Source organism: Edaphobacter sp. HDX4, assembly GCF_036877565.1.
Lineage (GTDB): Bacteria > Acidobacteriota > Terriglobia > Terriglobales > Acidobacteriaceae > Edaphobacter.
Genome location: NZ_JAEDXW010000020.1, coordinates 57253 through 104529, shown reverse-complemented (window position 1 = coordinate 104529; position 47277 = coordinate 57253). Strand labels below are relative to the sequence as shown.

The window sequence follows — 47277 nt, the reverse complement described above, 5'->3', positions numbered from 1 at the left end:
CGCGTCCTTTGCCATTGGTCTCCCGTTTTCTGTTGTTCCGTTCGCCTCTGTGCCGATCTCTGTTCTCAACGTGAGCGCCGAAGCGCATGTTCCAAGACAGATGGCCGCACAGGCGGCAAACGTCACAGCCCGCAGCGCTCCTGCGGAGGTCCCTTTTTTTCCGGTGAGAATCATAATTCTCCTCTCGAGATGGTTGGCATCGAAGATCCCGATGGCGTGGACATTTCGCGGTACCCGCTCAACCATCCCGGACACCAGACGCAGCAGCGATCGTGCATACTTCTTCGGGTCACCAAGCATCTCGGCAGCTATGGCGTCACAGACCATCTCGCGGCTCTCTGAGAGTCGCGCCTGTGTCAGCCACATCGCTGGATGGAAGGCACACGGCAGTGCGATCAGGCTGTACAGCAGGTTTTTGGCGAAGTCGCGACGCACTATGTGAGCGCACTCGTGTGCCATCACGGCGGTGAGATCCTCCTCTGCCGTCCGTTCCGCAAATCCATCGGGCAGCAGCAAGAGGCCGTTTCGCAGGCCGACGGTCGACGGCCCATAAGCCTCTCGGGATTCAGCAATTCCGGCGTTGATGCCAAATGCAGCCGTTACAGCTCGCCATCGGATCTGTATCCCTCCATCGATCGGTGCGGGGTTCTTTGCAAGCAGGAGCGTCCGCCAGAGGCTCCATACAAGCTTCGCTGTAAAGTACGCCAGTATGGCTGCATAGATCATCGCGATAGCACTCACCACTCCATGGGGCAGCACTATGCCACTCTTCAGGTACTCCGTTGCTGTGCTCATGGTTATGGCTGTTCGTCCCTCGCCGGCAGTCGTCACATGCAAGCCTCGCAGTATTCGCCACAAGCTACCCGCATTGAGAGTTCTAAGGCGCAATGCAGGAAGCAGAATCTCCAGCATCAGAGCTGCCACCCAGATCCGGTGAGCCATGCGTGGCCCCAGAGATCGGGTCATAGCTGCTGTCGCCCACGCCGCCGTAAAGATAAAGGGCACCATCCAGACGGAGTTTGCAAGATAAGACACCAGCCAGAGTTCGAGAGCGCTCATTCTCCCTCTCCTTCTTCTTCAATTCGCTTTGTCAGCCTCGCAATCGTGGCCCGGTCCAGCTGCCTGGTCTTGATCAGGCTCATCACCAGTTCTTCGCTTGAACCTGCAAACATGCGATCCACCAGGTCGCGTACAGCGTGAGTTACTGCCTTGGTCTCCGTCACCGCCGCGCTGTACTCATAGGCACGCCCACGCAAACGGCGCTTCAGCTTGCCTTTACGTTCGAGGATGTTCAGCATCGTCTGCACTGTCGTGTAGGCAGGTGGCGGCTCCATCGCCTCCTGCACAGCAGTCACGCTGCTTGGCCCGAGTCTCCAGATCACCTGCATGATCTTTAGTTCCAGCTTCGTGAGTCCATCGCTTTCTTTACGACCCATCCGTCCATCTCCTAATTGATTAGGACATTAGAGTCGCGCCTGCCCTGTTGTCAACTAAAACTTTAGGAGATGGGCGGGCTTCTTCGCCCCCGGCGTTGAGGATGCACTATCTTTCGTCCGTCTCTTCGAAACTTCTTCCCCCGCTACTTGAACCTTCGCCTCATCCCCGATATCGTTGGCATCGTCACTCTGGGAGAACGTTTTCATGACTCAAACGATTCCGTCGCGCCGTCGCTTCCTCAAGTCCTCTTCGCTTGCCGCTGCCGCCGTCGCACTGCGAGGCTCCAGTCTGCTTTCACAGGGCTCCAGTCATGTCGATGCGCACATCGATATCAATCCAGCCGAGACGATCGCCACCATCTCGCCTGAGATCTACTCCCACTTCATCGAGCAGCTTGGCGGAGTGATCTATGACGGCGTCTGGGTGGGCGAGAACTCGAAGATCGCCAACGTCGACGGAATCCGCAAGGACTTCATCGATACCATGAAGGCGGTCGATGTGCCTGTCCTGCGCTGGCCGGGTGGCTGCTTCGCCGACTCCTACGACTGGCACGACGGCATCGGACCCCGCGACAAGCGTCCCAACCGCGCAGGCTTCTGGAAGCAGCAGGAGCCGAACCAGTACGGCCTGCACGAGTTTATGCGAACCTGCCGGGCCATCGGATGCAAGCCTTATCTTGCGGCAAATCTTCGCACCCAGCCTGCTCGCGACTTCTACCAGGAGATCGAGTACTGCAACGCGCCTGCCGGAGACATTCCCTCAAACTCCGCCGCTCCAGCTGCTCCCGATACTCTTGCGATGCAGCGCGCGGCCAACGGTGACCGTGATCCCTTCAACGTCGATCTCTGGGGAGTCGGCAACGAATCGTGGGGTTGCGGCGGCAATCTGACACCGGAAGAGTACGCGATGGAGTTCCGTCGCTTCACCGCATGGACTCCGACCTATGGTGAGGCTCCTTTACGCTTCGTAGCTGTCGGTCCCAACGGGGATGATGTGGACTGGACCAGGCGACTCTTCAAGGCCCTTTACGGCAACCCGGAACGGCGTCATCTCTGGGGACTCTCCGTCCACTACTACACCTCGGGAAGTCCCACGAAGTTTGCCGCGGGGGATGCGCTTGCCTTCAACGATGCGGAGTTCTACGACCTCCTTACACGCGGCAGCCTGATGGATAAAGTCATCACTGACCACTGGAGCGCCATGCGCGATGCTGTTCCCAGCGAGTTGTCGAAAGAGCAGCCCTCGGTCAAGCTGGTTGTCGATGAATGGGGCGCGTGGTACGGCAAAGGCACCGAACTCGCACCTGAATACAATCTCTCGCAGCAGTCCACCATGCGCGACGCGCTGCTGACCGGAATCACCTTCGACATCTTTCAACGTCACGCCGACAAGGTTGCCGTCGCTGCGGTTGCACAGTCCATCAACTGCATCCACTCCCTCATGCTGGCGCAGGGAGACAAGTTCTGCGTTACGCCCACCTTCCACGTCTTCCAGATGTACCTTCCGCACCGGGGAGCGCAGGCTGTCCGCGCAGACTTCACAGCGCCTTCCATTCCCAATCCCATGGGTGAGACGGCGAGCCAGGTGGGGGGCAACAGCTATATCGGTCAGCTTCCTCCGGTCAGGACGCTGGCCGGTCTCAGCGGATCCGCATCGATCAAAGGCAAGACGCTCATTCTGACTGTCGTCAATCCGCACCTAACACAACCAATGACGACCGAGATCGCGGTGCGTGGAGCATCCATCGCCTCTGCCAGAGGAACTGTGCTTGCAGAGAAAGACGTGCACGCGCACAACGACTTCGCCCACCCCGATGTCGTCAAGCCACGCTCTGTCGCGTCCCTCAGTCCTTCGGGAGGAAAGCTGACCCACAGCTTCCCCCCCGCCAGTGTCACCGCACTTGAGGTCACGCTGAGTTGAGCAGAGGCAGCATCACCGCACTCTGCTCAACGACAAGAGTGAGTGTGCCGCTATCGCGTTTATTCCGTTCGGAGCGCCACCATGGGCTCCACGCGGGAAGCCTTGCGCGCTGGCATGGCGCCTGCAACCAGAGCACTTAGCGCGAGGATTGCGCACGCGCTTATAAGCGTCGGCGCGTTATAGGCGTTCACCTCGTACAACTGGGACTGTAGATAATGTCCCGCAACCAGTGCCCCGGGAACGCCCAGCAGCAGTCCGATTGCAATCTGCATTGCGGCTCCCCGGAGCACGAGGCGCATGACATTGCCACGGTCTGCGCCGAGCGCCATGCGCAGGCCGATCTCTGGGATGCGTCTCGCTACTCCGTAGGCTGTGACGCCGTAGAGACCGATTGATGCGAGAAGCAGCGCCAGGAAACCGAAGATGACCGTCAGCCGGACTACGAGCGTCTGCCGGGTGAAGTAGTTGCTGACCTGATCGTCATAGGTAGTGAGCTGGCGAATGGGGATATCGGGATTGATCTGCTGCAGCACTCGACGCACGGCGGCGATAGCCGAGGCCGAGTCGCCGTCATAGCGAACGATCACGTTCGAAGAGAAGTGCTTGAATTGTTCGTTTTTGGTGGCCTGCTCTCTGACTGTATCCGGCGCATTGATATTGGCGAAAGTGGTCGTCTGAGACATGGGCGTGAAGAACATCGGCCGTGTTTCCTGAGAGGGATCGCCGTACTTGCTGTCATCGACGACGCCTATAATCTCGAACTCGCTGCTCATGCGAGGGTCGGGACCAAAGAGGACTCCGATGGGCTGCTTGCCGTTCAGATACTTCGTAACGAAACGCTGGTTAACGACGGCGACATGTCGGCTGGTAGCAGTGTCCTGATCGGTGAACGTGCGGCCGGCGAGCACGCGGGTTCCAACCGCGTCAAAGAAGCGGGGACTGACGGAGGAGTAGCTTGCGTTCAGTTTTGCGTTGGGGTCACCGCCTTCGAATGCGACACCGGTGCCCCAGTTGTTGAAAGACATCGGGCCGTAGGTAGCCCACGATGCGTCGTGCAGACCGCGAACGCCTGAGAATGCCTGATCCATCTGTCGATAGAGTCCATCGAGCTGATCGTAACGATAGCCGGCGGCCTGGAGATCGATGAATGCGATGAGGCGGCCGTGGGTCTCAAATCGGAAGTTCTGACTCTGCAGGCGTTGCAGACTGAGGATCAGCAGGCCGGAGGTGCTGAGGAGGATCACGGAGAGAGCCGCCTGAAGGATAACGAGAGTGCGTTGAAGGCCGCTGATGCTTCCGGTGGTGCGATTGGATCCGCGCAGAGCATCGGCGGGCTCAACCCGTGTGGCCAGCAGAGCGGGTGCGATGCCAAAGAGCACACCAGTGAAGATGGAGACGGCCAGGGCGAAGAGCAGGACGGGCAGAGAAGGCGACGCGCTGAGAGGATCTACCTGGACACCCCGCATCACGAGCGCAAGGATGCCTTTCACTCCGGTGTAGGCGACAAAGATACCGAGCAGCCCGCCGACGAGTGCGAGCACGACAGATTCGACGAGCATCTCACGGACAAGCCGTGTGCGGCTTGCGCCAAGAGCGCTGCGCAGGCTTAGATCCTGCCGCCGGCCAACGCCGCGTACCAGCATTAGATTTGCGAGGTTGGCGCAGGCGATGATGAGAACGAACGCAGCGATCATCTGCAGCATCTTGAGGCTCTTCTCATACTGGTCACGCAGATCATTGATGCCACTGCTGGCAGGTGCGAGTTCGGTGGTCTGCCTTGCGATCTCTGCCTCGGTATCGCGCGAGGATGGATCGCGATGATCGCGTATCCATCGAACCAGTTCGACACGCACGGCGCTCTCTACAGGAGCGACGTCTTTGGGATTACGAATGCGGGCGATGAGGTCGAGCCAGTGAGCATTCGGGGTGAGGTAGAGCTGGCGCGCCGGGTTAATAACCGGCTCCTGCGCGAGCGGGAGCCATACGCCCGCGGGATCGGCAGCGTTGCGGTCGCCGAGGAAGTTTTCGGGGGTGATCCCGATAATCGTTACCGGATGCCCGGTGAGTGTGACGGTCGACCCGATGATGCCGGGATCGCGATCGAACTTCGACTGCCAGACTGCATAGCTGATGACGGCGACCGGATGCGCGGCCTCGCGATCGTCGTCAGGACGCATGAGCCGTCCCGCAAGCGGCTGTACTCCCAGAACAGAGAAGTAGTTCCCGGACACAAAGCGCGTATCGAGCGTCTGGGCGGCGGAGTCCTGCTGACGGCGCGCGCTGACCGTGGTGGCTCCGGCCTGGACAGCTGCAAGCCCGTCCATCCCGGCAGTCTGGTCACGCAGGGTACGGTAAAGATCGTAGGAGAAGATTCGCCAGTCGCCCTGAAGTCCGCCATCGACGCAGCACTCGATCTCGCGGCCCACCTTGTAAAGCTGTTCAGGATGCTCGACGGGCATGGACCGCATCAGCACCTGATAGCTCAGCGTAAAGATGGCTGTTGTCGCACCGATCCCCAGGGCCAAGGTCAACAACGCCGAGAGAGTGAATCCGGGAGAACGCCTCAGTCGTCGCAAGCCGTGCCGCACATCCTGCAAAATCGATCCCATCACTTACACCTCGGTCGAGCTACTTCCATGATGCTTCTATCGGTGCAAACCTCTGGCCAAAGTCCAGCACTGACACCGGTCTTTAGGAATCATCATCTTGAAAGACAATCTTGCAACGAATCCCCGTGCTCAGCTGTCCGATTCGGGACAACTCCGTTCGTTTTTGGACAGAACCGCTTTTGTACTGACAGGCGACCTGGACTCACACCGGCCGTGGGCCGTACCCACCTGTGACGCTAAGATAGGGCATCTGTCAGCCGTCACGATTGATCGAGAGGGAGCTTAGATGCGTGCCTATGTCATAAAAGAACCCGGTGGTGCCTTCGAGAGATCAGAGCTTCCTCGTCCGGTTCCGGCAGCCGACCAGGTTCTCGTTCGTGTCCTCGCCAGCGGGGTCAATCCGCTCGATACCAAGATCCGCGCCGGGAAGGCGGCGCATGCCCATCAGCCGCTGCCCGCCGTGCTGGGGCTCGACATGGCTGGTGTCATAGAGCAAGTGGGATCGGATGTCTCCGGATTTGAGATCGGTGACGAGGTGTACGGAATGGTCGGCGGGGTGGGTGGCAAGCAAGGCACGCTTGCCGAGTTTGTGGCCGCAAGCGCAACGCTGCTGGCGCACAAACCAAAGTCGCTCTCGATGCGCCAGGCTGCCGCGCTGCCCCTCATCACTATTACAGCGTGGGAAGGATTGGTTGGCCGTGCACGTGTGCACGGCGGACAGAAGGTGCTGATCCATGCAGGTGCCGGCGGGGTGGGCTATATCGCCATTCAGCTTGCACAATCGTTCGGCGCGGACGTCTTCGCGACTGTCTCTGCGGGGAAGCAAGGCATCATGGAGGAACTCGGAGTGATTCCCATCGACTACCACGCGCTCTCCGTGGAGCAGTACGTTGATCTCCATACTCAGGGGCAGGGGTTCGACATCGTCTATGACACAGTCGGCGCAGCGACTCTCGATGCATCCTTCACCGCCGTCAAGCGGTACACAGGCCATGTCGTTAGCTGCCTGGGATGGGGGACACACGCTCTCGCGCCCCTCTCCTTCCGCGGCGCGACTTACTCGGGTGTGTTCACGCTCATGCCCCTGCTGATGGACTCTGGACAGCAGCAACACCACCGACAAATCCTGCGCGAAGCAGCCGAGCTCGCTGACGCTGGAAGATTGAAGCCTCTCCTCAGCGCACAGCGGTTCACTACAGACCAGATCGCCCTTGCGCACGAGGTGGTGGAGTCCGGTTCGCTCGGTAAAGTCGTCGTGGAGTTCTAAAAACCTTCGGCCTCCGCCGTCGGTCCACTCACAGCAACTACCTCTCCCACCTCAACTTACGAGGACCCGGGCCGTAGACAAGCGTCTACCCGTCTGCGTATGCTGTTGCCTGCTCCCGGAATCAGACTGCGGATGAGCCGCAAGTCGTAACCCTGGATCTGATGCTGCCTGCACGAAAGATTGCGATTCCGTAGATGAGCTCAAGCTCACACCATCGACAGCAATCCAGTTCCTTTTTTTGAGGCCAAATTCATGAATCCTAAAAAGCTGCTTCAGCTTTTTTCCTTCGTCCTTGTACTAACCCTTTTCCCACTCGTCGCCTTCGCCCAGGGTGGCAGCGCCGTTCTTAGTGGAACCGTGGCAGATCCCACAGGTGCAGCCGTTCCGGCGGCACACGTCACGCTCACCAACGTCGATACCAACCTCTCCCTGTCAGCCGAGACCAACTCCTCGGGACTGTATCGTTTCCCCACCGTTCCTCCCGGCCACTACACCATTGCGGCGGAGGTCAAAGGCTTCCAGAAGTTTCAGCAGTCCGGCATTACCCTGACCGTCAGCCAGCAGGCATCTCTTGATATCGCCCTGCAGATCGGCAGCGAAGCCCAGACGATCAATGTTGAGGCTGGCGCGGCGCTCATCAACACAACCAATGCCGAAGTCTCCAACACCGTCGGCGAGCACGCCATCCGCGAGCTTCCTCTCAACGGACGGGATCCATCGAGCCTAGTGCTGCTCTCCCCCGGCGTCATCAACGTGCTGAACACCGGCGCGGGTACGCTGCAGGGCGAGACCACCTTCCCGAATGAGTCGGGCGCTTCGGCGGGCGGCGGACGACAGGGCTCCACGCTCTACCTGCTCGATGGCGTTCCCAACATGGACACCTACATGTCGCTGTCCGCGCCTTCACCCAACGCCGACGCCACCGGCGAGTTCCGCGTCATCTCCAACAACTTCGACGCGCACTACGGCTTCTCTCCCGGTGCAGTTGTCAGTATCGACACTAAGGGCGGCACCAATGCCTTCCACGGCGGAGCTTTCGAGTTCCTCCGGAATAGCGCGCTCAACTCCGCCGACTACTTCTCGAAGAAGGTCGACCCTCTCAAGCGCAATCAGTTCGGCGGATTTCTTGGCGGACCTCTCAAGCGCGACCGTCTCTTCTTCTTCGGCAACTACCAGGGAACGCGCCAGTCGACGACGGCCACCAGTAACAGCACCAACACCCCCACTGCAGCTATGCTCAACGGCGACTTCAGTGCGTACCCCAAGCAGCTCACCGGCGGGTTTGTGAACAACCGCATCAACCCTGCACTCTTCGACCCCGCCGCCGTGCAGATCGCGAAGACCGCGCTTCCGCAGGGTCAGGATCCCGCCAGCGGTCTCACCTACTACACGCTGCCTGCATCGGTCGAGCGGTTCGACGAGGGCACGGGACGCCTCGATTACGCGCCCAACGACAGGCACCGCCTGACGCTGCGCAGCTACATCCAGTACTACAACCGAGCCGAATCCTCCACGCCCGGGAACATCCTTGCCATCAACCCCGGCAAGCAGGGCAAGTTCTACAACGAGGTTCTAAATCACACCTGGACCATCTCGCCCAGCCTCGTCAATGCGCTCTCGCTCTTCTGGAACCAGATGCACGTCTATAACGGAGGCACGCAGCTTGACGCCTCCGGCAACGCCTTCTGCCTGTCGAAGTACATCAACGTCAACGAGCCTGCCGGCGTCTGCTACTCCGAGGGACTCAATGCCAATGGCGGCTTCAGCACACCCTACTCCGAGCTAACCGACGAGATGCGTCGCTCCTGGGGCTTCTCTGACTCCCTTACCAAAACAATCGGAAACCACACCATCTCCGCTGGCGCCGATCTCTGGCATCAGCGCGCTCGCGAACAGACCTACTATCCGGCGAATCCGATCGTAGGCTTCACCGGCTACTCCACCGGCTTCGGTCTCGCAGACTTCCTGCTCGGTCGCGTCGGAACCTACACGCAGGGCGCAGGCGAGATTGCAGATGTCTCCGGTAACCTTCTCGGCGCCTTCGGTCAGGACCAGTGGCGTGTCCGCCCCAACGTCACCCTCACGCTGGGTCTGCGCTGGGATCCCAACCTTGCGCCCGCATCCAAAGACGGTCGCGGGGCTGTCTACAACCCTGGCCAGCAGAGCACTATGTTCCCCAATGCTCCGAACGGCCTTGTCTTCCCCGGCGACAAAGGTGTGCCGAACAGCCTTGCCACAAACACCTACGGCTACTGGGAGCCACGAGTCGCCGTCGCTTATCAGTGGGGGCCGCGCACGGCCTTCCGTGCAGGCTTCGGACTCTTCACCGCGCCGCTGCCCTACTCGGCCTACAACCACGTCGCGGATGTCAGCCCCTTCAGCCCTACCTATACTCTGAACGGCAGCGCGGCCAACCCTATCGCCTTCTCCAACCCCTGGGCCAACTTCCCTTCCACCGGAGGTGCCAGTCCATTCCCACCCTTCGCGTATGACAATGTGCCTCCTCCTTCGAATGCGGCCTTCCCTGCACAGACCACCGTGCCGGCTGCCTTCCGGCCAGGCTTCAAGCTCGGCATAACGCAGAGCTGGAACGTCTCGGTGGAGCAGCAGTTCTCAAACGACCTCGTCATGCACCTGGCCTACGTCGGCAGCCAGTCGTACCATCAGACGCTCATCATGGATGCCAATCCCGGACAGATCGCCCCGGGTGTTCGCGGCACACGCGCATTGACCAACTACGGCCAGATCCTCACCATCAATTCCAACGGAACAGCAAGCTACAACTCCCTGCAGGCGCAGTTTGAGAAGCGCTTCTCCCACAACTTCCAGGCGCAGACCAGCTTCACCTGGTCGAAGAACATCGACATCGCCTCCACCGGAAACGCCTCCTTCAGCGGCAGCGTCCCCAACCCCTACAACCTCCGCTACAACCGCGGAATCTCTGACCTGAACTACCCGTTCGTCTCGGTGACCAACGCCGTCTACACCACACCCGGCCTGCGAGGTCACAACGGCCTGCTGCGTGGAGCACTGGGCGAGTGGGAGGTTTCGGCGATCTACACCCTGCAATCCGGTCGTCCCTTTGGCATCAGCGGAGGCAACGGCAACAACAACTCCGGCTCGCTCGTGAATGCCGATCGCGCCGACTACGTGCCCGGAGCAGTCGTACAGGTGCACCAAGGCAGCAAAGAGCAGTGGCTGAATCAGTACTTCACCACCTCTGCCTTCACCCAGAATGCTCCTGGTACCTTCGGCAATACCGGGCGCAACTTCCTGAAAGGCCCCAGCATCAACTACGGCGATGCCGCCCTCATGAAGAACTGGACCATGCACGAGCGCTACCGGGTCCAGTTCCGCTGGGAGCTGTTCAACGTCTTCAATCACGCTAACTTCGCCCTTCCGGATTCCAATCCCTCCAGCGGAACCTACGGCCGTATCACAGCCACAGGGCCCATCAAACCACGTGTCATGCAGGCAGGCCTGAAGCTAACCTTCTAGCCTGTTTAGAGAGCACATCTGTTAGCGCCGGTCGTTCCCCGCCGCCCGTAAGGGAACGACCGGCGCTTTTTTGCTCGGTTACACCGTGTCTCTATCATGGAAAGCATCGTGATGAGATTCGTCGCCGCCCTGCTCCTCTCCGCCGCCGCCCTTCCTCTCGCCGCACAGACAACCACTTCCCCCGATGACCTCATCTTCCAGACCAACCAGGGCTGGTCTGCGCGCGTCAATGTCGAAGCCCAGATGGTGATGGTCTACGGGATCGATGCCACCATGCCGGAACGAATCAGGAGCTGGCGGGATCACGGCTATCGCGTAGCGGTGATGACCGGCGTCGCCTGGGGACCTTACGGCGACTATCTTCGCGGCGACTTCGACGGCAAGGAGCACTGGAACGAGACCCAGCAGGAGAAGTCCGGCAAGCTGATCCTGCACACCGGTCGCGAGGTCCCTTACATCTCGCCCAGCGAAAGCTATGGACGCTACCTCAGCGAGGGTGTCAAGCGCGCCCTCGACGCAGGTGCCGAAGCCATCTACCTCGAAGAGCCCGAGTTCTGGGCGCGCGCGGGCTGGTCCGAGGCCTTCAAGGAGGAGTGGCAGAGCTACTACCATGAGCCCTGGCAGACTCCCGACAGCTCTCCTGATGCGCAGTACCGCGCGTCGAAGCTGAAGTACTTCCTCTACCGTCGCGCACTCGCGCAGGTCTTTGACTTCGTAAAGCAGTGGAGCCAGCAGCATGGCAAATCGATACCCTGCTACGTCGCCACGCACTCGCTCATCAACTACGCGCAGTGGCAGATCGTCTCACCGGAGTCGTCTCTGCTCCAGGTGGGCGCCGACGGCTTCATAGCTCAGGTGTGGACCGGAACCTCGCGCACTCCCAACTACTACCAGGGCGTTCTCAAGGAGCGCACCTTCGAGACAGCGTTCCTCGAGTATGGCGCGCTGCAGAACATCGCACAATCTTCCGGCAAGCGCATCTGGTACCTCAACGATCCCATCGAAGACAACCCGAACCACTCCTGGACCGACTATCGCAGCAACTGGGAGTCAACCCTCGTCGCATCCCTGCTTCAGCCGCACGTCTCAAGCTACGAGATACTCCCCTGGCCCGATCGCATCTTTGGACAAAAGGGACTCCGGCCCATCACGGAACCAACTGCGGCCAATCCCAAGCCGGACCGCGTGGCCATCTCGCCTGCCTACGAGACCGAGCTCCAGACCGTCTTCCACGCTCTGCGCGAGATGAACCAGCCCGACACGCACTGGCAGTCTGCAGGCACCCAGGGGCTGGGAGTTCTGGTCAGCGACACCATGATGTTTCAGCGCACCCAGCCGCAGCCGTCCGACCCCGACCTCGGCCGCTTCTACGGCCTCGCGCTCCCTCCGCTGATGCATGGCATTCCGGTCGAGCCCGTCCAGATCGAAAGCACCTACGAGGGCAAAGATCCCGCCGACTTCCTCAGGAACTACAAGCTCCTCCTACTCACCTACGAAGGTCAGAAGCCGCCTTCCGCCCGCTTTCATCAGGCTATCGCCGCATGGGTAAAGGCTGGAGGCGCACTCGTCGTCGTCGATGACGATAAAGATCCCTACCACTACGCTCACGACTGGTGGAACTCCGGCGCACAGCACCTCGCCACGCCACGCGTCGATCTCTTCCATCAGCTTGGGCTCTCTCCAGATGCTGAAGGCCTGCATCGCGTCGGCCGCGGCGTCGTGCTCTACACTGCGAAATCGCCCGCCGCTCTTACGCGCGACAAAACCGGAGCAGACTCCATCCGCCAGCTGACGAAAAAGGCTGCGGACTCCATCCACCTGCCGTGGAAGGAGACCAACTCGCTCGTGCTGAGGCGCGGCCCCTTCGTCGTCGCTGCCGGGCTCGATGCCGAAAGCGCGAAGCCGTTCGCACTCCACGGCACCTTCATCAATCTCTTCGATCCCCATCTGGCCGTGCTGCGGAATCCCGCAATCAAGCCCGGCGACCGCGCCCTGCTGCTCGATCCGAAGTTCTTCGCCTCAGGCAGGCCCCACATCCTCGCCGCAAGCGCAAAGATCACCGACGTCTCCGCAACCGCAGATAGCATCACCTTCTCGACCTCTTCGATCGAAGGCCGCAGCCCAGCCGATCTAACCGCAGTTCGTCTGCTGCTGCCCAAAGCGCCCACGAGTGTCACCGTCGCAGGCCAGCCGCTTCAACCCGATGCGATCCACTATGCGGACGGCATGCTCCTGCTGGAATTTCCAGCGCACGCCGACGCGCAGAGGATACTCGTCAGCTTCTAAACATCAGGACCGCCCATTAGCCCCGGACATCGCCGCTGGTTCCTGCTGCACTTCGCGGATCAGCGCCTTCAGCTGCTCCCGCTCCGGGCCCTGCATCTGCAATTGGAACGGCTTGCTGACCTCGTTGAACGAGATGCCGGTCTGCGGGAACGGAATCTCGATGCCAAGCTCATCGAACTTCTTCTTGATTCGCCGGTTCATCTCGCGACCTACTGTCCACTGCTGAATCGGTCCCGTCTTGATGCGAGCCTTGACGATCACGGCTGAATCGGCAAACTTGTCGACCCCCATCACCTCCAGCGGCTCACGAATCATTGCGTTGAAGGGTTCCTCAGTGCGCAACTGATCAGCGATGCCCTTGAGGACCTCGATGACGTGGTCGGTATCTTCTTTGTAGGCGACCCCTAGATTGAAGACATAGTACGAATAGCCGTGTGTCATGTTCGACAGAGTCGTTACAGCTCCATTGCGAAAGACATGAACCGTGCCATCCTCGCCGCGCAGCACCGTCGTGCGCAGGTTGATTGCCTCTACCAGGCCACCCGTACCGTTCAGCACAGCGACATCGTTCACGCGAACCTGATTCTCAAGCAGCAGAAAGACTCCGGAGATCACGTCCTGCACCAGGTTCTGCGCGCCGAAGCCTACCGCCAGACCGATCACACCGGCGCCTGCAAGAATAGGCCCAATATCGAAGCCCGCCTCCTTCAAAGCCATGACGATCGCGATAAGCCAGATCAGCACTGCAAGGGTCGTTCGAAAGATGCCGCTCAGCGTCGCCGCCCGCTTCTCGAGTTCGATATCCGCTCCCCCGCGATGATGCGTCATCTGCCTGACGATGCGTGCGCGGAGTTGCGGAAAGTATTTCTGAATCAGGCTCGTCACAATCCAGCTGATCAGCAGGATCACCAGAATGCGTATGACGTGACCTGCGGCTGCATAAATCTGTTCGGTCTTCGGTATCGCGATGCTCGGCAGAACCATTCCATCTCCTTATCTCTAGAAATGCAGGGATTTCGTGTTGTGTCGTTTAGAAGTCGTCGTGTCTTTAAAAGGTTCTGATGCTCGAAAGGGCGAACGCGTGGTTGCGGCGGGATCCAGCACCCTCTCTGAGGTGAGCGGACGACACAAGCTCTTTCAATTCAGTGGGCACTCTGCGCAGGCCCAACTTCGTTGGGCCGCAGACGTTGACATCCTGCCGCAATACGATTCGCAAAGCGATGCGCGACGAACCTCTCTGCCCGATCAACAAGGCAGAAGCTGTTCGAGCAGTTGAGTCTCTCTAGGCCTTCTTCTGGCCCTTCGCAATCTCGCCCATCGCATCCACAAACTTATCCAGGTCCGCAATCGTCGTGTACACGTGCGGTGTCACGCGGATGCAGTGGATCTTCTCGTAGTCGATTGCAACCGTATGAATCTTGTACTTATCGAACAGCGTGTTCATCAGGTCGTGCGGGGCCACACCCTCAACACTCACCCCGCAGATCGCACAGGAAAACTGCGGGTCGAGCGAGGTGTGCAGCTTAACACCGGGAACATTCTTAACCCGTGTCGCCCAGTAGTTCTTCAGGTAGAAGACACGCTCCTGCTTGCGGCGCGAACCGATCGCCTCATGAAAGTTGATCGCCTCTCCGATGCCTTGCTCGATTGGAAAGCTTCGCGTGCCCAGCGCCTCGAACTTGCGAATGTCCGCGCTATGCGGATCGCCGTAGCAGGTCAGCGGCCACAGCTTCTCAATCTTGTCGCGCTTGACCCACATCATGCCGGATCCAATAGGGGCTGAAAGAAACTTGTGCAGGCTGGTCCCAAAGTAGTCGCAGTGCAGATCGGGAATCTTAAAGTCGATCAGCCCAAACGAGTGCGCTCCATCGACAATCACCTCGCAGCCCTTCGCATGCGCCATGTCCGCGATCTCCTGGACCGGCATCAGCTGGCCGACCCAGTTCACCATGTGGGTGATGTGCACCAGCTTTGTCTTCGGCGTAATCATCTCCTCATACGCCTTCACAATCTTGGCCTTGTCCTCGATGGGAAAGTCGAAGCTGATCTGCTTGTACACAATGCCATCGCGATCCGCCCGCTGCCGATACGCGTTCATCATGTTGGGATAATCCTGCTTCGATCCCACCACCTCGTCGCCCGCCTTGAGCGGTAATCCGTAGATGATCGTGTTCAGCGCCTCGGTAGCATTGCGATCGATCGCGATCTCCTCCGGCGAGGTTCCCGCCAATCGAGCCAGCTTCTCCCTGAGCGGCTCCCGTCCCTGGTCGAGAATCTGCCACATGAAGTACGACGGCCCTTCATTCGTCATCTGGTTGTAGCGCTCGAGTGCCTGCTGCACGACGATGGGCGCCGGAGAGACACCACCGTTATTAAGGTTCATGATCTGCGGGCTCACCGAATAGCCCCTCTGGATCACTCCCCAGAAGTCCTCGTTCTGCGCCGCCGCAGCAGCGTCCAGATGGCTCACGGCCGATGAGGCAGCCTCCAGCTCAGCGGCATGGGCCTGACGAAACAGGCTGTTGGCTGAAAACGCACCCGCAAGGGCAGTCATCTTGATGAACGAGCGGCGGTCGTTGATTGGCATACAAGCAATCTAGGCCAGGGCGCGCCTTTGCGCCTAGAGCAATAGAAAGAATTTATCAGTGGGCATCTCGATCGCACTAGAACGTCAGATTCAGTTCGCCTGCCGTCCCGCGCTCACACGAGAGAGGCCACAAGCGACTCCTCCGCACGCAGAGCCAGACCATGTGCCACCGAGGTGAACTCGTGGCCGGTCTGGATGTTGCCTTCACCAAAGCGCTTCGCAAAGATCCGACGCACTGCGGGCACAAAGGAGGTACCCCCCGTCAGAAAGACCCTATCCACTTCGCGCGCGCTGACGCCTGAGCTCTCGAGCAGCGAATCCACGCTATGCTCAATCGCGCTCAACTCCTCCGCTATCCACTCCTCAAACTCATCCCTCGTAACCGGAATTCGCAGATCCAGGCTTCCCTCGTGAAAGCGAAACTCTGCCGCCGTAGAGTGCGATAGCTCAAACTTCACTCTCTGGACTGCCTGATGAAGCTGATATCCAAGATCCTCTTCAATCAACGCGGTGAGTGCCTCAATCTTCTCCGGCTCCAGTGCGCGCAGACGGGCGCTGCGCAGGATCTCTGCGACGTTCCGCGTCCGCAGAAACGACAGATAATGCCATCGTTCAAGATTGGCGTAGATCCACGTCGGCACGGCAGGCAGTGTTTTGTTCAGCGAGCGCGCAAACGATTCCGATCCCATCGCAGGAGAGACAAGCTTACGGACGATTCGGGCGTCAAATGCATCACCCGCCAGCCCGACTCCGCTATTCCCCAGCAGGTCTTCAGGGGAGCGGCCACGCGCGCGAACCCCGGGCCCAACACGCACCAGAGAAAAGTCGCTCGTGCCTCCTCCAAAGTCTCCAATCAGAATCAGCTCATCATGATCGAGCGACGATTCGTACGAGTACGCCGCCGCAATGGGCTCCATCTCAAACTCGACACCTTCGAAACCCGCCAGCGCGAAAGCATCTCGCAGCCTCGACACCGCATAGGCATCGTTCTCATCCGTCTCCGCTCCAACAAAGCGCACCGGGCGTCCCACCGTCGCATGACGAATCGGTATTCCAAACTGCCGTTCCGCGCGCTCGCGCAGATCGGCAAGCATGCGCGAGACCAGTTGCTCAAGCGTGAAGTGGCGACCAAATACTTCGGTTCCCGTCAGCGTCCTGTTCGGCAGATAAGACTTCAGCGACTGAATCAGCCGCCCCTTCTCCTCCGCGTCGAGGTAAGCTTCGATTCCAGCCGGGCCGGTCTTCGAGAGCAGCTGCTTGGCACCGCCATTCCTCTTTACCTGCTCGAGATACAGGATCGAGCGAAACGACACCGTACTTCCGGTGGCAGTCGGGAACGAGGCGAGTTCGACCTTCTCGTCTCCCCTCACAACCGCGACCGAACTATTCGTGGTCCCAAAGTCGATCCCTACAGCGGGCCCTTCATACCTGGTCTTCAGCATCCCTCCATTATTTCGCATATCGGCAGCCCGCTCTGCTGACACCTGCTGTCAGTGTGCGCGTTTAACATACCTACATGGCACCGCCCGCACCGCACTACTCCCCCGAAGCCCTCAAGTTTATGCGTGGTCTCAAACGCAACAACGATCGCGAGTGGTTCAACGCGCGCAAGGCAACCTACGAGCGCGAGATCAAAGCCCCCACTCTCGAGCTCATCACCGCCATCAATGAAGCGATGCTGCGTTTCGCGCCTGACAACGTGCAGCCTCCGCAGAAGGCCGCCATGCGAATCTATCGCGACATTCGCTTCTCTTCCGACAAGCGCCCCTACAAGCGCAATCAAGGAGCATGGTGGGCGCGCTCCGGGCTCGAAAAGACCTCAGGCGGTGGTTTCTACTTCCACTTCGGTCCCGATGAAGTCGTCATCGCCGCCGGTGTCTACATGCCGGAACGGGAACAGCTTCTCGCCATCCGCCGCCACATCGAAGTGCATCACGAAGAGCTGCGCCGGCTGCTCGCATCGAAGAAGCTGCGCGGGCTGATGTCGGAGTTCGACGGACTGAAGCTCACGCGCCCACCTAGAGGCTTCTCCCCTGATTCTCCTGCCATGGACCTCCTCCTCTGTCGCCAGTGGGGCGTCACCGCTCACCTTCCTGCTGACGCCGCAACCAGCCCAACTCTGCTCAAGGAGATCGTCAAACGTTTTGAAGTCGCCGCTTCTTTTGTCGAGCTTTTAAATGCGCCGCTCGTCGCAAGAAGAGCGCCAAAACCTCTCTTCTGACGGCTTGTTCTTACTCCGATGGAAGACCGTTCAGGGCAGCAAATCCGGTATATTTCAGCCGAATTGTGCCAAAAATGGGACAAAATGGCACAAAAACCCAAAAAACCTGTGGAAAGTCGGGGAAACCGATTGACAAAGCGTTCGGAAAAGCCGAAGGTGAATTGCGGTACGGTTTCTTCGCACCCGCATGAACACTGGCGATTCGCACCTCAGGGAGCGTCAGAAAGAGCTTCAAAGCCGGGCGAATAACCTGCTTCGAAAAACGAGAACGCATGAAGGAGCAACACACATGGCAAAGGGATTGACCAAGACAGCGCTGGTTCGCCAGATGGCGGAGAAGCTCGAGCTGACCAACAAGCAGACTGCCACCTTCCTGGACCTGCTGGCCGAGACGGCCGTCAAGGAGACCAAGAAGAACGGTGAGTTCACCATTCCTGGCATCGGCAAGCTGGTGAAGGCCGAGCGCAAAGCGCGCCTGGGCCGCAACCCCCAGACCGGCGAGACCATCAAGATCAAGGCGAAGACCGTCGTAAAGTTCCGCGTGGCCAAGGTCGCAAAGGACACCATCGCTCCGCCGAAGAAGTAGTTTGACGTCTGCGTCTCACCGCTGCAGTTGAGGGCGATCTCAGCCTCCATCACGCAGCATCGCATGGAGAGCGTCTCGCTCGCTGTGCAGGCAAAGAGTACAAAAGGCCCGCGCCATCATCGTCATCGCGACGATAGAACGCGGGCCTTTCTTTTACCGCCTCGTTCCAGCTCCCAGGTTCAGCAACTCCGGGATCTCCGGCGCATCTTCATACACAGTCGAGTGCGTCAGCTCTCGATATCTCGCCGCATCTTCGGCTCTCGCGGCCTCCGCCTGCTGCACACGCCTCTCCGCATCCACTCCAAGAATCAGCCGCATCGGGACCTCGTCCTGGTTTGCCAAACGAAGGATCAGTTCTGCAATCCTGCGCGGATCGCCCTCCTGGCGACCTTCGATGCTCTTGAGGAGTTTAAAGATCGGCCCAATGGGTTGCTCATACTCTGGCAGCAGATCCGGAAGATCCTGCCCTGCGCGCCTCGCCCAGTTCGTCCGGATTCCCCCTGGCTCCAGCGTGCACACCTTCACCCCGAACGATGCCACCTCGAGCGCCAGGCCGTCGCTGAAGCCGCCTACGGCCCATTTCGCCGCATGGTACGCCGTGTTTCCCGGCATGGCGAGGCGTCCTCCAATCGAGGACACCTGGAAGATGTGCCCACTCTTCTGCTTTCGCATCACTGGAATAGCCGCGCGGCTGGTATACACGACACCGTACAGGCACGTATCGACGACCGCCTGAAAGTCCTCCGCACTCATCTGCTCAAAGGGAGACAACTGCCCATAACCGGCGTTGTTCACCAGCACGTTCAGCCGCCCGAAGGTGTCGACGGCGACCTGGACTGCCGCCTGTGCCTGCGCCTCATCGCGAACTTCCAGCCGCACCGGGCGCACACGGTCGCCATACTGTGCCACCAGCGCATCCAGCTCCTCTGGACGCCTCGCGCCAGCGACTACGCTGTCCCCAGCCGCCAGGGCCGCCTCTGCGATATCGCGCCCCAACCCGTTCCCGCTTCCTGTAATAAGCCAGACCTTAGCCATATGCCAGATCCTCCTGCTCAGGATAGATTCTTAAATGAGCGAGTAGTTGCTCATTTATTTTATCCAGATTCAACATAGATCTTCCAATCATCTTCTGCTCGATCGCATCAGCGAATTGCGCGCCAGAACAACGCAAATCCTCGCACTACCAGCATCTTCCTCTGCCGGGGAGACTTCGCGATCGCATCCATGGTGGCCTCCTGCATGGCAGCCATCAGCGATGCAGCATATCCCGCCGGCAGTCCGTGCAGCGACTCGCGCCTCCCGAGGTCGGCAAACAATCCATCTACTGGGCCGCGCTTGTCCGCCACTCGCTCCCGCGTTTGAGCGGTGACCACATCGGAGATGCTGAGCTGCATCGAGACCTTTCGCTTGAGCGGGTATTCCACCGCCCAGCCTAGAAAGCTCGACCACACATGCCACGCTCGTTGTTCCGCGCTGGCCTTCTGCGGGAAGTCCTGGTTGAGACGGTCGTACGCCTCGACCTTCACATCGACATACAGCTCATTCAGCAGCTCGTCTTTGCTGGCAAAGTAGGTGAACAGCGTCCCCTCGGCCACGGCCGCACGTGCAGCAATCTTCGCAGTGGTGGCCCCAAGCCCCGCTTCAGCAATTTCGGCAACTGCGGCCTCCAGAATCGCTCTGCGTTTTTCCGGACTACGAAGTCGTGCCATAGTTTTGCGTTCTCAGACTGCCTGCGACGGTTTCGTGACAAAGGCTCGCGCGACCAGAGAAGCTCCCAGCGAGACGATCACTCCTTGAAGGATAAGGATGGAGTTGTACATCCATCCCAACGCAGCAAACGAGACAAACACGCCCCACATGTAGATTTCGCCCAACACCGCCCTTCCCCACGCAGGCTTGGCATCGGACGCCGCGATCCTCGAGCGCAGCGATGGCAAGAGCCGGGGGACGGCTGCGCAGTACATCTCATACGGCTCTCCCAGCTTCTGGCGCAGAAACGTCTCTTCGGCTCCAATCAACCGCAGCTGGAAGAAGCCGATGGTGAGAAGCAGGAACAGCGCGCCGCTCGGCATCGTCAGCAGGGCAAGTGCAAACGTATGGAGAAACGTCCCCAGGTACAGGGGATTCCGCACGTGCCGGTAGGGCCCTGCAGCCACCATGCGATGGCCATGCATCGCGGCATCCTTCACAACATCCGAACCCAGATACGCCGCTCCCCACGTGCGCCACACCGCCCCCGCCAGGGCAAAGAAGATTCCGAGGATAAGTACTGCCAGCGTCGCCGTGCTGAAGCCCATCCAGCCCGCCCGCGTCAGTAAAGAGGCCAGCCACTGCCATGTGCGAACCGTATCTAGGTGAAGCCACTTGTTCCACGGCATCACGAAGCCCAGCACGTATAGAACAGTATGGATCAGGAAACGAAACCGAAATTCAAATGCAGTAGCTTTCATCGAGGGTGCAGACGCGCAGAGATCCTTTTGCTCAAAATCGTAGCGGTAACTATGAGCATACTTTGCCTGCAAGCTCCCTGCAGTAATTCTTTCCGAGCAATGATTATGTAACCTGTTCCGTTACATATCATTGCCGGTCGAGCATCTCCAGCAGCGTATCGAAGTCTTCCAGGCCCGAATACTCAATAATCACGCGCCCTTTGCCCTTCTTGTCTTCAATCTTCACCTTCAGCCCCAGCGTCCGTCGCAGCCGGTCCTCTGCCTCTCGAACATTGGGGTCCTCCGCCTGGGCCTGCGTCTTCTGCTTCTTCTCCTTCGCCTCCGGGTTGATCAGACCCTGCACGTAGTTCTCTGTCTGGCGCACGGAAAAGGAAAGTGCCATCACCTTCTGGGCGGCAGCGGCGATGGCCTCGGGTGAATCCAGGGCGAGCAGGGCGCGGGCATGCCCGAAGCTCAGCATGCCGGTCTCAACCTTCTCCTGCACCACCTCGGGTAGGCGCAGCAGGCGCAGGAAGTTTGCGACCGAAGCGCGATCCTTGCCTGTGCGCGTCGCCATCTGCTCCTGCGTCAGTTTGAACTCCATACTCAGTCGCTGGAATGCACGCGCCTGCTCCATCGGATTCAGATCGGTCCGCTGCAGGTTTTCGACGATCGTCATCTCGAGGACCTGTTCGTCGGGAACCTGTTTGACGATTGCCGGAATCGTGGACTTGCCGGCTTTGCGCGATGCGAGCCAACGCCGCTCGCCGGTGATCAGCTGATACCTGTTCGGGTTTTGACCGGGTTCCTGCGTGGCTGCGGGAGGCAGCAGTCGCACCACGATCGGCTGTACGACTCCGGTCGCCATAATCGATTGCGCCAGCTCTTCAAGCTGTGCCTCGTCGAAGTGCTTTCTCGTCTGCCAGGGATTCCGTTCGATATGGTCCAGTGGAATCTCAAGCGGCCGCCCGGCCGGTTGCTCCGGTGGTGCCGCGGCGGCGGAGATCTCTGGAACGGGAACCGGGGCAGCGGCTGGCGCCGGGCGTTTCGGCAGGAGAGACTCCAGCCCTTTGCCCAGGGCGCGACGTTTAGTATCAGGCGTTGCGGTTGGCATAATCTCAGCTTTCTTTCGTCAAAAGAGGTCGTCCGGCTCGCTGACCGGGAAATCCAGTAGCTCAGCCCCGCCAGAAACGCGACTTCTTCTCTGGCTTGTTGAAGGACTTCAGGGAGCTGGCAGCGGCGGCCGCAGCGGCTTTGCGCCGCTTCGCCTCCGGGCTCTCCATGTTGTTGCGGCTCAAAAGCTCCAGAGCCAGTTCGCGATACGTCTCCGCTCCCCGCGACCGGGCATCATAGAGCGCCACCGGCTTTCCGTGGCTGGGAGCCTCTGCCAGGCGAACATTGCGGGGAATCGTCGTCTTCAGCAGCTTGTCGTCGAAGAACGATTTCAGGTTCTCCGTGACCTGCATGGCGAGGTTGGTTCGGTCGTCATACATCGTCAGCAGCACGCCCTCGAGCGAAAGTGCGGGATTGAGGCTTGCGTTCACCCGGTCCATGGTGGACATCAGCTCCGAGATCCCCTCCAGGGCGAAATACTCCGCCTGCATGGGGACCAGCAGACCATCGGCTGCGACCAGCGCATTCAAAGTCAGCAGATCGAGCGCCGGGGGACAGTCCAGAAGAATAAAAGGGAACTGGGAGCGCACTGGCTCGATGGCATCACGAAGCCGATACTCCCTGCGATCCAGGGAGATAAGCTCGATTGTGGCCCCGACAAGGTTTTTGCTGGATGGAACAATCTTGAGATTCTCGATCTCGGTCGGGAGCATGCTTTCGGCGATGGTCGCGTCTTCGAGCAGGAGGTCGTAGGTACTCTTCCTGTGCTCTTCGTTGTCGCCCTGGCGAGTCACGCCGAGGCCTCCCGAGGAGTTTGCCTGCGGATCACAGTCGATCAGCAGCGTTGGAATGCCTTCGAGCGCGAAGGAGGCCGCCAGATTGATTGCAGTGGTCGTCTTGCCCACTCCACCCTTCTGATTGACGATCGCAATGACACGCGAGGTGGTCGAAGCCTTTTTCGGATCCTGAGCGGCCTTCTTGTCGGACTGGGAGGCTGCCTGAGGAGGCGCGGTACTCTCTGCGGGAGAAATCTTGGGAGAAGAATTGAGCGTGTTCATTGCAATAAGAAGAGGTTAGCTAGGAAAGCCTGGAAGGGCAATCCTCCTCCACTTGTGAAGAACTTCGCCAACCTGTGGAGATCGTGTGGAACGCTGTAATCGCGGGGAAAACACAGGGGTTGGCACCCGTGTGATGTGGAAATCTTTGTTCCACGTGGAACGTTCGGTGGCACCGGCGACTCCGAGCGGATCCCTGTGTGTTCCACGTGGAACATTCAGGTTCGCATGGCCCGAAAGGCTTGCCCTCGGTCACTGTGTGGAACAGCGACCTGACTAACTACCTCAAAACCATCAGGCAACGTGGGAACCTCTGTCGCTATCAGGAGGATCTGCTTCTGTGCCAGCTGTGCGGAGGCCACAACAGCGGAGGCCATGTTATCTACAGCCCTGAGGGTCACTGTGTGGAACATTCGCCCCGCTGGCAGGGTCTCCGCCCGGGCAGCCCAGACCTCCGCGTTCCGCAGCTCCAAGGTCCTGACGACCTCGCGCAGGAAGGCAGCTTTCTTGTTCTGGGATTCAGCGAGGGTCACGGCAATGGATGGTTGAAGCAGAGCGATCGGAATCCCGGGAAAACCGGCCCCAGAGCCCAGATCCAGTAGGGTATCCGGCGTTTCATCTCCCAACAAGCCACCTGCGAAGAGACTCTCTCCGAAGTGGCGGCTCACCATCTCTTCAGGTGACCGTACGGCCGTCAGGTTGGTGCGGGTGTTCCAGCGCACCAGGAGATCCAGATAACCTGAAAGCTGTGCCAGCAGCGGAGATGAGAGCGGAAAACAGTAGGGTTCCAGCAGGTCGCGGATCTGGGTTTCCGAAAGAACAGGCATCGCTTGGCCAGTATCGCAGATTGTTCCACGTGGAACACTGCGCCACGCTTATCCGACACGTTCCACGTGGAACACTGAAGGTTTAAGACTACTGACGGTCTATGGAAGCGCTGATGGTGCGGGGCTTCCACGAAGCAGCCTCGGCGATAAACCGCTCAAACAGGGCCTTCGATGCCGGGCTGATGTCGTAGCTCCGCTCAGGATGCCACTGGACCCCAAGCACGAAGTGAGAGTCGGGATTCTGCTGATCCTGTCCTCCCTCAACTGCCTCCACCACACCATCTTCCGAGCTGCGCGCTACCACCCGGAGTCCATCTCCGGGTATTCCTATAGCCTGGTGATGGCTGGAGTTGATTGGAAGCTTGCGAAACCCATTCTCAATGGGAGCCTCAGCCGGGGTCAGAACGCCTCCGATGATGGAATCGGGAACCACGACCGCAGTATGGGCTACGGCAACATTGCGGCCGGCGGAGTGGTTTACCGGGACGGGATTCAGGTCCTGAACCAGGGTCCCGCCACGCCAGACGTTCAGGGACTGCGTTCCGAAGCAGATGGTGAACAGGGGCTTATAGAGGTTGTGAGCGTCCTGGATTAGAAGCTCATCGACGTTCTCCCGGGCGGGATCGGCAGGGTTGCACTCCGGAATGGCTTCATGCCCGAACTTCTGTGGGTTTACGTCTGCCGGTGAACCGGGGAGAAGGACGCCTTGGCAGGTGTTGATCAGGTCCGCGGTCTCGCGGGGGGTCGCGTTTAACGGGATCTGGACCGGTTCACCCCCGGCGCGACTTACGGCCTCGGCGTACTGGCTCCAGGATCGGACGTTGTATTCAGGATCGTGGCTGGTGGGTACGGGAATGGCGATTCGCGGTCTCATGGCTCACGCCTATGATACGGCTTCGAGGCGCCGCTTAGCTCAGTTCAGGGTGGTGCTGGATATAGGTGTCGGTGATGATTCGGAGAAGCTTTTCGGTAACGGCATCCGCATCCCGCGTGGTCAGCCCGACGGTCGAGATGGGATCCCCCACTACGATAGCCAGCGGCCTGGGGTGCAGATGGTACGTATGCATCGGAAGAAGCTCGTAGGTGCCGATCAGGGTGATTGGAATCAGAGGCACCTGGGCTTTGATGGCCATGTAGGCTGCGCCAGCGACGAAGGGCTGGGGAAGGCCATCCCGGGTGCGTCCTCCCTCCGGGAAGATGACCATGGGAAGACCATGCCTGAGAGTCTGGACGCAACGGTTGAGACTTGCGACTGCGTTGCGGGAGCTGGACTGGTCCACCGGAACCTGGCCGGAGCGATTGAGGTACCACCCGATGAAGGGGATCTTCCATAACGACTGCTTTGCCATAATGCGGAACTGGAAGGGCAGCCGGGCGAAGAGGACGGGGGTATCGAAGTAACTCAGATGATTCGACGCATAGACGGCGGTCTGATGGATACGGAGCTTCTCCTCACCGATGAGGGTGACGGGAGAGAGGCTGAGAATGAGCAGCGTACGCGCCCAGAGATGAGCGATGAGATGCTGCTGCCTGCCAGACTTATCCCACAGTCCGCAGATCAACGAGATGCAGCCGAAGAAGGTGGTCGCCACCGCGATGAGAGGAAGCAGCAGGAGGTACGTCAGCCAACGAAAAAAAGCAGGGGCGGGCGGCTTACCGCTGCCTGGTGCAGAAGTGGGTGACGGGGTGAGAGCGACGGTCGGTTCAGCCACAAGCACCCTCCTCGGTTCCGGTTGAGCCGCACAACAGGGAACGAAGTTCCCCAATCATGTAGACAGAACCCGTTGCGACGATCAGCCCGTTGCGAGGCGTAATCGCACGCGCGCGATCGAGAGCCGCGGTCAGACTGGGGCAGGGTTCTGCAGGGATCTCAAGCGCACTGGCTGCCGTGGCTAGATCGCCAAGCGACGCGGCACGTGGGCTGCGGATGGGAGCAAGAAGAATATGGTCGTGCGGTCGATCGGAGGAGGATGCATCGAAGAGCGGCAGAAGAATCTGGCTCATCTCGCGAAGGTCCTTGTCTCGCAGGCAGGAGAAGAGCAGGGTTCGAGGCATCTCGTCGGGAAGCTGGGAGAGCACCGCTCGAAGCGTCCAGGCTCCTGCAGGATTGTGAGCGACGTCCAGCAGCAGCGGAGCGGAATCGGGGATCGGCAGCAGTTCCAAACGGCCTGGCCAGCGAGTATTCCGGATACCTTCTTCTATCTGGGGGTTGGTGATTTTGTAACTCTTGATGTTACGTTTATCTTTATTGTAACCGGTAGGGTTACGTAATTCCTCGGCTGCGGCGATCGCGAGAGCGATGTTTCTCTGCTGATGCTGTCCTATCAAAGGCGAGTCAACCAGCAGGGGGGCAGAGCCAACGGTGACGATGTAGCGATTGCGCGGCAGAGTTACAGAAGAGGACGAGCCAGCATGCGGGGCGGCCGGCGCTGTGCGGCCTTCACCGTGGAGAAGCTTTTCGGCGGTGGGAATATAACCTGCGGCGCTGATGGCGTGCAGCTCCAGAGCAGCTGCGGCCTCGCCGATCGCCTGGTTGGCTTCAGGATGCTGCGGCAGCGTGATCAGGGTTCCGTGAGGGCGCAGGATACCTGCCTTCTCGCGGGTGATCTCAGCGATGGTGTTGCCGAGATAATCCTGATGGTCGAGCGAGATATCGGTAAGGATCGAGATCATCGGATCGACGATATTCGTCGCGTCGAGTCTTCCACCCAGCCCGACCTCAAGGACGGCGAGATCGACGGGATTGGAATCCCCGGCGAAGTAGAGGAAAGCAAGGGCGGTGAGGATCTCGAAGAAGCTGGGATGGTGGGGAAGCTCCCCGGCTGTGACAAGCCGTTCAGCGGTGGAGTCGACCTGAAAGTAGAGCCGCGCGAAGTCCTCGTCGGAGATGGGGCGACCATCGATCCGGATGCGCTCGTTGACTCGCGAGAGGTGCGGCGAGGTGTAGAGCGCCGTCCGGTAGCCCGCGGTCGAGAGGATGCTGGCGAGGGTGGCCGCGGTGGATCCCTTGCCATTGGTTCCGGCGATCAGGACTGAGGGAAAGGCTTGCTGCGGGTCGCCCAGCGCGCGGGCCAGGATGCGCATGTGCTCAAGATCGAACTTACGGCGCGTGCCGGCGGGCACGGAGGGATCGGGAGCAAGCTCAAGACCACGAGCGTACAGGTGATCGACGGCTGCAGCATAGGACATGAGGGTATTTTAGGCGGTGGACGGCCACGCAACCAGCCTGCCTAAAGATTGCGGGAGACACTTTTGAGATATTCCGGAGCCGGGGGAGTTGTCCGCTGTGCGATTTAGCGGGAGGACAACGGGCAGCGAATCAATGAAAGATGATCTTCGCTGCCCAAGGCGGTAACTATCAGATGGGAAGGGCGCAGTTTTGTGCGGGGTTCTTGCGGCTTTAGAGCATCGCTCCACCGAGCAGAGCGGCGGCGGAGAACTGGGGAAGACCGGACCAGCTTGGAATGTTGAAGTCCGCATCCGGGTGAGAGATAAATCCGGGGGCTTCGTGATGCTCCCGAAGCGCCTGGCGGATCTCGGGGAGTGTGGCGAGCTGCTGTATCTTCGACGACCGCTCCCAGTAGAGGAGAAAGCCTTTGTTGCAGACAGGGCAGCTGACGTCGGGGGATTTATCGGAGGGTTTGCATAGGACCTGCATGTGGATTCCTTTTTGTTGGAGATGCGCTGCGATGGCTGAAGGAAAGATCCTCTTCGCCAAGAGAGACCAATGAAAGAATTCCCTGAAGCGGTCTTACGTGTCAGCGATGTGCGTGTGTTTCTATTGTACTTCCCCTCAGGATCAGTCAGGGACCTAATCCCGTCTTTAGAGAGATGCACATAGCCAGCCAGAAGTTGGTGCAAGACAAGCAAAGGAAATATGCTTAGAGATAACGTTTATGAGTGAACAGAGTATTAAGGTCCAGCTTCCGGATGGCTCAGTGCGCGAAGTTGCGCGCGGAACCACACCGTATGACATTGCAATGAGCATTTCGCCGCGACTGGCGGCAGCGGTTGTGGTGGCGAGGATTCGACCACTTGCTGTCCCGGCGCCAGCGGGCGAGACGGCAGCGGAGGAAGCCGCGGAGGCGCAGACGGAAGCGGGCATGTACAGCTCCTCCGCAGATACGGGCGAGCGACTGGTAGATCTTTCGGCTCCGCTTACAGAAGATGTCGCTCTTGAGCTGCTGAAGGAGAGTGACGAGGCAGCACTGAAAGTTGTGCGACATTCGGCCGCGCACGTGATGGCGACGGCGATCCTGGAGCTCTTTCCGGAGACGAAGCTCGGGCATGGACCGGCGACGGACTCGGGCTTCTTCTACGACGTATATCGCGAGACTCCGTTCTCGGAGGCCGATCTGGCAGCTATCGAAGCTCGTATGGCCGAGGTGGTGTCGCGGGACGAGAGATTTGTGCGCGAGCAGGAGTCGCGGGAGAAGGGCCTGGAAGACTACAAGGCGCATGGGGACTTTATGAAGGTGCACTTCATCGAGCGCTTTACCAAACCCGGCGATGAGATCTCGCTCTACAAGAATGGCAACTTTACGGACTTCTGCCGCGGGCCGCATGTGCCTTCTACCGGTCGTGTGAAAGCGTTCAAGGTGACCTCAGTAGCGGGCGCTTACTGGCTGGGAGATGAGAAGAACCAGCAGCTGCAGCGTGTCTACGGAACGGCTTTCTTCAATTCCAAGGATCTCGATGCGCACTTCAAGCGGCTTGAAGAGATCAAGGCGCGCGATCACCGCGTACTGGGCAAGCAGCTCGATCTGTTCAGCATCCAGGAGGTCGCAGGCGCGGGCCTGATCTTCTGGCATCCGAAGGGTGGCTTGATCCGCAAGACGATGGAAGACTGGATGCGCGACGAGTGCATCCGGCGCGGCTACGACATGGTGTTTACCCCGCACATCATGCGGCGCGAGCTGTGGAAGATCTCGGGCCACGAGGGCTTCTACGGGCAGAATATGTATCCTCCGATGGAGCTGGACGACGCGGAGTACCGGCTGAAGCCGATGAACTGTCCCGGACACATCCTGATCTACAAGAACTCGCCGAAGAGCTATCGCGACCTGCCGCAACGCTATGCGGAGCTGGGAAATGTGTATCGCTACGAGCGGAGCGGGACTATGCATGGACTCCTGCGAGTCCGTGGGTTTACTCAAGACGACGCCCACATCTTCTGCACGCCGGAGCAGATCGAGGGCGAGATTGCGGCCTGCGTGGAGTTTGCCGACGAGGTGCTGAAGGCCTTCGGATTCGCGGAGTTCAAGGTAGAGCTTTCGACCTGGGATCCGAAGGATCAGAAGAGTTATGTCGGCTCGCCTGAGCACTGGGAGATGGCGGTTGGCTCGCTCAAGAAGGTTCTGGACGAGAAGGGCATTGCGTACCGCGAGATTCCGGGAGAGGCAGCGTTCTACGGTCCGAAAATCGATATCAAGCTGGTAGACGTGCTGGGCCGCCTGTGGCAGCTCTCGACGGTGCAGTTCGACTTCAACCTGCCGCAGCGCTTTGAGCTCGAGTACACAGGCGAGGATGGCGAGAAGCACAGGCCGGTGATGGTGCATCGTGCCTTGTTCGGAAGCGTGGAGCGATTCTTCGGCGTGCTGATAGAGCACTACGCCGGCGCGTTCCCCATGTGGCTGGCTCCGGTGCAGGTGGGAATCGTTCCGATCAGCGAGAAACATGTGGAGTACGCGCAGAAGGTGAAGCGCGAACTCGAGGCAGCCGGACTGCGGGTGGAACTGGACCAGCGCAACGAGAAGATGAACGCGAAGATTCGCGAGTTCACGCTGCACAAGGTTCCGTTTGTGCTGGTGATGGGCGACAAGGAAGCGGCAGCGGATGCAGTCAGCGTGCGTACGCGGGGCAAGGGCGACGAAGGAAGTGTGCCTCTGGCAGCCTTCATCGAACGCGCAAAAGAGCTGGTTCTTACCAGGACAACGGCGCTGTCCTAAGGCGATACAAGGAACAAGATGAGAGTCAGAGGAGGCTGCAAATCTTTGCAGCCTCCCCTGACTTTTGCGCGTAAAGGCTCAGGCTCCGAAATTTACCGGGTGCACGTACCTCATTGTTAGTAAAGGGACATCGGCGATAGGCGACGCGAAGTTCCGGAAGAGACTGGCTTCCCAAATCACGCTCCATGCATCCAACTACTAGACCGAGGTCAGGCCCTGCTTGCTTCAGCCCCGATAAGAAAGCGACGGATGGTTCTCCCTTATGATTACGATTCGATTAACGACATGGGTGAATGCACCCGTGGAACGTTGTTTCCTTCTAGCGACGAGCAGAAGATTCTCCCCGGTAATTCGCAATGATGTGACCCCGCAGGATCCGCAGCGAAAAGAGTTTCTGCAGTGCGGAGACTTAATTGAGTGGAAGCTTGGCGGAAGCGAGCACGCGAGTCGCATCGATGTGATCCGACCGTACAGCTACTTCCGTGAGGTCATGACCGCGGGAATGTTTCGCCACTTCGAGCATGATCACCACTTCGCACCCATGGATGACGGCACGCGCATGCGGGATGAGATTCGCTTCTCAATGCGCATGGGCCCGATGGGCAAGGTATTCGGCACGACCGTCTTGCGGGCAATGCTGATGCGGATGCTGATCACGAAGAATACAGACCTGAAGCACGTTGCAGAGTCCAGTGAGTGGAAGAGTCTGATCGAAACCGATGTGCTTCCAAGTGACACGGTTATCATTCCTGAGACTTCCAGCCGTGTGCCAAATATGCAGCGTTTTGCCTAAGGCTGAAGGAAATAATTTGTCCTCCTGAGCTCGAGAGAGGAAAATTAGTTTCCTTTTGATGCAAATTGCATACCAATTTGCACCGAAATCGCTGCATCTCTCTTTGGTGGTGCAATTGCATAACTCGTGGGTAGATAGTGACTTCACAGGTGGCCTAAGAGCCCCTGGGCCCCGGGTTAACGCTGATGCCTCGTATAACTTTTGCTTTGGTTCTTGTCTTGGTCTTTGCGTCTGCTGCCACAGGAGTCCCAGTCCATGCCTCGACGGAATGCGAGCGCTGGGTCACCGAGTATCGTGACCAGCTTGCTCACTCGGACCTGATGAAACGCGCGAACGCGGCGCGCCATCGTCTCCACCATTATGTTCACCGGCAGATTGCGACTCTGAATCATTCCAAACCGCACCCGCGCGCGCGTGTGCTTCCGGCGCGGCTGCAAAGGCCGAAGATGACTCGGGAAGAGATGCTGCGAGAGCTGGAGTTCGCCTGTGGCGAGCTTCCCGTCGACCCGGTGGAACTGAACCAGCCGATCGCCTTTGTGCCCGCCCCTGACCTTCTGACCGGACTGGCGCCCGAGGACGACTCTACTTCTGGCCCCCTGATGCCGCAGAATGGGCCGCAGGGCCTGTTGGCGTCGAGCAACAACCCAGGCGGTGGCTGGTTTCCCGGAACAGGTGGTGGAGGCGGAGGCTGGGGTGGTGGTGGAGGCGGCGGGTACAACCCACCCACCGGGGGCAACGGTGGGAATAATCCCGGTCCGCCGACCCTTCCTCCTGGACCTCCGACAGCAGTCACTCCGGAGCCCGGCAGCCTTCTACTTGTAGCTACCGGAATAATCGGAGTAGCCGGTGCACTGCGCCGACGTCTGCGTCTGGAAGTCTGAACGAGAGCAGTCGCCGGTCGCTGAGCGAATCACAAACGAACGTGCAGCGCGCTCTGTGGTCGAACGTCGGGTCTAGCGGCGGCGGAAGCGCTGGCGGATGGCCTGGGCACGATCATCGCTGGTCGGCTCCGGAGCCGGCTTTTCGCCCTCAGGATAGAGAACGACAAAGCGGCGCCCGCCCTCTCCTGAGGAGGCCGTATGGAGTCCTGAGGATGCAAGTGCGAGATGGAGCAGACGGCGCTCCCTCGAGCTCATCGGGGAGAAGCTGTAGGGTTGGCCGGTGCGGCGTACGCGCTCAATCGCTACTTCGGCCGCCATCTGCAGTTCCTGTTGCCGAAGAGCCTTGAAGTTTTCGGCGTCAAAGGAGATCCGGTCATGCTCTTCATGCTCAAACCGCAGCATCTTGGCAGTCACGTGCTCGAGAGACAGGAGAAGCTCGCCATTACGAGCAAGGAGCAAGGAAACGTCCGGCCCTGAGAACTCAACCTCAATCTCTGGAGAGGAGCCATCGGCCCTTACGGCTGGTGTTTCGAGGATGTTGAACTTCAGATCCAGACGGCCCGGTGAGGTGAGTGTCTGGAGGAAGTCAGCGACCTTCTTCTTTTTCGCTTGCAAATCTTCCATGGGGACCTTATCAGTATACGGAATTAACGAGCAAGTCGTTCTGTAAGCCTCTGATCGCGAAGGGAGACTGATCTTTAGCACCGCCGGCAGGACACGAGACCGACAAACGTTAGTCTTTGGGCAAAAGAGAAAGGAGGCCCGCAATGGGCCTCCTCACTTACCTCATGGTGGATGGCTAGCGTTTTCCCTGGAGGGTTGCGGGGGCACCGGCCTTGCGGCGGGCTCGTTTGGCGGCGATCTCGCGCATCTCGCGACCGAGGGAGGTACGGTTCATCACCCACTGCTGCGCAATGCCGAAGAAGTTACCGACCGCCCAGTAGAGGCCCAGACCCGATGCATAGGTGAGGACGAAGTAACCGGTCACCAGGGGCATCATAAAGGCCATCATCTTCTGCTGCTGCGGATCGACACCCGGAGACGGCGTGTAGTACTGCATCAGGAACTGGCTGATGACCATTACGACGGGCAGGATGTAGTGCGGGTCCGGAGCGGTGAGATCGGGCAGCCAGAGCCAGTGAGCGTGGCGCAGCTCGATGACCTTAGGAAGCATGGAGTAGAAGGCAAACAGGAGCGGAAGCTGAACCAGGGTCGGGATGCAGCCGCCGAACATGTTCACTCCATTGTCCTTCTGGAGCTTCATGATCTCGACGTTCATCTCGTTGCGCTTGGGATCGTTGATCTTGTACTTCTTGTATCTCTCCTTGATGGCGTCCATCTGCGGCTGAATTCGCTGCATCTTGAGGCCGGACTGCATCGTCTTGACACGCAGCGGGAGCAGGAGGACGTTGATCGCCAGCGTCAGGAGGATGATGGCCCATCCCCAGTTGGAGACGACGTGAAGGTGAATGAACTGCAGCGCCAGGAAGAGGTACTTGCCGATCGGTCCCCAGAAGCCAAATTCAAGTAGCGGAGAGAGAGATATCTTGTTTCCGTTGCTCGAAGTCGCGTAGACATTTCTGAGCACGTTGATCGCTTTGGGCCCTACGTAGAGGCGCGTCTGTGTATGGCCGCTGGTATCGCCCATCGCCGCCCCCAGGATGGAGACGTTGATGGCTTTAGCGGATGGCGAGGTGGATCCGAAGCCGCTGCGATGGATGGTCTTGGCGACATCGAGCTCGTTATGGAGAGTGGCGAGGGTGGCAGTGCCAGGGGAATCGGGCAGGAAGATTGCGGCGAAGTAGGTATCGCTGACACCGGCCCAGTCAAAAGGCCCGTTCATGGTGTCACCGCCAGAGACCTTCTTGGCGGCGATGTGCTCGTCCTTAGCGTCGCGAGAGTAGTCGATCTGGGCTCCGGCGTATGCCAGGGCGTTGTTCTGATCGCCAAAGCCTCCCGGCCAGGAGATCAGCGCCCGCACGGGAGAGCCGTTACGCAGAACCTGAACGTCTGCATGCAGTACGTAGGTCTCGTCGAACGAGAAGGTCTTTGTGACCTCAAGACGGCCGCCGGAGTATTTGAAGGTGAGGGTTCCCGGCGCGGTTAGAGTTCCGGTGGAGGAAGGCACGTATAGGGCCTGAACCAGAGCCGCATTGACCCCCGTGTCATAGGTATGGAGCGACAGCGGATAGCCGAACTTATCGGCAGCCTGGGTATGAACGAGGTTGAGCGGATGACCGTCGGAGTCCTTGTACTGCTTGAGGATCCAGCTCTTGACCTGTGCTCCGCGATTGGTGAATTCAATGCGGTAGAGTTCGTTTTCGACAACTGTCGTGGACTCGCCGGTGGCCTGCACTGCTGCCGCGGAGGTTGCGGCGGTGGCGGTCGAAGGAGCCGGAGGACCAGATGGAACCGGAGCAGATGGGGAAGAGGCCTCCGGCGCAGGCTGCGTGGCTGCCGGCGCGTGGGGCGAAACGGTCTTCGGGTTGGTCTTCTGGCGGTAGTAACTAAGGCCAAAGAAGACAGCAATCATGAAGAACATGACTACGAAGAGGGAACGGCTGTCCTGCCCGCCACCACCCTGCTGATTAGGGTTCTTAAACTCTGCCAAGAGACATTCCTGTTCTGTAATACGAGTCGGCTTGCGTCCAGGTTGCGTGGAATCGCACAGGGAACGCATCTTCTATGGTAAATCGTCCGGGAGAACGGCGGATTTCTGAGGTCCGATCCATCCATTTGTCTGTATGAAAATCCAGCAATCTCCGTGCGGCGACAAAGAAACACTCAGGATTCGGCGAGCAAGCAGACGGGACCCTCTGAGCGAAACTGAAGCTCGTTCACCACGAAGAGGCTATGGTTCGCAGCAGGAGAGGACAGACAGCTTCTCCTCACAAGCTGCCTGTCCTTCGATGTGAGCCTATGGAATGCCCGGCCAGGCTGGAGAGAGCTCAGCGGCCGACCGGGCCAGATACTCTACTTCACAATCAGGGTTAGATTGACGGTGTGATCGAAGCCGACTATAGAATCTGTCCCCGTAATTGCGAGGTTGTAGGTGTTTCCGGATCCTGAACTGGAGGTGCCAGAGTCTTTCGAGGAGGAGCAGCCGGAGAGAGAAAGCATGCTGCAGGCCAGAAGCACGGTAAAGAGGCTGAGCCGTTGCCACGAAGCAAGCCGTTTCGAGTACTTTCGCCTGATCCCAAGCAGAAGGAATGCTGCGCCGACTGGGCCGTAGGTCAGCATAGGACCGGCATTCGGATTGGATTGGTTGACCGTGATTGAGAACTGCACCGTCTTCGGCTGTCCGGGAGCAACGTAGATCTGCGAAGCTGGGCAAGCTGGCTGGCAAGTGAACATCACGTAACCGGAATAATTTCTCAGCGATGTCACGCTGATGTTGTACGTTGCCGTCTCGCCCGCTTTGACGGTCCTCGAAGAAGGGTCTGCGGTGATGGAGAAGTCGGGCCCATCGACGACGGTGAAGTTGTAAACAGGGGAGATCGCCGGCTCATTCGCAGCGTCGCCGGGATAGCTGGCGGTCAGGGAGTAGCTTCCGGGAGCAGGGAATCTGTAGTCCAGGTGTGCCTGGTCGAACGAGACAGCCGAGGCTCCCAGTATGGTGTCGCCCGAGCTGAATGTTACCAGGTTCGTCGGACTGTAGTCGTTGGAAAGGAAGGCTCGGAAGGTGGCCGTACGTCCGGTGTAGAAGACCGTCGAGGGAGCGAGGTCGACCAATATCGCAGGCTTCTTCTTCTCAACTTGCAGAGTGATGGGTGTCGAGACCGAAGGGGCATTGAGGTCGTCTCCGGAGTAGCTTGCGCTGATCGTGTAAGCTCCGACTCCGGGGAATGAGTACGGGAGAGAGATGTTGTTCTGAGGGGTCAAAGCGACTGTGCCGAGAACGCCTCCGTTCGCTGTTTTGAAGGTCATCGAGCCTGATGGCAGGTGTCCGGTCAGTTGAGCGTAGAGGCTTACAGTCTGTGACGGAGCGGGCTTCATTTCACTCGCGCTGAGATGCAGCTGGGTGGAAAGAAGGAGAGGCGGACCCGGCGTAGGATTGTTCTGATTCAGCAGCGAGACTACAGCACCACCTTCTGCGACGAGATAGTCGGGCCGGTCAGTGTGCCCGGTCGCCTGATTGTTCAGGCGTGCGAACCCCGCTGTGACCGGAGTCTTCGTCCCCGTTGTATAGGGGTTGGGATCAACCGTAAAGTTGCCGGTCCCATCGCCGTAGACGATCGTGAAACCTCCCAAGTCGGTCATGTGCTGTATGACGAGATCGGCGTTGCCGTCGCCGTCAAGGTCTCCGATGGAAGCGGAGATCAGAGTCGCGCCTGCGGGGGTAGCGATGGTGGCGAATGGCGAGAGTTGGAAGGAGCCATCGCCGTTGCCGGAGTAGATGGCATTGTCGATCACCACATCGGGGATGTGATCGCCGTTGAGATCGCCCAAGGCCAGTGGTGTGCCGCTGACCGGTAGAGGAATGACGGACGGCGTCGTTGTACCGTTATTCCTATAAGCAGCGTCCCAGACGAGATCAAGTTTCCCGTCGTTATCGAGATCTGCCACCAGAGGCTTTGCAGAGGAGACTGACGAGCTGAAAGGGCCTGCAGGTGGCACAAAGGTTCCGTCACCATTGCCGCGTACGAGGAGAAGCCTGTTTACATTGGGAAGCACGGAGTTGTCGAGATCGGAGACGACGATATCCAAGCGGCCATCGTGGTCAAAGTCTCCAGCAACGGCACCGGTCGCATTTCCTCTCACGTCGAGGAAGAATTCGGCGAAGGGTCCCGATAACTTGCCGTCTGCGCTGCCCTTCGTCCAGCGCAGATGAAGCCTCTGCCCTACTAGGTCTGTGCTTTGGTAGATCTGTGCCAAATCGGCCACACCGTCGGCGTCGAAGTCGGCGAGAAGGGGAACCGAAGATAGGCCGTAAAGACTGCTTGAAAGATTGACGAAGCTCCCGTTCCCAAGACCAATTACCTCAAAGTTCGCCTTCCGTATCGGATCTAAAGCGACAAAGTCGGTAAGACCATCTCCGTTGATATCGCCCGTCGAGATCTGATCGGCGGTGGCGAAGGCGGGGATACCGTCAAAAGTTCCTGTTCCATCTCCATGCAGGGTGTAGAACCCACGCGGCGTAGCGAAGATAAGATCCGTCCCCGCAGTTCCCTTGCGGGCGACGTAAAAGGTACCCGGGGTGGCGTAGGATCTGCCTACCTTGAGGCTTCCGGTCCCGTCGTTTAGAAGTATGGTGGTGACATCTCCGGTGAGGACCACGTCCGGATGTCCATCCCCATTCACATCGACAGCCTGAGTCCTCACCATACCTGGAACCACACTAAAGATCATGAACTGGTTTGCTTTACCGGGAAAGGTTGTGATGACACTGTCGATCACGGGAGCCAGATTTGCCACAGCCCTTGCAGCGTCGATATGCCCATCGCCGTCGAAGTCGGCCAGGGCAAAATTTGATCCAACGTAGTCTGCGGTGGCACCTGAAATTTGCAGTGTGCCATCTCCTTTACCGTAAAAGACCATAGCCGAAAGCCCTGCGGAAACAGCTTCGTTTCCCCCCGCGACGATATCCGGCTTTCCGTCGTTGTTCCAATCACAGACTCCGAGTTGATTGCCACCCGAGATAAAAGTGTGCTGTCCCGAACCCCCGGTATAGATTCTTGGCGTCGCAAACGAAAGCGAAGCGCCGGACGCATTGTTGAGCAGGACGGCCAGGACAGATGTTGAGCTGCCGGTGTTGGTCGCGACGGCGAGGTCGGGATAACCGTCAGCATTGAGGTCGACAGCCACAGCTTCTACGGGACTGGTCGCGGCATAGGTGCTTGCGGCCTGGAAGGTTCCGTCTCCATTGCCGGCGAGTACAGCCACCGCGTTCTCGTTGCATGTGACAACCGCGTCAAGCTTATCGTCCTTGTTCAGATCGGCCAGCAGCATAGAGTTGGCGGTACACGAAACCGAGCCTGCGGCAATTGGGCTGAGGTTTGTACCTGAGGCGGAGCGGGGAGCCGATGTAAGGACAGTAGAGCCGGCGGGAGAAGAAGCCGCGGCATAGAGCGTGTCCGTGACTCCGTCGCCATTCAGATCGCCTTCTGCCATGGTAAGAGGGGCATTGACTGCATACGCGTCGAAGCGCATTACGGGGAATGCAGGTGTTCTCTGGCCGAGAGCGGCAGACATTGGAAAGCAGAGAGATGCGTAGGCGCATAGGCGCAGGGCACTGCGGCAGAAAGCCATCAAGGGAGTTCCTAAAGACTGCAGAGATTGTTATTTGAGCAAAGCATAGAGGAGCCGCCATTTACAGGCAATGGCGAATTCTGGTCAGCGATCCGGTACGGGATCCAGACCACCTTTGGAGAACGGATGGCAGCGGGCGAGACGGCGCAGGGTGAGCCAGGAGCCTTTCACCGGACCGAAACGGGTCAGCGCGATGTAGGCGTACTCCGAGCAGGTGGGCAGGTAGAGGCACTGGGAAGGACTGAGGGTGTGAAGCGCAGGCGAGAGCAGTGACTTGTAGGCGCGGAAGAGGACGCGGGCTACGGCACTGGGTTCGGGTTGGGGGATGGCGCCGCTCACTTGCTGAATTGTATGCGGAGGAGTCGCCAGCTTAGGTGCGACTCCATCTGGGCAAGGCCGCATCCCGGCTTACCTGAGATCGGACGGAGGAGCAGCGACAGCCGGCCACGAAGAGGCTGCCTTCTGGATAGCGCGGAATACATTGGCGACCTCGCGATCGAGCGTGGCGAATTCGAGCTGCAGCACACTGCGGCGGGGATGAAGCACCACGTCCACAGGCGTCTGAAGCAGCGAGATATTGCGTCGCACAACCTCGCGCATGCGGCGCTTGATGCGGTTTCGATCGACCGCCTTTCCCATCACTTTGCCCACGGTCAGACCGACGCGCGGCACTGCGTCCACTCCACTCTGCGGATTGGGCGGAGCGAAGAAGTAGCTCATCTGCCGCGAGAACTGCTTGCGACTCGTCTGATAGACGCGCTGATAATCGGCGTGTTTGCGGAGGCGGAAGGTTAGCGGCATGGGTTTGAGCTTCGCGGCGAACCGCCAGGTCCAGTTTATCGCGCTGGCGTTCGTTGCAGTGCGGTATAGCGCCGCGTTAGATCAAGCATCCAGACTGGTACGGCTCAATTTTCGGGAGAATTTACACTCGACAGGTGACGCGATATTCCCAGAAGCTCGAGATCTATTCAACGGAATCTTATGGCTAAGCGCAGCGCAGGGCTCCTGATGTATCGGAACGGAAGCGAAGGTCTGGAGATCTTCCTCGTCCATCCCGGTGGCCCGTTCTGGGCAAAGAAAGATCTAGGAGCATGGACGCTGCCGAAGGGTGAATACGAAGATAATGAACCACCGCTTTCGGCTGCAGTTCGGGAGTTTACCGAAGAGACGGGATTTGCGGCACCCTCTCCCGAAGAGTCTGTATGGATCGATCTCGGCACCATTAAGCAGGCGGGCGGAAAGATCGTCAGCGCCTGGGCATTTGAAGGAGATTGCGACCCAGCCGAGCTGGTGAGCAATCATTGCACGATCGAGTGGCCGCCCCGAAGCGGACGTCGACTGGAGATTCCCGAGGCGGACCGAGGCCAGTGGTTCTCGCTTCCGCAAGCGCGCACGCACATCCTGCAAGGGCAGATTCCATTCCTGGACAGGCTTGAGGAGAAGGCTTGACCTCAGACATGAGTGGTTCTGAGCAAGAGAAAAGCTCACGCAATGACGTGAGCTTTCCCGGATGCATAGAAACTTCTTATGTAACTGTGTTCGAGACAGGCTATGCTGCGGTAGCGTCGCGCATCGCCTTCACTTTGTCGTGCGATGTCAGAATGTGACCTTGCTGCTTGCGCAGGATCGAGACAACGGGTGCAGGCACATCGTCCTTCCGCAATACTTCCTCATACGCCTTCTTCGCAGCGTCCTCGCCTTGCTCAGCAGTCTCAAGCAGCGTGTGATCGCTGCCACCCATCTTTGCCTTCAGGTCGCCCCAAACGCGGTGAATCGTTCCAGAGGCGGTGCCTCCCTCAGAGATGTTTTCGCCTGTCGCAGAGCTCAAAGCGGATTCCAGCTCCGAGGCAAATCTTCCACGAGTCGCAGACTCTTCCATGAAGTAGGACTTTGCCGTGGGATCTTTCAACTCCTCTCCCAGCGAGCGGAAACCCCTCTCGCCATCGTGGAGCACTTCAATCACTGTACGGACTGCGCTATTTTCAAAAGCCATATCTCACCTCACTCTGCTAAATAAGATGGAAGGCGAACAGCATGGGTTGCGCGGACGAAAGGTTGTCTGGAAGCTCATTGAACCTGCATAAACATTGAAGTTACGCGTACTTCCGTGATCGTGCATGTTGAAGCCCGGGAGGAACCGGGCTTCAACGCATTTCGATCAGCGTATCAACGGGTTGCGCGTTTGGATGGGCTCTTTGCGCTCTTCTTCTGTGGTTTGCGTGCGGGAGCCTCCTCCTCCTCTTCTTCTTCGCCATCCTCTTCGTCCTCTTCGCCTTCCGACTGTGCTTCTTCCAGCAGCGGTTGAGTCTGATCCAGCACTTTGCGAGCGGCTTCCTCTTCTTCGTTGAGGTTCTCCGTTAGCAGCTCGACAATCTCATCCTGGCCCAGAGTCTGAGCAATTGCGATCGCAGCGGTATAGCCGGCAATCTCATAATGCTCCACCCTCAGTGCCGCGCCCGCGATACAGACGTCCTTTGTCGCACCTTCTTCGTCGTTCTCCAGCTGCTCTTTGCCTTCTTCCACCAGGCCTTCCATGGCCTTGCAGAGCTTGCCCGAGGGTCGTTTGCCCAGCAGCTCGAAGATCTGCTTCAGCCGCTCAACCTGTCCCCTGGTTTCCTCGAGGTGCGAAGTAATCAGCTCCTTCAACTCCGGGCTCGATGCTCCTTTGGCCATCTTAGGAAGCGCCTTCACCAGCTGTTCTCAGCGTTGTAGAGATCCTTCAGTTCATCGACCAGAACGTTCTCAAGACTCATTGTCATCTCCTGGATGCATATCCGTTTCGGCTTCTCCTTTCGTACGTGGAGGTGAATCGTAGGAAGCGGAATCCTGGGATGTGGTTGGCCGTCATACAGCTCTACGCGTGAATTATGCTCTACACGGCAATGACCCGGCGCTGGGCCGGGTCATTGGGTTACTTCTCGCTAAGGCGATCTCAAATTCTCATGGGCATGAGAATGTACCGATATTTGACGTCCTCGTTCCCATCTTCAGGTCGCATCTGTCCTGCGGACTGGGCGTCTTTGAACTCGAGGCGTACTTCGCCGGAGTTGCCAATGGCCTTCAGGAAGTCGAGCAGGTACTGGCTGTTGAAGCCAACCACCAGGGCGTCGTAGCTGTAGGGTGTCTCGATTGAATCTTCCGACTCTCCGGCGTCCGTTGAGGAAGAAGAGAGCTTCAGCTCGTTCTGCTCCAGGCGGATTTTGATTGCTCCCGATCGCTCATCGGCAAACTGCGCTACGCGCTGGATGGAGCCCATCAGGTCTTCGGAACGCACGATGACGAACTTGTTGTTGTCCCGAGGCAACACAGCCTCGTAGTTGGGGAACTGCCCGGTCAGCTTACGGCTGGTCAACACCCGGCCGCCGACACGGAAGAACAGCGTCTGCTCGTCGTCCGCAAATTCGATGGATTCGGAATCGGTATTTGAGAGGAGACCTGCAAGCTCACCCAAAGCCTTACGGGGAATCAATGTCTTCTTCTCGCCCTGTACACCCTCAAGCTGCTCGTTGAGCTTCTCGATGTGCGCCAGGCGGTGCCCGTCAGTCGCGACCATCGCCATGGACTCGGCCTTCAGGACCAGCAGGGCGCCGTTGAGCGTATAGCGCGACTCCTCGTTCGAGATGGCGAAGATGGTCTTCGAGATCATGTTCTTGAGAGCGGCCACGGGAATCCTGACCGCGCCTGCAGCGGGAAACTCCGGAACCTGGGGGAAGTTGGCACGCGCCATGCCAACCATCTTCGTATTCGAGCGGCCGGCGCGGATCTGGACCCAGTGGTTGTCCATCAGCTTGATGGAGATGTCGCCTTCCGGGAGCAGCTTGATGTAGTCATACAACTTGCGCGCGGGAATGGTGCAGGCTCCTGCCTTCTTCACCCGGGCGGAGCAACTCGTCTTCATGCTCTGGTCCAGGTCGGTCGCGGTGATCGTCAGCCGGTCGCCAGCTTCGTCCTGCGTCGCCTCGAAGAGGAAGTTCGAAAGGATGGGGATCGTGGTCTTGCGTTCAACGACTGATTGAGCGGCGGTCAGCTCACGCAGAAGCTCCGCACGGGAGACGGTGATCTCGAGGTTGCCAGTCGGGGCAGCATTGGTTGTCATCTCGGAATCCTGGGTGGCAGTGGTCACAGTGTTCTCTCCCGTCGCTGGCTCGGCCCGCGTTTTGACTGATTAAGTTGGCTGCTGGCCAAACTGTACACCGAATTGGTCGGGCAGCGCATGCGAAACCAGCGCCAACTTTCCCGTTCGTTCGCGACAGCTTGATTCTAGGGGCGGGAGGCTCCGAAAGCGACATCTTTCAGCTGTGAAAAACTGCCGTGTTATGTGGGCAAAGAGCCCGCCAGGCCAGACAGAGGTGGGAGCGACAAGACTGCAGGGCGCGAGGGATTACTTCTAAGAAAAGAACTGTCAAAGGAGATAAAACCCTAGTAGCCTCCGTCGTTTGCCGTTGAAAAGTGGATAACGGTCATATCTGCATACTTTTCTGTAATTTACATCCTTGTCTGGTTTTAGAAAACCGGTCCCTGAAAGTTGCAAGATGGGGAAGACGAGGTGGAAGGCTCGGATTGGATCCTCATTTATCCCTGTTCTTCACAGGCGATGGCTCACAAGCTTTGAGAAGACCGTCTGGATTTGGTGACAATCTCAAGAATAACGAGCAGAATCAGTGGCTTGCAGCGGACCACTTTTTCACATCCAGACGGCCGGCCGGAGGATAATCGGTCTCTAATGAAAATTGGCTGTTTTGGTTGTGCAGCGAGGCCGGGCTTCCTTTCAGGAGAACATCTGTGAATCTCCCGGCTGTCGGTCTGTGGCATTCGGCAGATGCCACCCCAACGGGATCGTCCGGCTCGGGCACTTTGCCCACACAACGCGTTCGTTTTGCACAGCCGAAAGAGATGACTTCCCGAGGCCCCCTTGGGTCTGGAGTGGTTCAGCGTGCTTTGATCCCCTGCGAAAAGGGAGTCCGCTAGATAGTCTGGCGCCGGCGCGCATCGCATCAACAGCATCCAGTTGCTCAGAAGCGGCGGCCGGTACTACATCGTGGAGGTCATGTGGGATAGTGAAACGCCTGCCTCGCCATTCTTCCCGAATATCTGCCGAAGCAATGAGCTGTTCCTGAGCTCAGCTCTTCGGAGCCGTGTCTCAGTTTGCCTGCCGGTTCGCTGGCGCGCGGCAGACAAAGCTACCCGCATCTGTGTTGGGGCCCTTCCCGGTATAGGTTGCCGTCTGCGGATACGGGCACAACGGGCGGGTGCGATCGACGACCCCGCGGGTGATATGTGAGGCGACGATCTGGTTCGGCGCAATTCCCTCCTCAACCCAGCGCTCTATGGCGGATACAGCGTCGAAGCTGTCCGTGCCCGGACCTCCGCCGCAGTGCTGCATCCCCGGAACCAGGAACAGGCGGGCAAAGTCGCTCGTCTTGGGGCCTGTGGCCTGCTGCATGGCGTTGTAGTAGTGGATGGTGTTGAGGGGAGAGATATCCGGGTCGCTCCAACCGTGGTACAGAATTAACTTGGAGCCGTGCCGCTCGAAAGGGCGCAGGTTCGCCTCAACCGCATCCAGCGCCGGAGCTAACCTTTCCAACGCCTGCTTGTCGCGATCGTAGTCAAAGGTGAGAGCGTTGTAGTTAGGATCGCCCATCACCATATAGCGAAAGAAGCTGTCGGCGGCTCTCCAGTGTGTAGCGCGGAAGGGCGCCGAACCTGTTACCCAGCTCTGCCATCCACCCGCGCCTGCCTCACCTCCGGGAACCAGACCGGGAAAGATCTGTCTGCCCTCCTCATCCCGGGAGCCTGCCCAGATGTCCTTCACGGCCTTCACCTGTTTGGGAGTGAAGCATGTTCCCGGATCCTGTCCTTCCTTGCATGCCAATACAGCCGGATCGAAGTGGCAGGAGAGAGGTTCTTCCAGGACACCGTCTGCGATTCCATCCTTTGCGTCGCAGGCGCGATTCACCGCATCCGCAAGCATCTTGATCTTCGCCGGTTGAAGATAGCTCTCCGGGTCTTTAAGCGTGCTTCTGGCATAGTAGAGATGCGCTCCCTCGTAGAGACGTGTCCAGTTATAGGCGGGATCTCCAGCCACGATTCCATCGAAGTCTGAAGGGTAACGCTGCGCCTCCATCAGCCCCTGGCCGCCCCCTTTGGAACAACCGACGTAGTAGGAGTGATCGGCCGATTTGCCATAGAACTGACGCACGATCTGTTTCCCATTCACCGTCGTCAGGTGAAGCGCGCGATGCCCGAAGTCTTCCACGAGCTCGGGCCGATTGAGGGACCAACTCGCATCGAAACCGTTGCCGGGCTGCGTGGTGTGACCTGTATTGGTGCTGCCGGCAGCGTTCCCCCGGCGCAATGCATTTGCCATCGCGCTGTAGCTGATGGTCCCTGCCATGCCGCCGTTCCCTACAACTTCGAAACGGCCCGTCCATTCTCCGAGCGGCATCCAGATCTCAAATGCAATTGCAGGAGAGATGACACCTGTTGCGCGGCAAAACGGCGGGAGCCTCCGGAATGTGCTGGACGAGCCTGGCGGATTGAACGTTCCAGCTTCGACCACCTCAGCAGACTCGACCGTTGTTCCGTTCAGCCGGAATGATGTCAGCCTGGAGCATTGGGCTTCGGACTGGGCGAGGGCGACCGCTGGGTAGAGAAGCAGGATGCTCAAAGCTCCCGCTGCAGCCCGCCAGCGTTGCATTCGGATCCTGGTTGCGCGGTGCGTGTTCATCGTCCTCCGATGCGTAGCGCAAATTGTAACGTTCTTTGGGATACAAGCGCAGCGCAGAAGTCCCGTGGTCGCTAATGACGATCGGCGAGCGGGTTTGGTTGCTACAACGGTGTCAAGTCGGATTAGCGTGAAAGTTCTTCGATGAGCTGCTGGAGTTGTCGACGGCTCCGATCGCTCAGGCACACGATCTGGATTCCGAGCTGACCCGAGGACCGTTTCTGTCGGATGACACACTTAGCCCGAAAGCTTAGACGATTGACCTCGAACCTCGTCTCAAGGTGATCGCCAACGACGTAGTCCGTACCGGGAGGAGGATCGATCAGACATCCGTCGAGGCAGAGATTGAGGATCCGACCGCGCCGTAGGTACCAGCCATGAATATGGAAGTCGATCGGCCCGTGGCAGGCGTAGCGTGGAGCTCTTCGGCGATCACTGCTGTTGGAGGATTGCATCGTTCAGTCGCTGCGTCCTGTATCTCTCGTCTCGACTGAGATATCGACTGCATCGAAGGAAACCTTTACGCAGCTGAACAGCGAATGGCCGGATTTCTTCGCAAGCTGTTTTCGGACAAAGAAACCTATGCTCGCATGCAAAAAGAGCCCGCTCCTGTGGAGCGGACTCTCTGCGCTTCGGCGGTGTGCTGGGTCGAGCGGACCCGGATTAGCTGGCTCTATCTCTTGTCGGCAGGGGCAGACTGACCGCCTTTGTTTCCCTGACCCGGAGAGCTGTATCCGCCCTGGCCAGGGCGGTTGCCTTGCTGTGTCTGCTGCCCAGTCTTCTCAGTGGTAGAGGAACTTCCCTGCTTCTTACCTTGGTTCGGATTTTGCTGATTCGGTTGATTCATCGCAATTCTCCTACATCTATCGGCAGGGCACGTCATTGCACTTTTGCGATGCCGATAGATGTATAGGAACACCAAAGGCACGAGGGGGGTTGCCCTGTTTTCAGGGAGCTGGTTACGCCTATCGGGCTATGTACAGGGATCTACAGCAGCTAGCAGCGCAATAAAATTATTTGGGCCGAAAGAAAGTACTGAAAGGGGTGTCAGGGCGACACCCCCGTGTAACTAGTCGCGGTAGCCTGCGCTGACGGCAATCTTGTGGCGGCCCTTGGCGCGACGGCGGCTGAGGACTGCGGCACCTGCCTTGGTCTTCATGCGGCTCAGAAAACCGTGGGTCTTCGCGCGGCGGCGGCGATTGGGTTGAAAGGTACGCTTTGGCATGGAACTAAACTCCTCAAAAAGGCAGGAGGCTCCTGCCGGTCTTTTTCGCTATAGCAGCAATTTCTGATTGTACCTTAACCGGACGGGATTTTCACAGGATGAGGTAATTTCTGCCTGGAAGAGTCACAGTGTCAGACGGGCTCATTGAGCTGGAAAGCGAGCTGGACGCATGTTTGAGGAATTGGAAAAAAAATTGCTTGATCCAGACTTCAGGAGACATCGAGCCAATGTTTCAGCTCTGCTCGATGAAGAGTTCGTAGAATTCGGAGCGTCGGGACGACGGTTCAATCGCGAGGAGATTCTCGCGTTGCTGGAAGAAGAATCGGCGTCGGAGATCACGGCGAGCGAATTTGAGACCACGATGTTGTCCGACCGAGCTGCACTTGTCACCTATCGCTCGATGCGGCGGAACGGAAACGTCAGCGAAGCACGCAGGAGTTCTGTGTGGGTTGATCGAGGAAACGGATGGAAGCTTGTGTTTCACCACGGAACGAAGATCGAAGAAGAAGCCTCACGAAGCGCATGGACTCACACCGGAGAAACAGCACGCGGAAATTAGCACAAAGATGCACTTACGGGTATAGACAATTGGGGTTATGCGGTTGTTTTTCTCCCAATAGAACGCAGGTTTTTCGCAACTTCACCGTGAATGGTGCAACTGATTTTTTTTCGCCGACAGCGCTTGAAATGGGTCCTGTTTTCCGTGCTACTATCGAACCCGATTCGCAAGACGTTTTTCGCAGATCAGCAGCTCCGCATTCTGCCTCACGTTGCATCACTCCTCTTCCACGACTCATCCCATGGATGCGAACCGAAGAGACTTCTGGCGAGACAGACTTTCTCTCAACTTGCCGTATGGGCGGGAGGAACATCTGTTTGCTGGCTCCTACTTTTTTGGACGTGAGGACGATGACAGGTACGCGAGAGCAGCTGGCTTTACAACAGGGAACTGAAGAAGGAACTAGAGAATGTCATTCGTCCCGACGGCTACCGCCGTGCTGAACTATTGGGTCCGTATACTTGCCGCGCTCGAGAAGAAGATCAATCGTCAGTCATACGAAACATGGCTGAAACCGACGCGATTTTCTCACCTGGAGGGCAAGAAGCTCTTTGTGCGGATACCGTCAGCCGACTTTCAACATATCGGCGATCGCTACGCGGATCTGATCCAGGAGGCCATCGACAACCTGGGTCTGGACGTGGAGACCGTGGTCTTTACCACGCCAGAGCAGGATCCCAGAGCCCCGAAGGTACGTGAGGACGGAGGCTTTGCCCCGGTCCCAAGTCACAGCCAGAATGCGCCGAAGCAGGGCAGACCGGGTTCACTGAGCAATGGCGGACCGCAGCCGGCTCCCTCGCCTGAGCAGTCGCGCTTCGACTGGAATACAGCCTCGCAGTTGAATCCGAAGTATCTCTTCGATGCCTTCGTAGTGGGTAGCGGAAATCAGTTCGCCACCGCGGCAGCTCAGGCTGTCGCCGAGCGCCCCTCGAAGGCATACAACCCGCTGTTCCTCTACGGCCCTGTCGGTATGGGCAAGACGCACTTGATGCAGGCTATCGGCCATGAGGTAAAGCGCCGTCAGTCGCATGCCTCCATCTGCTACGTCAGCGGCGAAAAGTTC

40 protein-coding genes (1 of these 40 only partly in view) are annotated in these 47277 nt (G+C 58.8%); 12 read left to right on the top strand and 28 right to left on the bottom strand.

Annotated features, from left to right (window positions below; genetic code table 11):
• A partial coding sequence (locus JAO29_RS17915) for a M56 family metallopeptidase (RefSeq protein ID WP_334269626.1) occupies nucleotides 1-1059 on the bottom strand: 1059 nt, incomplete at its 3' end.
• Entirely contained in the window at nucleotides 1056-1436 is a 381-nt protein-coding gene (locus JAO29_RS17910; protein ID WP_334269625.1) for a BlaI/MecI/CopY family transcriptional regulator, read from the bottom strand. The genes JAO29_RS17915 and JAO29_RS17910, both read right to left, overlap by 4 nt.
• A gap of 205 nt (nucleotides 1437-1641) precedes the next feature.
• Between JAO29_RS17910 and JAO29_RS17905 the strand changes: the two genes are divergently transcribed.
• Nucleotides 1642-3357 carry an alpha-N-arabinofuranosidase gene (locus JAO29_RS17905; RefSeq protein WP_334269624.1) on the top strand — a complete coding sequence of 572 codons (1716 nt, stop codon included), beginning with the start codon at nucleotides 1642-1644 and terminating at the stop codon, nucleotides 3355-3357.
• A gap of 59 nt (nucleotides 3358-3416) precedes the next feature.
• Here JAO29_RS17905 and JAO29_RS17900 read toward each other — a convergent pair whose 3' ends face one another.
• Nucleotides 3417-5966: an ABC transporter permease gene (locus tag JAO29_RS17900; protein ID WP_334269623.1), complete on the bottom strand. Its 2550-nt coding sequence runs from the start codon at nucleotides 5964-5966 to the stop codon at nucleotides 3417-3419.
• A gap of 286 nt (nucleotides 5967-6252) precedes the next feature.
• On the opposite strand from JAO29_RS17900, the gene JAO29_RS17895 reads away from it, so the two are divergent.
• The 3 genes from JAO29_RS17895 (at nucleotide 6253) to JAO29_RS17885 (ending at nucleotide 13017) form a co-directional block, all read left to right on the top strand.
• Complete coding sequence (locus JAO29_RS17895) at nucleotides 6253-7233, top strand: zinc-dependent alcohol dehydrogenase family protein (protein WP_334269622.1); 981 nt, start codon at nucleotides 6253-6255, stop codon at nucleotides 7231-7233.
• Between the two features lie 252 nt (nucleotides 7234-7485).
• Nucleotides 7486-10731: a TonB-dependent receptor gene (locus tag JAO29_RS17890; RefSeq protein ID WP_334269621.1), complete on the top strand. Its 3246-nt coding sequence runs from the start codon at nucleotides 7486-7488 to the stop codon at nucleotides 10729-10731.
• Between the two features lie 111 nt (nucleotides 10732-10842).
• A complete protein-coding gene (locus tag JAO29_RS17885) occupies nucleotides 10843-13017 on the top strand; it encodes a hypothetical protein (protein WP_334269620.1) in 2175 nt (724 codons plus the stop codon).
• A 3-nt stretch (nucleotides 13018-13020) separates the two neighbouring features.
• On the opposite strand, the gene JAO29_RS17880 is transcribed toward JAO29_RS17885, so the two are convergent.
• From JAO29_RS17880 to JAO29_RS17870, 3 genes are all read right to left on the bottom strand, one after another.
• A complete protein-coding gene (locus tag JAO29_RS17880) occupies nucleotides 13021-14001 on the bottom strand; it encodes a mechanosensitive ion channel family protein (protein ID WP_334269619.1) in 981 nt (326 codons plus the stop codon).
• Nucleotides 14002-14299: 298 nt separating this feature from the next.
• Nucleotides 14300-15604, bottom strand: coding sequence for an aminotransferase class V-fold PLP-dependent enzyme (locus JAO29_RS17875; RefSeq protein WP_334269618.1), 1305 nt, complete (start codon nucleotides 15602-15604; stop codon nucleotides 14300-14302).
• 113 nt (nucleotides 15605-15717) lie between these two features.
• Entirely contained in the window at nucleotides 15718-17046 is a 1329-nt protein-coding gene (locus JAO29_RS17870) for an Hsp70 family protein (RefSeq protein WP_334269617.1), read from the bottom strand.
• A gap of 74 nt (nucleotides 17047-17120) precedes the next feature.
• Here JAO29_RS17870 and JAO29_RS17865 point away from each other — a divergent pair, with 74 nt between their 5' ends.
• Together JAO29_RS17865 and JAO29_RS17860 are read left to right on the top strand one after the other, a co-directional pair.
• A complete protein-coding gene (locus tag JAO29_RS17865; RefSeq protein WP_334269616.1) occupies nucleotides 17121-17825 on the top strand; it encodes a DUF2461 domain-containing protein in 705 nt (234 codons plus the stop codon).
• Nucleotides 17826-18114: 289 nt separating this feature from the next.
• The gene (locus JAO29_RS17860; protein WP_334269615.1) at nucleotides 18115-18411 is read left to right on the top strand and encodes an HU family DNA-binding protein; all 297 of its coding nucleotides are present in this window, start codon (nucleotides 18115-18117) and stop codon (nucleotides 18409-18411) included.
• Nucleotides 18412-18564: 153 nt separating this feature from the next.
• Here the strand turns inward: JAO29_RS17860 and JAO29_RS17855 are convergent, their stop codons facing one another.
• From JAO29_RS17855 to JAO29_RS17810, 10 genes are all read right to left on the bottom strand, one after another.
• Nucleotides 18565-19446, bottom strand: a complete 882-nt coding sequence (locus tag JAO29_RS17855; RefSeq protein WP_334269614.1) for an SDR family NAD(P)-dependent oxidoreductase — start codon at nucleotides 19444-19446, stop codon at nucleotides 18565-18567.
• A gap of 107 nt (nucleotides 19447-19553) precedes the next feature.
• Nucleotides 19554-20120 carry a TetR/AcrR family transcriptional regulator gene (locus JAO29_RS17850; RefSeq protein WP_334269613.1) on the bottom strand — a complete coding sequence of 189 codons (567 nt, stop codon included), beginning with the start codon at nucleotides 20118-20120 and terminating at the stop codon, nucleotides 19554-19556.
• A 12-nt stretch (nucleotides 20121-20132) separates the two neighbouring features.
• Nucleotides 20133-20861, bottom strand: a complete 729-nt coding sequence (locus JAO29_RS17845; RefSeq protein ID WP_334269612.1) for a methyltransferase family protein — start codon at nucleotides 20859-20861, stop codon at nucleotides 20133-20135.
• 127 nt (nucleotides 20862-20988) lie between these two features.
• On the bottom strand, nucleotides 20989-21954 hold the full coding sequence (locus JAO29_RS17840) for a ParB/RepB/Spo0J family partition protein (RefSeq protein ID WP_334269611.1): 966 nt from the start codon (nucleotides 21952-21954) through the stop codon (nucleotides 20989-20991).
• A 61-nt stretch (nucleotides 21955-22015) separates the two neighbouring features.
• Complete coding sequence (locus tag JAO29_RS17835; protein ID WP_334269610.1) at nucleotides 22016-23011, bottom strand: ParA family protein; 996 nt, start codon at nucleotides 23009-23011, stop codon at nucleotides 22016-22018.
• Between the two features lie 215 nt (nucleotides 23012-23226).
• Nucleotides 23227-23835 (bottom strand): 16S rRNA (guanine(527)-N(7))-methyltransferase RsmG, encoded by a 609-nt coding sequence (gene rsmG / locus JAO29_RS17830; RefSeq protein WP_334269609.1) that lies wholly within the window; start codon nucleotides 23833-23835, stop codon nucleotides 23227-23229.
• An 88-nt stretch (nucleotides 23836-23923) separates the two neighbouring features.
• Nucleotides 23924-24709, bottom strand: a complete 786-nt coding sequence (locus tag JAO29_RS17825; protein WP_334269608.1) for a gamma-glutamyl-gamma-aminobutyrate hydrolase family protein — start codon at nucleotides 24707-24709, stop codon at nucleotides 23924-23926.
• Between the two features lie 34 nt (nucleotides 24710-24743).
• On the bottom strand, nucleotides 24744-25547 hold the full coding sequence (locus tag JAO29_RS17820; protein ID WP_334269607.1) for a lysophospholipid acyltransferase family protein: 804 nt from the start codon (nucleotides 25545-25547) through the stop codon (nucleotides 24744-24746).
• On the bottom strand, nucleotides 25540-27024 hold the full coding sequence (locus JAO29_RS17815) for a bifunctional folylpolyglutamate synthase/dihydrofolate synthase (RefSeq protein ID WP_334269606.1): 1485 nt from the start codon (nucleotides 27022-27024) through the stop codon (nucleotides 25540-25542). Before JAO29_RS17815 ends, JAO29_RS17820 begins: the two co-directional genes overlap by 8 nt.
• 211 nt (nucleotides 27025-27235) lie before the next feature.
• Nucleotides 27236-27493: a hypothetical protein gene (locus JAO29_RS17810; RefSeq protein ID WP_334269605.1), complete on the bottom strand. Its 258-nt coding sequence runs from the start codon at nucleotides 27491-27493 to the stop codon at nucleotides 27236-27238.
• A 238-nt stretch (nucleotides 27494-27731) separates the two neighbouring features.
• Between JAO29_RS17810 and thrS the strand changes: the two genes are divergently transcribed.
• From thrS to JAO29_RS17795, 3 genes are all read left to right on the top strand, one after another.
• Nucleotides 27732-29783, top strand: a complete 2052-nt coding sequence (gene thrS / locus JAO29_RS17805) for a threonine--tRNA ligase (RefSeq protein WP_334269604.1) — start codon at nucleotides 27732-27734, stop codon at nucleotides 29781-29783.
• 262 nt (nucleotides 29784-30045) lie between these two features.
• On the top strand, nucleotides 30046-30576 hold the full coding sequence (locus JAO29_RS17800; protein WP_334269603.1) for an SRPBCC family protein: 531 nt from the start codon (nucleotides 30046-30048) through the stop codon (nucleotides 30574-30576).
• A gap of 185 nt (nucleotides 30577-30761) precedes the next feature.
• Nucleotides 30762-31457, top strand: a complete 696-nt coding sequence (locus tag JAO29_RS17795; protein WP_334269602.1) for a PEP-CTERM sorting domain-containing protein — start codon at nucleotides 30762-30764, stop codon at nucleotides 31455-31457.
• Between the two features lie 72 nt (nucleotides 31458-31529).
• Here the strand turns inward: JAO29_RS17795 and JAO29_RS17790 are convergent, their stop codons facing one another.
• The 5 genes from JAO29_RS17790 to rnpA form a co-directional block, all read right to left on the bottom strand.
• Complete coding sequence (locus JAO29_RS17790) at nucleotides 31530-32081, bottom strand: Jag family protein (RefSeq protein ID WP_334269601.1); 552 nt, start codon at nucleotides 32079-32081, stop codon at nucleotides 31530-31532.
• A 175-nt stretch (nucleotides 32082-32256) separates the two neighbouring features.
• Entirely contained in the window at nucleotides 32257-34068 is a 1812-nt protein-coding gene (gene yidC / locus JAO29_RS17785) for a membrane protein insertase YidC (protein WP_334269600.1), read from the bottom strand.
• 362 nt (nucleotides 34069-34430) lie between these two features.
• Nucleotides 34431-37706: an FG-GAP-like repeat-containing protein gene (locus JAO29_RS17780; RefSeq protein ID WP_334269599.1), complete on the bottom strand. Its 3276-nt coding sequence runs from the start codon at nucleotides 37704-37706 to the stop codon at nucleotides 34431-34433.
• A gap of 84 nt (nucleotides 37707-37790) precedes the next feature.
• A complete protein-coding gene (gene yidD, locus JAO29_RS17775; protein ID WP_442886430.1) occupies nucleotides 37791-38108 on the bottom strand; it encodes a membrane protein insertion efficiency factor YidD in 318 nt (105 codons plus the stop codon).
• Between the two features lie 6 nt (nucleotides 38109-38114).
• Nucleotides 38115-38507: a ribonuclease P protein component gene (gene rnpA, locus JAO29_RS17770; protein ID WP_334269598.1), complete on the bottom strand. Its 393-nt coding sequence runs from the start codon at nucleotides 38505-38507 to the stop codon at nucleotides 38115-38117.
• A 180-nt stretch (nucleotides 38508-38687) separates the two neighbouring features.
• Here rnpA and JAO29_RS17765 point away from each other — a divergent pair, with 180 nt between their 5' ends.
• On the top strand, nucleotides 38688-39155 hold the full coding sequence (locus tag JAO29_RS17765) for an NUDIX domain-containing protein (RefSeq protein ID WP_334269597.1): 468 nt from the start codon (nucleotides 38688-38690) through the stop codon (nucleotides 39153-39155).
• A 100-nt stretch (nucleotides 39156-39255) separates the two neighbouring features.
• On the opposite strand, the gene JAO29_RS17760 is transcribed toward JAO29_RS17765, so the two are convergent.
• The 7 genes from JAO29_RS17760 to rpmH form a co-directional block, all read right to left on the bottom strand.
• Nucleotides 39256-39699: a PA2169 family four-helix-bundle protein gene (locus JAO29_RS17760; protein WP_334269596.1), complete on the bottom strand. Its 444-nt coding sequence runs from the start codon at nucleotides 39697-39699 to the stop codon at nucleotides 39256-39258.
• A 173-nt stretch (nucleotides 39700-39872) separates the two neighbouring features.
• Nucleotides 39873-40397 carry a DUF892 family protein gene (locus JAO29_RS17755; RefSeq protein WP_334269595.1) on the bottom strand — a complete coding sequence of 175 codons (525 nt, stop codon included), beginning with the start codon at nucleotides 40395-40397 and terminating at the stop codon, nucleotides 39873-39875.
• 241 nt (nucleotides 40398-40638) lie between these two features.
• A complete protein-coding gene (gene dnaN / locus JAO29_RS17750; RefSeq protein ID WP_334269628.1) occupies nucleotides 40639-41802 on the bottom strand; it encodes a DNA polymerase III subunit beta in 1164 nt (387 codons plus the stop codon).
• A gap of 1044 nt (nucleotides 41803-42846) precedes the next feature.
• Nucleotides 42847-44433, bottom strand: a complete 1587-nt coding sequence (locus JAO29_RS17745; protein ID WP_334269594.1) for a tannase/feruloyl esterase family alpha/beta hydrolase — start codon at nucleotides 44431-44433, stop codon at nucleotides 42847-42849.
• A 122-nt stretch (nucleotides 44434-44555) separates the two neighbouring features.
• Nucleotides 44556-44885 (bottom strand): PilZ domain-containing protein, encoded by a 330-nt coding sequence (locus JAO29_RS23625; RefSeq protein ID WP_442886429.1) that lies wholly within the window; start codon nucleotides 44883-44885, stop codon nucleotides 44556-44558.
• 218 nt (nucleotides 44886-45103) lie between these two features.
• Nucleotides 45104-45277: a hypothetical protein gene (locus JAO29_RS17740; protein ID WP_334269593.1), complete on the bottom strand. Its 174-nt coding sequence runs from the start codon at nucleotides 45275-45277 to the stop codon at nucleotides 45104-45106.
• 222 nt (nucleotides 45278-45499) lie between these two features.
• Nucleotides 45500-45655: a 50S ribosomal protein L34 gene (rpmH, locus tag JAO29_RS17735; RefSeq protein ID WP_334269592.1), complete on the bottom strand. Its 156-nt coding sequence runs from the start codon at nucleotides 45653-45655 to the stop codon at nucleotides 45500-45502.
• A gap of 169 nt (nucleotides 45656-45824) precedes the next feature.
• Here rpmH and JAO29_RS17730 point away from each other — a divergent pair, with 169 nt between their 5' ends.
• A complete protein-coding gene (locus JAO29_RS17730; RefSeq protein ID WP_334269591.1) occupies nucleotides 45825-46214 on the top strand; it encodes a nuclear transport factor 2 family protein in 390 nt (129 codons plus the stop codon).
• Between the two features lie 409 nt (nucleotides 46215-46623).
• Nucleotides 46624-47277 carry the beginning of a chromosomal replication initiator protein DnaA gene (gene dnaA / locus JAO29_RS17725; RefSeq protein WP_334269590.1) on the top strand. It continues 783 nt past the right edge of the window, so 654 of the gene's 1437 nt are visible here — the first part of the coding sequence; the start codon lies at nucleotides 46624-46626; the stop codon falls past the right edge of the window.

What these genes read in the sequence shown, in the direction of transcription:
- JAO29_RS17910 (WP_334269625.1), bottom strand. Translation starts at nt 1,436, where the DNA reads ATGGGTCGTAAAGAAAGCGATGGACTCACGAAGCTGGAACTAAAGATC.
- JAO29_RS17905 (WP_334269624.1), top strand. Translation starts at nt 1,642, where the DNA reads ATGACTCAAACGATTCCGTCGCGCCGTCGCTTCCTCAAGTCCTCTTCG.
- JAO29_RS17900 (WP_334269623.1), bottom strand. Translation starts at nt 5,966, where the DNA reads ATGGGATCGATTTTGCAGGATGTGCGGCACGGCTTGCGACGACTGAGG.
- JAO29_RS17895 (WP_334269622.1), top strand. Translation starts at nt 6,253, where the DNA reads ATGCGTGCCTATGTCATAAAAGAACCCGGTGGTGCCTTCGAGAGATCA.
- JAO29_RS17890 (WP_334269621.1), top strand. Translation starts at nt 7,486, where the DNA reads ATGAATCCTAAAAAGCTGCTTCAGCTTTTTTCCTTCGTCCTTGTACTA.
- JAO29_RS17885 (WP_334269620.1), top strand. Translation starts at nt 10,843, where the DNA reads ATGAGATTCGTCGCCGCCCTGCTCCTCTCCGCCGCCGCCCTTCCTCTC.
- JAO29_RS17880 (WP_334269619.1), bottom strand. Translation starts at nt 14,001, where the DNA reads ATGGTTCTGCCGAGCATCGCGATACCGAAGACCGAACAGATTTATGCA.
- JAO29_RS17875 (WP_334269618.1), bottom strand. Translation starts at nt 15,604, where the DNA reads ATGCCAATCAACGACCGCCGCTCGTTCATCAAGATGACTGCCCTTGCG.
- JAO29_RS17870 (WP_334269617.1), bottom strand. Translation starts at nt 17,046, where the DNA reads ATGCTGAAGACCAGGTATGAAGGGCCCGCTGTAGGGATCGACTTTGGG.
- JAO29_RS17865 (WP_334269616.1), top strand. Translation starts at nt 17,121, where the DNA reads ATGGCACCGCCCGCACCGCACTACTCCCCCGAAGCCCTCAAGTTTATG.
- JAO29_RS17860 (WP_334269615.1), top strand. Translation starts at nt 18,115, where the DNA reads ATGGCAAAGGGATTGACCAAGACAGCGCTGGTTCGCCAGATGGCGGAG.
- JAO29_RS17855 (WP_334269614.1), bottom strand. Translation starts at nt 19,446, where the DNA reads ATGGCTAAGGTCTGGCTTATTACAGGAAGCGGGAACGGGTTGGGGCGC.
- JAO29_RS17850 (WP_334269613.1), bottom strand. Translation starts at nt 20,120, where the DNA reads ATGGCACGACTTCGTAGTCCGGAAAAACGCAGAGCGATTCTGGAGGCC.
- JAO29_RS17845 (WP_334269612.1), bottom strand. Translation starts at nt 20,861, where the DNA reads ATGAAAGCTACTGCATTTGAATTTCGGTTTCGTTTCCTGATCCATACT.
- JAO29_RS17840 (WP_334269611.1), bottom strand. Translation starts at nt 21,954, where the DNA reads ATGCCAACCGCAACGCCTGATACTAAACGTCGCGCCCTGGGCAAAGGG.
- JAO29_RS17835 (WP_334269610.1), bottom strand. Translation starts at nt 23,011, where the DNA reads ATGAACACGCTCAATTCTTCTCCCAAGATTTCTCCCGCAGAGAGTACC.
- rsmG (WP_334269609.1), bottom strand. Translation starts at nt 23,835, where the DNA reads ATGCCTGTTCTTTCGGAAACCCAGATCCGCGACCTGCTGGAACCCTAC.
- JAO29_RS17825 (WP_334269608.1), bottom strand. Translation starts at nt 24,709, where the DNA reads ATGAGACCGCGAATCGCCATTCCCGTACCCACCAGCCACGATCCTGAA.
- JAO29_RS17815 (WP_334269606.1), bottom strand. Translation starts at nt 27,024, where the DNA reads ATGTCCTATGCTGCAGCCGTCGATCACCTGTACGCTCGTGGTCTTGAG.
- JAO29_RS17810 (WP_334269605.1), bottom strand. Translation starts at nt 27,493, where the DNA reads ATGCAGGTCCTATGCAAACCCTCCGATAAATCCCCCGACGTCAGCTGC.
- thrS (WP_334269604.1), top strand. Translation starts at nt 27,732, where the DNA reads ATGAGTGAACAGAGTATTAAGGTCCAGCTTCCGGATGGCTCAGTGCGC.
- JAO29_RS17800 (WP_334269603.1), top strand. Translation starts at nt 30,046, where the DNA reads ATGATTACGATTCGATTAACGACATGGGTGAATGCACCCGTGGAACGT.
- JAO29_RS17795 (WP_334269602.1), top strand. Translation starts at nt 30,762, where the DNA reads ATGCCTCGTATAACTTTTGCTTTGGTTCTTGTCTTGGTCTTTGCGTCT.
- JAO29_RS17790 (WP_334269601.1), bottom strand. Translation starts at nt 32,081, where the DNA reads ATGGAAGATTTGCAAGCGAAAAAGAAGAAGGTCGCTGACTTCCTCCAG.
- JAO29_RS17780 (WP_334269599.1), bottom strand. Translation starts at nt 37,706, where the DNA reads ATGGCTTTCTGCCGCAGTGCCCTGCGCCTATGCGCCTACGCATCTCTC.
- yidD (WP_442886430.1), bottom strand. Translation starts at nt 38,108, where the DNA reads ATGCGGCCTTGCCCAGATGGAGTCGCACCTAAGCTGGCGACTCCTCCG.
- rnpA (WP_334269598.1), bottom strand. Translation starts at nt 38,507, where the DNA reads ATGCCGCTAACCTTCCGCCTCCGCAAACACGCCGATTATCAGCGCGTC.
- JAO29_RS17765 (WP_334269597.1), top strand. Translation starts at nt 38,688, where the DNA reads ATGGCTAAGCGCAGCGCAGGGCTCCTGATGTATCGGAACGGAAGCGAA.
- JAO29_RS17760 (WP_334269596.1), bottom strand. Translation starts at nt 39,699, where the DNA reads ATGGCTTTTGAAAATAGCGCAGTCCGTACAGTGATTGAAGTGCTCCAC.
- dnaN (WP_334269628.1), bottom strand. Translation starts at nt 41,802, where the DNA reads ATGACAACCAATGCTGCCCCGACTGGCAACCTCGAGATCACCGTCTCC.
- JAO29_RS17745 (WP_334269594.1), bottom strand. Translation starts at nt 44,433, where the DNA reads ATGAACACGCACCGCGCAACCAGGATCCGAATGCAACGCTGGCGGGCT.
- JAO29_RS23625 (WP_442886429.1), bottom strand. Translation starts at nt 44,885, where the DNA reads ATGCAATCCTCCAACAGCAGTGATCGCCGAAGAGCTCCACGCTACGCC.
- JAO29_RS17740 (WP_334269593.1), bottom strand. Translation starts at nt 45,277, where the DNA reads ATGAATCAACCGAATCAGCAAAATCCGAACCAAGGTAAGAAGCAGGGA.
- rpmH (WP_334269592.1), bottom strand. Translation starts at nt 45,655, where the DNA reads ATGCCAAAGCGTACCTTTCAACCCAATCGCCGCCGCCGCGCGAAGACC.
- JAO29_RS17730 (WP_334269591.1), top strand. Translation starts at nt 45,825, where the DNA reads ATGTTTGAGGAATTGGAAAAAAAATTGCTTGATCCAGACTTCAGGAGA.